At 62.6% G+C, this 57,671-nt stretch carries 50 protein-coding genes (2 of these 50 only partly in view); 29 read left to right on the top strand and 21 right to left on the bottom strand.

What is annotated here, in order from left to right; translation table 11 throughout:
- Positions 1–63, top strand: the final stretch of a protein-coding gene (locus EV286_RS21865) for a CBS domain-containing protein (protein WP_132959272.1). 621 nt of this gene lie to the left of the window's left edge; 63 of the gene's 684 nt are visible here — the last part of the coding sequence; its start codon lies beyond the left edge, outside the window; the stop codon is at positions 61–63.
- 174 nt (positions 64–237) lie between these two features.
- On the opposite strand, the gene EV286_RS21860 is transcribed toward EV286_RS21865, so the two are convergent.
- From EV286_RS21860 to EV286_RS32775, 3 genes are all read right to left on the bottom strand, one after another.
- A complete protein-coding gene (locus EV286_RS21860; protein ID WP_132959271.1) occupies positions 238–996 on the bottom strand; it encodes a hypothetical protein in 759 nt (252 codons plus the stop codon).
- 79 nt (positions 997–1,075) lie between these two features.
- Positions 1,076–2,809: an adenylate/guanylate cyclase domain-containing protein gene (locus EV286_RS21855; RefSeq protein WP_132959270.1), complete on the bottom strand. Its 1,734-nt coding sequence runs from the start codon at positions 2,807–2,809 to the stop codon at positions 1,076–1,078.
- A gap of 30 nt (positions 2,810–2,839) precedes the next feature.
- The gene (locus EV286_RS32775; RefSeq protein WP_281041099.1) at positions 2,840–2,962 is read right to left on the bottom strand and encodes a hypothetical protein; all 123 of its coding nucleotides are present in this window, start codon (positions 2,960–2,962) and stop codon (positions 2,840–2,842) included.
- On the opposite strand from EV286_RS32775, the gene EV286_RS21850 reads away from it, so the two are divergent.
- On the top strand, positions 2,961–3,485 hold the full coding sequence (locus EV286_RS21850) for an MgtC/SapB family protein (RefSeq protein ID WP_132959269.1): 525 nt from the start codon (positions 2,961–2,963) through the stop codon (positions 3,483–3,485). The genes EV286_RS32775 and EV286_RS21850 overlap by 2 nt on opposite strands.
- A 228-nt stretch (positions 3,486–3,713) precedes the next feature.
- On the opposite strand, the gene EV286_RS21845 is transcribed toward EV286_RS21850, so the two are convergent.
- Entirely contained in the window at positions 3,714–3,971 is a 258-nt protein-coding gene (locus EV286_RS21845) for a hypothetical protein (RefSeq protein WP_132959268.1), read from the bottom strand.
- 373 nt (positions 3,972–4,344) lie between these two features.
- Between EV286_RS21845 and EV286_RS21840 the strand changes: the two genes are divergently transcribed.
- Positions 4,345–5,436, top strand: a complete 1,092-nt coding sequence (locus EV286_RS21840; protein ID WP_132959267.1) for a DUF475 domain-containing protein — start codon at positions 4,345–4,347, stop codon at positions 5,434–5,436.
- Positions 5,437–5,559: 123 nt separating this feature from the next.
- On the opposite strand, the gene EV286_RS32075 is transcribed toward EV286_RS21840, so the two are convergent.
- From EV286_RS32075 to EV286_RS21825, 4 genes are all read right to left on the bottom strand, one after another.
- Positions 5,560–5,727, bottom strand: coding sequence for a hypothetical protein (locus EV286_RS32075; protein WP_165932909.1), 168 nt, complete (start codon positions 5,725–5,727; stop codon positions 5,560–5,562).
- 149 nt (positions 5,728–5,876) lie between these two features.
- Complete coding sequence (locus EV286_RS21835; protein ID WP_132959266.1) at positions 5,877–7,394, bottom strand: tripartite tricarboxylate transporter permease; 1,518 nt, start codon at positions 7,392–7,394, stop codon at positions 5,877–5,879.
- A gap of 9 nt (positions 7,395–7,403) precedes the next feature.
- Entirely contained in the window at positions 7,404–7,895 is a 492-nt protein-coding gene (locus EV286_RS21830; protein WP_132959265.1) for a tripartite tricarboxylate transporter TctB family protein, read from the bottom strand.
- A complete protein-coding gene (locus tag EV286_RS21825) occupies positions 7,892–8,836 on the bottom strand; it encodes a tripartite tricarboxylate transporter substrate binding protein (protein ID WP_132959264.1) in 945 nt (314 codons plus the stop codon). Before EV286_RS21825 ends, EV286_RS21830 begins: the two co-directional genes overlap by 4 nt.
- Positions 8,837–9,148: 312 nt before the next feature.
- Between EV286_RS21825 and EV286_RS21820 the strand changes: the two genes are divergently transcribed.
- The 6 genes from EV286_RS21820 (at position 9,149) to EV286_RS21800 (ending at position 15,183) form a co-directional block, all read left to right on the top strand.
- The gene (locus tag EV286_RS21820; protein ID WP_132959263.1) at positions 9,149–9,832 is read left to right on the top strand and encodes a helix-turn-helix domain-containing protein; all 684 of its coding nucleotides are present in this window, start codon (positions 9,149–9,151) and stop codon (positions 9,830–9,832) included.
- 213 nt (positions 9,833–10,045) lie between these two features.
- The gene (locus EV286_RS21815; protein ID WP_132959262.1) at positions 10,046–10,891 is read left to right on the top strand and encodes a class I SAM-dependent methyltransferase; all 846 of its coding nucleotides are present in this window, start codon (positions 10,046–10,048) and stop codon (positions 10,889–10,891) included.
- A 282-nt stretch (positions 10,892–11,173) separates the two neighbouring features.
- Positions 11,174–12,199 carry an AraC family transcriptional regulator gene (locus EV286_RS21810; protein ID WP_132959261.1) on the top strand — a complete coding sequence of 342 codons (1,026 nt, stop codon included), beginning with the start codon at positions 11,174–11,176 and terminating at the stop codon, positions 12,197–12,199.
- Between the two features lie 505 nt (positions 12,200–12,704).
- Complete coding sequence (locus EV286_RS21805; RefSeq protein WP_245500786.1) at positions 12,705–13,817, top strand: right-handed parallel beta-helix repeat-containing protein; 1,113 nt, start codon at positions 12,705–12,707, stop codon at positions 13,815–13,817.
- Between the two features lie 308 nt (positions 13,818–14,125).
- Entirely contained in the window at positions 14,126–14,287 is a 162-nt protein-coding gene (locus tag EV286_RS32070) for a hypothetical protein (protein WP_165932908.1), read from the top strand.
- Positions 14,284–15,183 (top strand): DMT family transporter, encoded by a 900-nt coding sequence (locus EV286_RS21800; protein ID WP_132959260.1) that lies wholly within the window; start codon positions 14,284–14,286, stop codon positions 15,181–15,183. Before EV286_RS32070 ends, EV286_RS21800 begins: the two co-directional genes overlap by 4 nt.
- Positions 15,184–15,186: 3 nt before the next feature.
- On the opposite strand, the gene EV286_RS21795 is transcribed toward EV286_RS21800, so the two are convergent.
- Together EV286_RS21795 and EV286_RS21790 are read right to left on the bottom strand one after the other, a co-directional pair.
- Entirely contained in the window at positions 15,187–16,254 is a 1,068-nt protein-coding gene (locus tag EV286_RS21795; RefSeq protein WP_132959259.1) for an ABC transporter substrate-binding protein, read from the bottom strand.
- A gap of 124 nt (positions 16,255–16,378) precedes the next feature.
- On the bottom strand, positions 16,379–17,560 hold the full coding sequence (locus EV286_RS21790; protein ID WP_132959258.1) for an aminotransferase class V-fold PLP-dependent enzyme: 1,182 nt from the start codon (positions 17,558–17,560) through the stop codon (positions 16,379–16,381).
- 151 nt (positions 17,561–17,711) lie between these two features.
- Between EV286_RS21790 and EV286_RS21785 the strand changes: the two genes are divergently transcribed.
- From EV286_RS21785 to EV286_RS21720, 14 genes are all read left to right on the top strand, one after another.
- Positions 17,712–18,389: a response regulator transcription factor gene (locus tag EV286_RS21785; protein ID WP_132959257.1), complete on the top strand. Its 678-nt coding sequence runs from the start codon at positions 17,712–17,714 to the stop codon at positions 18,387–18,389.
- A complete protein-coding gene (locus EV286_RS21780; protein ID WP_132959256.1) occupies positions 18,386–19,768 on the top strand; it encodes a sensor histidine kinase in 1,383 nt (460 codons plus the stop codon). The genes EV286_RS21785 and EV286_RS21780 overlap by 4 nt, the downstream gene beginning before the upstream one ends.
- Before the next feature lie 111 nt (positions 19,769–19,879).
- On the top strand, positions 19,880–23,200 hold the full coding sequence (locus tag EV286_RS21775) for a transglutaminase family protein (RefSeq protein ID WP_132959255.1): 3,321 nt from the start codon (positions 19,880–19,882) through the stop codon (positions 23,198–23,200).
- A 13-nt stretch (positions 23,201–23,213) separates the two neighbouring features.
- Positions 23,214–25,631, top strand: a complete 2,418-nt coding sequence (locus tag EV286_RS21770; RefSeq protein ID WP_132959254.1) for a circularly permuted type 2 ATP-grasp protein — start codon at positions 23,214–23,216, stop codon at positions 25,629–25,631.
- A gap of 4 nt (positions 25,632–25,635) precedes the next feature.
- Positions 25,636–26,517: a transglutaminase family protein gene (locus EV286_RS21765; RefSeq protein WP_132959473.1), complete on the top strand. Its 882-nt coding sequence runs from the start codon at positions 25,636–25,638 to the stop codon at positions 26,515–26,517.
- A gap of 124 nt (positions 26,518–26,641) precedes the next feature.
- On the top strand, positions 26,642–27,871 hold the full coding sequence (locus tag EV286_RS21760) for a pilus assembly protein (RefSeq protein WP_132959253.1): 1,230 nt from the start codon (positions 26,642–26,644) through the stop codon (positions 27,869–27,871).
- A gap of 288 nt (positions 27,872–28,159) precedes the next feature.
- The gene (locus tag EV286_RS21755) at positions 28,160–30,622 is read left to right on the top strand and encodes a glycogen/starch/alpha-glucan phosphorylase (protein ID WP_132959252.1); all 2,463 of its coding nucleotides are present in this window, start codon (positions 28,160–28,162) and stop codon (positions 30,620–30,622) included.
- Positions 30,619–32,826 carry a 1,4-alpha-glucan branching protein GlgB gene (gene glgB, locus EV286_RS21750; RefSeq protein ID WP_132959251.1) on the top strand — a complete coding sequence of 736 codons (2,208 nt, stop codon included), beginning with the start codon at positions 30,619–30,621 and terminating at the stop codon, positions 32,824–32,826. Before EV286_RS21755 ends, glgB begins: the two co-directional genes overlap by 4 nt.
- A 20-nt stretch (positions 32,827–32,846) precedes the next feature.
- Complete coding sequence (glgC, locus tag EV286_RS21745) at positions 32,847–34,109, top strand: glucose-1-phosphate adenylyltransferase (RefSeq protein ID WP_132959250.1); 1,263 nt, start codon at positions 32,847–32,849, stop codon at positions 34,107–34,109.
- A gap of 3 nt (positions 34,110–34,112) precedes the next feature.
- On the top strand, positions 34,113–35,555 hold the full coding sequence (gene glgA, locus EV286_RS21740) for a glycogen synthase GlgA (RefSeq protein ID WP_132959249.1): 1,443 nt from the start codon (positions 34,113–34,115) through the stop codon (positions 35,553–35,555).
- Between the two features lie 4 nt (positions 35,556–35,559).
- The gene (locus EV286_RS21735; RefSeq protein ID WP_132959248.1) at positions 35,560–37,203 is read left to right on the top strand and encodes an alpha-D-glucose phosphate-specific phosphoglucomutase; all 1,644 of its coding nucleotides are present in this window, start codon (positions 35,560–35,562) and stop codon (positions 37,201–37,203) included.
- 13 nt (positions 37,204–37,216) lie between these two features.
- Positions 37,217–39,193, top strand: coding sequence for a glycogen debranching protein GlgX (gene glgX / locus EV286_RS21730; protein ID WP_132959247.1), 1,977 nt, complete (start codon positions 37,217–37,219; stop codon positions 39,191–39,193).
- A gap of 89 nt (positions 39,194–39,282) precedes the next feature.
- On the top strand, positions 39,283–39,771 hold the full coding sequence (locus tag EV286_RS21725; protein ID WP_132959246.1) for a MaoC family dehydratase: 489 nt from the start codon (positions 39,283–39,285) through the stop codon (positions 39,769–39,771).
- Positions 39,772–39,774: 3 nt separating this feature from the next.
- Complete coding sequence (locus EV286_RS21720; RefSeq protein ID WP_132959245.1) at positions 39,775–40,833, top strand: DUF2332 family protein; 1,059 nt, start codon at positions 39,775–39,777, stop codon at positions 40,831–40,833.
- A 26-nt stretch (positions 40,834–40,859) separates the two neighbouring features.
- Here EV286_RS21720 and EV286_RS21715 read toward each other — a convergent pair whose 3' ends face one another.
- From EV286_RS21715 to EV286_RS21695, 5 genes are all read right to left on the bottom strand, one after another.
- Positions 40,860–41,408 (bottom strand): sarcosine oxidase subunit gamma, encoded by a 549-nt coding sequence (locus EV286_RS21715; RefSeq protein ID WP_132959244.1) that lies wholly within the window; start codon positions 41,406–41,408, stop codon positions 40,860–40,862.
- Positions 41,401–44,394, bottom strand: coding sequence for a sarcosine oxidase subunit alpha (locus EV286_RS21710; RefSeq protein ID WP_132959243.1), 2,994 nt, complete (start codon positions 44,392–44,394; stop codon positions 41,401–41,403). Before EV286_RS21710 ends, EV286_RS21715 begins: the two co-directional genes overlap by 8 nt.
- On the bottom strand, positions 44,391–44,732 hold the full coding sequence (locus EV286_RS21705) for a sarcosine oxidase subunit delta (protein ID WP_132959242.1): 342 nt from the start codon (positions 44,730–44,732) through the stop codon (positions 44,391–44,393). The genes EV286_RS21710 and EV286_RS21705 overlap by 4 nt, the downstream gene beginning before the upstream one ends.
- A gap of 12 nt (positions 44,733–44,744) precedes the next feature.
- The gene (locus EV286_RS21700; protein ID WP_132959241.1) at positions 44,745–45,998 is read right to left on the bottom strand and encodes a sarcosine oxidase subunit beta family protein; all 1,254 of its coding nucleotides are present in this window, start codon (positions 45,996–45,998) and stop codon (positions 44,745–44,747) included.
- A 225-nt stretch (positions 45,999–46,223) separates the two neighbouring features.
- A complete protein-coding gene (locus tag EV286_RS21695; RefSeq protein ID WP_132959240.1) occupies positions 46,224–46,976 on the bottom strand; it encodes a glucose 1-dehydrogenase in 753 nt (250 codons plus the stop codon).
- Positions 46,977–47,069: 93 nt separating this feature from the next.
- On the opposite strand from EV286_RS21695, the gene EV286_RS21690 reads away from it, so the two are divergent.
- The 6 genes from EV286_RS21690 (at position 47,070) to EV286_RS21665 (ending at position 52,599) form a co-directional block, all read left to right on the top strand.
- A complete protein-coding gene (locus EV286_RS21690) occupies positions 47,070–48,026 on the top strand; it encodes a LysR family transcriptional regulator (RefSeq protein ID WP_165932907.1) in 957 nt (318 codons plus the stop codon).
- Between the two features lie 155 nt (positions 48,027–48,181).
- Positions 48,182–48,682 carry a DUF6790 family protein gene (locus EV286_RS21685; RefSeq protein ID WP_132959239.1) on the top strand — a complete coding sequence of 167 codons (501 nt, stop codon included), beginning with the start codon at positions 48,182–48,184 and terminating at the stop codon, positions 48,680–48,682.
- A gap of 165 nt (positions 48,683–48,847) precedes the next feature.
- Complete coding sequence (rpsU, locus tag EV286_RS21680; RefSeq protein ID WP_025424858.1) at positions 48,848–49,060, top strand: 30S ribosomal protein S21; 213 nt, start codon at positions 48,848–48,850, stop codon at positions 49,058–49,060.
- 141 nt (positions 49,061–49,201) lie between these two features.
- On the top strand, positions 49,202–50,080 hold the full coding sequence (locus EV286_RS21675; protein WP_132959238.1) for a tetratricopeptide repeat protein: 879 nt from the start codon (positions 49,202–49,204) through the stop codon (positions 50,078–50,080).
- A gap of 329 nt (positions 50,081–50,409) precedes the next feature.
- Positions 50,410–52,011, top strand: coding sequence for a sensor histidine kinase (locus EV286_RS21670; RefSeq protein ID WP_132959471.1), 1,602 nt, complete (start codon positions 50,410–50,412; stop codon positions 52,009–52,011).
- Between the two features lie 108 nt (positions 52,012–52,119).
- Complete coding sequence (locus tag EV286_RS21665; RefSeq protein ID WP_132959237.1) at positions 52,120–52,599, top strand: DUF992 domain-containing protein; 480 nt, start codon at positions 52,120–52,122, stop codon at positions 52,597–52,599.
- A gap of 58 nt (positions 52,600–52,657) precedes the next feature.
- Here EV286_RS21665 and EV286_RS21660 read toward each other — a convergent pair whose 3' ends face one another.
- From EV286_RS21660 to EV286_RS21635, 6 genes are all read right to left on the bottom strand, one after another.
- Complete coding sequence (locus tag EV286_RS21660; RefSeq protein WP_132959236.1) at positions 52,658–54,052, bottom strand: NAD(P)(+) transhydrogenase (Re/Si-specific) subunit beta; 1,395 nt, start codon at positions 54,050–54,052, stop codon at positions 52,658–52,660.
- Between the two features lie 10 nt (positions 54,053–54,062).
- Entirely contained in the window at positions 54,063–54,473 is a 411-nt protein-coding gene (locus EV286_RS21655) for a proton-translocating transhydrogenase family protein (RefSeq protein ID WP_132959235.1), read from the bottom strand.
- Positions 54,463–55,620 (bottom strand): Re/Si-specific NAD(P)(+) transhydrogenase subunit alpha, encoded by a 1,158-nt coding sequence (locus EV286_RS21650; RefSeq protein WP_132959234.1) that lies wholly within the window; start codon positions 55,618–55,620, stop codon positions 54,463–54,465. The genes EV286_RS21655 and EV286_RS21650 overlap by 11 nt, the downstream gene beginning before the upstream one ends.
- Positions 55,621–55,713: 93 nt before the next feature.
- Positions 55,714–55,938 (bottom strand): aa3-type cytochrome c oxidase subunit IV, encoded by a 225-nt coding sequence (locus EV286_RS21645; RefSeq protein ID WP_132959233.1) that lies wholly within the window; start codon positions 55,936–55,938, stop codon positions 55,714–55,716.
- Between the two features lie 197 nt (positions 55,939–56,135).
- Positions 56,136–56,891: a hypothetical protein gene (locus EV286_RS21640; RefSeq protein ID WP_132959232.1), complete on the bottom strand. Its 756-nt coding sequence runs from the start codon at positions 56,889–56,891 to the stop codon at positions 56,136–56,138.
- A 178-nt stretch (positions 56,892–57,069) separates the two neighbouring features.
- Positions 57,070–57,671: the final stretch of an EAL domain-containing protein gene (locus EV286_RS21635; protein WP_132959231.1), read on the bottom strand. 1,699 nt of this gene lie beyond the right edge of the window; the window shows 602 of its 2,301 coding nt (coding positions 1,700–2,301); its start codon lies beyond the right edge, outside the window — the gene reads right to left on this strand; the stop codon is at positions 57,070–57,072.

Here is a 57,671-nt window from a genome sequence, read left to right as displayed (position 1 = left end):
GGCGTCGCGGGCTACGTCGACAAGCTGCGCGTACCGTCCCGCGCAGCCGGCCAGGACGCTTGATCAGGACCAAGGCCACGCTGCCGGACATACATCCGATCTGAAGGCATGAACGAGGCGGCTCCGATTCCGCGTCACCACACGGAACTTTCCCAGGGCGAGGCCAAGGCATGGCTGGAGCGCTCTGGCCGACCTACCGGACCTTGATCCAGAGGGGATGCCGGCCGGGCACCTAGCTCAGGCGCACCAGGCCGGGCCGTCCGGCTTTCTCGCAAGCCCCTCATTGGCAAGCTGCGCACCGAGCGAGCGGCCGTTCCTGAGAACGAGGCGGGTCTTGCCGCCGTCGCCGCCTTCCGACGATCCGGATGCCTTGATGACGAAGGGGCCGGCATTGAGAAGCTTCAGCAGGCGGACCTTGGCGGCGAGGCCAACCCGACGCTCGTCCTCGCAGCGGGGAGCGGCCACGCCCGGGCTGCTGACGTCCGAGATGCGGATCATCTCGCCCTTGTACCAGAAGGTATTGCCGTCCTCGACGCAATTGACGTGCTTGCCCTGGCCGCAGAAGCCGAAGGCAGCGGATGCCGTCTGCTCGCCGCCGGTGACTGCGACAGGTGCGGCTGGTCGCATTGCCGCGGGCTGGGCGGCCGGGACCGGCACGGAAGGAATGGCGACAGATGGCTTCGGCACAGATGCCGTGGTCGTCGCTGGGCGCGGGGGCGGTGATGCGAGCGCCACCTGCTTCGGCGGCGCCTGCCTGGCGGATACCTGCTTCGGTGCCGGCTCCCTGGCTTTAGCGGCAGCCACCTCGCCCGTGCTGCTGCTGGAGGCATGGCGGGAAAGCATCGGCGCGACGCTCTTCCAGTTGTCGTAGAGCGCGATGCCACCGATCGCCATGACACCGATAGCCGCCCAGGACAGCAAGTTGCCGCCGCTGCGCGCCCTGGATTTGCCTGACGATTTGCGGCGGCTGCGGCCGCGCGTTGCTGCTTTGCCCATCTGCCCTATCCCGTTGCGGGCGGATTATTGCCGCCCAATCCTTACCGAATGGTTGGCGACTGGCACATTCCAGCACAGTTTAACGCGGAAGACCGGCCTTCAGCAGCCCCTCGCGAAAAAGCTCCCGATGCTCGTCAAGCTCCAGCACTATCACCCGTGAAAGAAACTCGTCGACGGAGAACTCGGGGCGCGCCTTCAGCACCTTGTCCGCTTCCTCCTTTGCCTCGCGCATGTGGCCAAGGTGGGCGAAGCAGGCGGCAAGACGCGCGTGAACAACAGGCCCCGGGTTTGGCATCTCGCCCAGCGCCTCTGCAGCCTCCGCAAAGCGCCCCGTAAGAAAGAAGATCGTGGACCGGAGGCCGTCATACCAGGGCGGATGGAAGGGGTTCAGACGCATCCCCTCTTGAGCCCATGTCTCCGCCTCGCCAATTCTTCCGCGCCTCGCCATCAAGGCAGCCACCTGGACCAGGCAATGAGCGTCATTGGGATTGAGCTGGTGCGCGCGCAGGAGATGGCGCTCTGCCATGTCGAACTTGCGGCGATAGAGGCTGACCAGCCCCAACAGGCGATGGCAGACGCTCTCCTGCTCATCGAGCATCGTTGCCTTTCGTGCGAGTTGTTCGGCGCTTTCCAGGATTTCGCTGGGTGCGTCGGCATAGCCGTGCACGGCCATGCGGCTGAGCGCAAGGTAGGCATATGCCCGCGCAAACTGCGGATCGCGCTCTATCGCGGCCTCGAACATGGCGCAGGCCTGATGATTGTCGTCATCTTCATAGCCATGCAGATGCCCGAGGCCCCTCAGGTAATATTCGTATGCGGCCAGGCTGACGGTCGGCTTGCGCAGCGATTGGTGAATCGCCTCTTCTTCGATCCTGCCGGCGAGCGTCGCAACAATGGTGCGCGCCACGTCGTCCTGTACGGAAAAGACATCCGCCAGATCGCGGTCGTAGCGTTCCGCCCAGACATGCGTGTTGCTTGCAGCCTCGATGAGCTGGACGTTCACACGGATACGATCGCCCGCCCGGCGCACGCTCCCCTCCAGAACAAAGGAGACTCCAAGCTGCCGCGCGAGCTCGCTTGCGGAAAGCGGCTTGTCCCTGAGCGCAAAGGAGGAATTGCTCGCCACGACGGAGAGAGAGCGAAATCGCGCCAGCCCGGCAATGATTTCGCGCGTGATGCCGTCACTGAAGAATGCTTCCTCTGCTTGACCGGACAGATTTTCGAAGGCGAGGACGGCAACGGACGGACGCTCGCTATTGGCCCTCTGCGCGGTGATCCTTGCCGCTGCCGCACTCCAGTGCCAGACGCGCACCGGCCGCGCGATGTTCTTCAGGCGGAGTTCACCGCCTTCCTCGAAGGCCACGCTGTCCTTGCCGGCAAGCTGACTGCGCACGATATCGGAAATGCATATTCCACCGGGCCGGGCCGCTCCTTCCAGCCGTGCGGCCACATTGACGCCGTCACCATAGAGATCGGCACCGACCACGACGACATCGGCAAGGTTTATCCCGATGCGATAGAGTATCCGGCATTCGAGCGGAGCCTCCTGTTGGCTCGCGTCGACGCCGTTCTGGATCGCGATCGCACAGGCGACCGCGTCGACCGCAGAGCTGAAGACGACGAGACTACCGTCTCCCATCTCCTTCACGATGCGTCCGCCGTGGGCGGCAACCGCGGGCTCGATGAGCGAGGAAGACAGGCTTCGCATGGCATCAAGCGTCCCGGCCTCATCCGCCTCCATCAGGCGCGAATAGCCGACGATATCGAGGGCCATGATCGCTGCCAGCCGTCGCTCTGTCCTTTCGCCAGCCATGTCATCCTCCCCCAGCTGCGAATTCTAGCCTCAGAGACGGAACTTCAAAAGAACAAAGGAGACTGGCCGGTGGCGGCCGGAGAACCAACCACCCGCCCGCGCGTTAATGACTTCGGCGGCGATGCGCACCATCCAGCAATCGAGAATGTCCATGGACCTGATTCTTGCCGATATGTTTCCCGAGTCCCGGATTCACTACCCGGTCATATTCGCGCGGCTGGTCGGCGCGGTCGTGCTCGGAGGCCTGATCGGCCTTGAACGCGAGGCGCGCAATCGAGCAGCCGGCTTTCGCACCCACATTCTCGTCTGCCTCGCCGCCGCCCTCTTCGGCATCATCTCGATCGAAGCCGTGCACATGTCGGGCTTTGCCAACGACCAGCAGGTCCGCATAGATCCGCTGCGCGTCATCGAGGCGGTGACGGCGGGTGTCGCCTTTCTCGCGGCGGGCATGATTGTCTTTGCAAAGGGCGAGGTTAAGGGCCTGACGACCGGCGCCGGAATGTGGCTCTCGGGCGCGATCGGGCTCGCCATGGGCTTCGGCTACTGGCCGATTGCCGTTTTCGCGACGGTTTCGGCGGTCCTCGTGCTCTTTGCCTTCGGCAGGCTGGAAGACCGGCTTCTCGCCGGACGCAACGGCGACGACGAAAAGCAGAGCCATGAAAAGGAAGAAGGCTGATTCCTGGGATTAGCCTTCGGATTCATCTGGCACCTTCTGACCGACCGGCACCGGCCTCGGTGGTCCGCGACGGGCAATAGCCGCGGGCTCCCCGGTCAGTTGCATCGGCCATGTCGGTGAATTCGGCTTGGTCTGCCGCTTGCCTTATGGCACGTCACTCGTTCTCGTGACGCGCAAGCACTTTCGGATCGATCGTTGTCGGCTTCATTTCAACTCGTTGGCTGATGCTCAGCTTCCGCGAACCGGTTTTGCGACAGGCTTTGTCGCCACCTTACCGGACGAGGCCTCGGGGCCGCCTTTCGACAAGTCGCTGCCGCCGACATGAGCCGGCACGTGAAGGTCTTCATGCACCGCCGGCGGGAGCGTGAGATCGACATTATGCGGCGGCATGACCTGGGCATTGCGCAGGGAATTGCTGCGTGCCTTCTTCATCCGTCTTGCCATCTCGGTCCGCTTGTCCGGTGCATGGGGTGTGGTTTGCGCCATCGGCCATCTCCTTCTTTCTCGGCTGAAGGCACTCGCCTCCAGAAGATACTAACCCCCGGGGCCAAGCTTTTGTTCCGGCAAATTTCCGGGTGCTCGGATCGGGGCCGCCTCTTGACGACGCCGCGAAGTTGATTAACTACTGGGGTGTTCCGCACCCTTGACATCGGGTGTTGGAAGGAACTTTGGTGCCGGGCCCCTCTGGCGAGAGTATAAACGGCGCTCTCGCGATGTCGGTACCGCCTGCGAAACCAGCCGGCGGACTCTTTCTTATGAAAAAGCTGACCATGCCTTGCCCGCATGCCCGTTGTGGTATGCCGCATTCTTTCACCCATAACTCGACATATGTTCTGGCTCTGCCGCACGAGGTGCGCCCATGAGCCAGCCAGCCTCTCACAAAACCAGTCTTGGATATTTCACCTGGGCCTTCATCGTGACCGGTGTCGGCCTGTTGCTCGGCGCGCTGCTGGGCTGGCAGACGACGGGTACCATCGGCGGAATGGCGACCGTCTTCTTCATCTGCACGGTGCTTGCCGTGCTGGAGATTTCGCTCTCCTTCGACAACGCCATCGTCAATGCCAACAAGCTCAAGGAGATGACGCCCGTCTGGCAGCACCGCTTCCTGACCTGGGGTATCATCATCGCCGTATTCGGCATGCGTATCGTCTTCCCGCTCGCGATTGTCGCCATCGCGGCGCAGATCGGCCCCTGGGAAGCGCTCGTGCTCGCCGCCCGTGAACCGGACGAATATGCCCGCATCATGAATGATGCGCATCTGCCGATCGCTGCCTTCGGCGGTACCTTCCTGATGATGGTCGGCCTCACCTACTTCTTCAACCAGGAGAAGGACATCCACTGGATCGTCTTCCTCGAGAAGCACATGTCGCGCTTTGCGACGATCAAGGGCATCGAAATCGCCTTTGTCCTCCTGCTCATTCTCGGCTTCGCCGAGCTGCTCGAGGGCGAGGAGGCGACCACCTTCGTCTACAGCGCGATCTACGGTCTCCTGACCTTCCTCGCTGTGGAAGTCGTGGGCGGCCTGCTCGACGCCTCGCAACAGACGATGAGTGCCGCGGCGAAAGGTGGCCTCGGCGCCTTCATCTATCTGGAAGTGCTGGACGCCAGCTTCTCGTTCGACGGCGTGATCGGCGCCTTCGCGCTCACCCAGAACCTGTTCATCATCGCCATCGGCCTCGGCATCGGTGCCATGTACGTGCGTTCGATGACGATCATGCTGGTGGAGAAGGGAACGCTCGCCGAATACCGCTACCTGGAGCACGGCGCGTTCTACGCGATCCTGATCCTGTCGGTCATCATGTACGTGCAGACCCTGGTGCATATCCCCGAGGTCATCACCGGCCTCGGCGGCGCGGCGCTGATCGGTATCTCGCTCTGGTCGTCCATCCAGTACAACAGGCGCGAACGGGCAGAGGCGGAAGCCGGAGAAGGCCAACGTCTCCAGGCCTGATCGAGACAGCAAGGCCGCGCTCTTTAGGCGCGGCCTCCTCACGAGATGATAGAAAAAAATAAAGCCCGCGACCGAGAGGTTGCGGGCTGCTTTCGTTTGGGCGTCTGCCTTGCGCGCTAGCGCTTACTGGCCGACGCGGTCGAATGCTTCGGGGTTGATCCCGAGCGTGTTCAGGTCGCGTGCGCGCGGGCGGCGATGCGCCTCGACGGCTGCACTGACGGCATTGGCGGCACCGATCACGGCAAACGCACGACCGAGGAGACCAATCTGGATGGACTTGCGGATGGACATTTTCTTCTCACTTGGCTTTTTACGAACAGCTTAAATATGGTGCGCCGCATCAAATCCGCAATGCGCATGAATTCAGCTCAGCCATGCAAAAAGAAGAGGCCGGGCATATTGTTGCGGCCCGGCCTCCCTTCAGTCGTTTCTGGCTCTTGTCAGTCTTCGTTCGCCGCCAGTTGCGAAAGCACCTGCCCGCGCCCGCGTGCACGCAGGACGAGTGGAATGATGAAGGCCGCCGCGGCGACGAGCAGAAGTCCCGCCGCGATCGGCGACATGACCAGCGTCGTGATATCACCCTGGCTGATCGCGAGCGCCCGGCGCAGCTGCTGTTCGGCAAGCGGGCCGAGGATAAGCCCCACGACCACTGGCGCGATCGGATAGCCGAAGATGCGCATGATGAAGCCGAGGATGCCGAAGACGAGCAGCATGCCGAGCTCGAAGACCGACGGGTTGGCACCGATCGTGCCGAGCGTCGCAAAGAGCAGGATGCCGGCATAGAGCCACGGCCGCGGGATCGTCAGCAGGCGTACCCAGAGACCGATCATCGGCAGGTTCAATACCAGCAGCATCGCATTGGCGATGAGCAGGCTGGCGATCAGACCCCAGACGAGTTGCGGATTGGTGGCAAACAGCAGCGGACCGGGTTGCAGCCCGTACTGCTGGAAGCCGGCGAGCATGATTGCCGCGGTCGCCGTCGTCGGCAGGCCGAGCGTCAGGAGCGGCACCAGCGTGCCGGCCGCCGAAGCATTGTTTGCCGCTTCCGGACCCGCAACGCCCTCGATCGCGCCCTTGCCGAACTCATCCGGATACTTGGTGAGCCGCTTTTCCGTCGCGTAGGAAAGGAAGGTCCCGATCTCCGCTCCGCCGGCCGGCATCGCGCCGATCGGAAAGCCGATCAGCGTGCCGCGCAGCCAGGGCTTCCAGGAGCGAGCCCAATCCTGCGCGTTCATCCACAGCGAGCCCTTGACCGCCTCGACCTTGTCCGGGGCGCGGCTGCCCTGCGCGGCGATATAAAGCGTTTCGCCGATGGCAAACATGGCGACTGCAAGCGTCGTCACTTCGACGCCGTCCAGAAGATCGGGGATGCCGAAGGAAAGGCGCGCCTGCCCGGTCTGCTGGTCGATGCCGATCATGGCGAGCGCAAAGCCGATGAAAAGCGAGGTGAGACCTCGCAACGCCGAATCGCCGAATGCGGAGGAAACGGTGATGAAGGCGAGCACCATCAGCGCGAAGTATTCGCGCGGGCCGAAGACGAGCGCGAGCTTGACGATATAGGGCGCGATGAAGGCAAGCCCGAGCGTCGCGATCAGCCCGGCCACGAAGGAGCCGATCGCTGCGGTGGCGAGCGCTGGGCCACCTCGCCCGGCACGGGCCATCTTGTTGCCCTCGAGCGCGGTGACGATCGAGGAACTCTCGCCCGGTGTGTTGAGAAGGATGGAGGTCGTCGAGCCGCCATACATGCCGCCGTAGTAGATGCCGGCAAACATGATGAGGGAGCCACCCGGGTCGAGCTTGTAGGTGGCGGGCAGCAGCAGGGCCACCGTGAGCGCCGGACCGATGCCCGGAAGCACGCCCACGGCCGTTCCGAGAGTCACGCCGATGAGTGCGTAGAGCAGGTTCATCGGCTGCATGGCGACCAGGAGCCCCTGGAACAGGAATTCGAAAGTGCTCATCTTGGCGTCCTAGAAGAACAAGTGTTCAAGCGGCCCGGCCGGAAGCGTCAGCTGCAGGAGCCGCGCGAAAATCGCCCAGACGATGAAGCTCAGGACGATGCCGAGCGGCAGCGAGATCCAAAGCTTGCGTTTGCCAAAACCGAAGGCCGTCAGCGCGAAGAGAGCGCCGGTTGCGATCGAGAAGCCCGCGAGACGCAAGAGTGCCATCTGCGCGAGAAGGCCGGCCACCACCCACAGGACGGGTCCGAATTCCTGATGTTCGCGCTCGGGAAAGTCTCCCCTCCAGGCCTCGAACACAGTCCAGACGCCGAGGACGAAAAGACCGGCGGCCACAACCATCGGCACCGTCGTCGGGCCGATGCGGTCATATTGCGCAATCGTGCGGAGGTGCGAGGCATCCCAGAAGATGACCACGGCAACCACGAACAGAAAGACGGCAATGACCAGCGCCGCCCAATCAGGACGGCGCTTCGTTGCGAAAGGGGTTCCGCCCTCGCTCATTGAACGAGCCCGATCTCTTTGAGGATGCCCTGGGTCGCAGAGACATCCTTCTCGAGCTGAGCCTTGAACTCGTCGCCGGAGAGGTAGGTGTCTGCCCAGCCCTTGGTCTTCAGCGTTTCCTGCCAGGAGGCGGACTGGTGCAGCTTGTCGAAATCGGCGGCGATCGCGGCGACTTCCTCATCGGAAAGACCCGGTGCGGCAGCGACCATGCGCCAGTTCTGGATCGAGACATCCGTACCCGCTTCCTTCAGCGTCGGCGCGTCGATACCCTCGATCCGCTCGTCGCTCGAAACGGCGAGAAGACGCAGCGTGCCGGCCTTTACCTGCGATTCGAACTCGCTGTAGCTCGAAACGCCGGCCGTGACCTGGCCGCCGAGGATGGCAGCAAGCGCCTCGCCGCCGCCCGAGAAGGCGACATAGTTGATCTTGGTCGGGTCGACACCCGAAGCCTTGGCGATCAGGCCGGCGGTGATATGGTCCGTGCCGCCTGCAGAGCCGCCGCCCCAGGAGACCGCACCCGGATCGGCTTTCAGCTTGGCGACGAGGTCTGCCATCGTCTGGATATCGGACGAGGCAGGCACGACGACAGCTTCATATTCGCCGGTGAGACGGGCGATCGGCGTGACGTTGGCGAGCGTGACCGGCGACTTGTTGGTCAGGATCGCACCGACCATGACGTAGCCGCCGACGATGAGCGCGTTCGGATTGCCGGCGCTCTGGCTGCTGAACTGGGCGAGGCCGATGGTGCCGCCGGCGCCGGGAACGTTCTGGACCTGAACGCTGCTGGAAATGCCCTCCTGCTGAAGGGATGACTGCAGCGAACGCGCCGTCTGGTCCCAGCCACCGCCGGGCGCGGCCGGTGCGATGATCGTATAGTCAGCCGCATAGGCCGGCAGCGCGATGGCAGCCGCGAAAATGGTTGCAAGGAAAGTGTGCTTCACGATGTGTCCTCCGTGTGGCGGCTGAGCAGGCCGCCTGTTGTTCTTCGGAATCGGGAGGCACAGCCGCCGACGGACGCAATGGCCCTCGAATGACGAACGGAGATCCTCCCAAGCTTCAACTCTCCGCCTCCACGGAGAGGAAGTAGCCAAAGTCACCACAACAAGCTGTCATTTAGCTGACATCGGTGGGATATCCAGATCGAAAGGCCATTTTTTCGCCGCAATTGGTTCCTGCGGCCAGGGGCCGGTACATTATCTACACTGGACGCATCGACGCGCATTGCTAATATTGGCGCACTGGAGGGCGACCCGATGACGAATGGTGGATACAACCAGTTTTGTCCGGTTTCCAAGGCGTGCGAGATGCTCGAGCCTCGCTGGACGCTGCTCATCCTTTGCGAAATGTGGTCCGGCTCCTCCCGCTTCAACGAGATTCGCCGCGGCGTGCCCGGCATGTCGCCGACATTGCTCGTCAAGCGCCTGCGGGAAATGGAAGCGAACGGCCTGATCATCCGCGTCGAGAACACGGCGACCGGTGAGATTGCCTACCGCACGACGAATATGGCCAACGAACTGGAGCCCATCGTCCACGCCCTCGGCAAATGGGCGCACCGCAACATCGATACCGACGTGACCCTGGAGAGGCTCGACGCACGCATCCTGATGTGGAACATGCGCCGGAAGATCGACGTGAATGCTCTTCCGGGGCGACGGCGCAACGTCATCAAGTTCACCTATCCCGAGTTGCCTCGGGACGAGAGGAACTACTGGCTGCTTGCCAAGCCCGGCACGCCGGTCGATCTCTGCCTCACCGATCCCGGCTACGACGTCGACCTATTCGTCACGGCTGATCTCAAGGCCATGACCTCCGCCTGGATGGGATTCTCAACCTTCGAGGCGGAGCTCGCACATGAGAGGATTTCCCTGATCGGCGATACAACGCTCGCCTCCAGCATCGAGAACTGGATGGTTCGGAGTTCCTACGCGGCCGCCTGAAAGCCGAAAGCTCCGAAGCACTCCATAATCTGTACCGGCCCGGTACATTTCCTACACTAGGCTCCGTCGCGAGATAGAGGCAACATCCTGACACGAGCGGTCCAAGGGCGACTACGACAGCCGGCCGCTCCGATGAAACCCATCAAGCTATCGTACGAACCATGCGAACGTCAGGGCATCAAGCCGCGTCTGCCTGGCAACGAGGAGGATATCATGCAGACTACTCTTGGCGCGTCGCGGCAGGCCGCAGCGTCCCCGACGGCCGACCTCACCGCACTCAAGTCGCGTCAGCAGATCGCCTGGGCATCCGGCGATTATTCGGTGATAGGCGCGCGGCTGCAGATCGTCGGCGAGAACCTGTGCGAAGCGCTCGACATGCGCGGAGGCCAGAAGGTACTCGATGTCGCAGCCGGCAACGGCAACGCGACGCTTGCCGCTGCGCGGCGCTGGGCCGACGTGACCTCGACCGACTATGTGTCCGAACTTCTGGAACGCGGCAGGCAGCGGGCGATTGCAGACGGTTTGGCGGTCAACTTCCAGCTTGCCGACGCCGAGGCCCTGCCCTTTGCCGACGGAAGCTTCGATGCGGTCGTCTCGACATTCGGGGTCATGTTCACGCCCGACCAGGACACCGCTGCAAGCGAAATGCTGCGCGTCTGCCGCCGCGGCGGCAAGATCGGCATGGCGAACTGGACGCCTGAAGGCTTCATCGGCCAGGTGTTCAAGGTCATCGGCCAGCACATTCCCCCGATGCCCGGCACAAGGTCTCCGGCGCTTTGGGGCACACAGCAGAGACTGGACGAGATGTTCGGCAAGAGCGGCACGATTGCCGTCAGGCCGCGTGTCTTCAACTTCCGCTATCGCTCGCCGGCGCACTGGCTTGAAGTGTTCCGCACCTGGTACGGACCCGTCCACAAGGCGTTTGCGGCCCTGCCCGAGCCGAAGCAGGCCGAACTCGAACGCGACTTCCTCGCCCTCATCGACCGCTTCAATCGCGCCAAGGATGGCACGATGGTGGTTCCCGGCGACTACCTGGAAGTCGTTGTGACGAAGTCCTGACGAAAGACGCCGTTCGACGCAGGAACAAGGTCATGGCCCTCCGGCTCGGAGGGCCGTGACCTCGGAAATCCTTCGCCGGGAAGTCCCAGGAGCCCGAGGCCTTCCCGGCGCACCGTAATATATTACGATACTCTAAAAAATAGTCCCTCCGGCTATTGCATTGCCGCTCCGGTTGCGCAATCGTTTGGTGTAGCGACGGAGCGCGCAGGGCGCGCTTGCTGCTTTTCCTCATGGACAGACACAACTTTCAGTTCACATGCACATGAATGCCGAGGGCAGCACATGGTTCATGTCATTGATACTGAGTTCGTTCCGCCATCGAAGCGCACGCAATATCTGAACGATATCGTTGAGCGGTCGCCGCTACCGCTCATTCACTTCTCGCGGGCAAGCCTCCAGCACAGCGATTTTCGTGCCCGCTTTTCCGGTCGGATGCTGGGCGACGCGTTCATAACCAGGCTCCATGCAAACGCCGTGCAGTTGCGGCGGGCCTCACCGGAAATATCCAGGCGCCCGGCTGGAACCATCCTTCTCGCGCTGCTGCACCGGGGAAGCTACGAACAGACCTTCGATTATCAGAGTCCCTTTCCAAACACCGAGCCCGGCGATTTCCTGCTGATCGATCTCGATGCGCCGCAGACCGTTACCTTCACCAATTCGGCGCTGACCACCTGCGCCTATATCCCCCGCAGCTACTTCACCCCCTTCATCGGCGACGCGTCCTTTATGCGGCCGGTGCTTGTCCAGCCGCAGGACGAGCTCTATGGCCTGTTGGTCGCCTGTTTCAGGGCATGTGTCGCCTTGCGCAATCCGAGCCCGACCGCCGCCGAGGCCGCGCTGAAGACCCTGGCGCATGCCGCGTTGATGGCGCATGGCCTCAATCCGGAGGAGCATGACGATCTACAGGTCTCGCTCGTGGAAGCGCGGCGCCTTACGGCAGAGCAATTCATCGCGTCGCATTTTGATGATCCGCGCCTCAGCGCCGAGGTGGTAGCCGCCCATCTCGGGGTCTCGATCCGCTCCCTGCATCTCGCATTTGCTGGAACCGGCGAGGGAGTGGCCGCCAGAACCGCGACGATCCGCCTTGCCAAGGCGAAGGAGATGCTGCTTGGCTGCCCGGAGCGCTCGACGCTGGACGTTGCGATTTCCTGCGGCTTCAACAATCTCTCGACCTTCTACCGGCGCTTCAGCGAAGCCTATGGGATGGCGCCCGGCGAATTCCGTAAGACGGTTGCTCCGCTGCAGTCCCGCACCGCCTCCAGAAACAAGCGAGGCGGCCATGCCGACCTGCCTGCACACGAATCCTGACCGGATCTATGCCGACATCCGAAGCCTGATGCCGGGGCTAAGGCTGACGCTGGAACACGGCTAATACCGGACACCTATTGTCGTCGCGTCCGTCAGCGGCACGCAGAAGGAGCCGATCGTCATCCGCGGCGAAGGCGCACGTATCGGCCCAGCCCAGACCTATGAAAACTACCGCGAAACCGCGAACCGGCTGTCCGCCGTCCAGGAGGCGAACGGCCGGTTTCCCGGCATTTACTACCTGGCCGACAACGCCGCGCTCATTCTGCGGAATTGCCAGTGGGTCGTCATCGAAGACCTTTGGTTCGATGGCTGCTGGCCGACCGCGATCTATCTCGACAGGTGCCAGCACATCACCCTACGCAAGCTGCACATCCGCGGCAGCACCATCGCCATCGGCGCTGTCGGCCCCTACACCCGCCACCTGTTGATCGAGGACTGCGACTGGATTCAGGATCTCAAGTCCCATGGAGAGGAGGACCTTGCCTCAATTCGCAAGAACGGGTGCGTGCGTGCCGACCTTGATCCGGATGATTGCCGCCTCTGGCATAAGACGTTTTGGGGAAGCGTTCACGGCAATCTCGAAGATACCGAAAGTCGCGTCGATATCGAGAAGGACGCGCGCGCCTTCGATGGCGACTTCTTCCGCGCATGGACGATCGCCGGCTATGTCATCCTGAGGCGCAACATCATCCTCGACGCCTTCAATGGCATTCATTTTTTCAACGATGCCCCCGATTCCATCGTCGAAGACTTCTGTCGCAACATTGTCATCGAAGAGAACTGGTTCGTTCGCATCCGCGACAATGCCATCGAAGCCGAAGACTATGCCTGGAACTGGACGGTACGCCGCAACAGGTTCGTCGACTGCTACATGCCCTACTCCCTCGAAATGAAGAGATCGGGCTTTTTCTATGTCTACGGCAATCTCGGATGGAATCTCCATAGACCAGGCCCGGACAAGGACGACAGGAACTTCGGCCAGCTTTTCAAGTTTCCGAAGAAGCATGAGGCAGTCGGCCCGCACTATGTTTTCAACAATTCCTGGATGCTGAGGGGCCCCATCAGCAAGCGGTATCGCTTTTCGCAATTTCACCATCTGAACAATGCGATCGGCTATTACGGCGCCGAGGCTCAATCGACGCCTCAGGCTTCGGCCCCCTTCGGAGCTGGCTGGCAGGTCGAACCGCCGGCGGGCCAAGACGAACAATCGATCGAGGACCTGCACTTCACCAAATTGTGGCGGGAACTCGATATCCATTTCGACGGCGACCTGATCGACCACAAGTACTTCCCGGATGCGCTGCAGGGGGCAGGCTATCCGATAGGTCCGGACGCAACCGGCGACGCCGTTCCATTCCGCTCCACCATCCTCGGGAAACCCGAAGGCTTGAAGCTCACCGCCGCCGTCCCGGCCATCGCGTTCGACATCAATCTGCCGGATGGGCGCAAGCAAGCCATACCGGCACTGGGTCACGAGGTCGGCGCGTGGCAGGGCCAGCAGCTTTTCAACCTCGACGGTCCGATGTTCTACGACGACTGGCCCAATGCCGAACTCTCACCCTGCGCCGCGAAGGATGACGAGAGTTCGAGCCCAAACGACGCGCCGCCTCAAGCCTGAGCGGGCCTTTGCGCAAAATGGGAAGCCCGGCTGCGCAAATCAGGAAGACGATCCAAGGACCGGCATATACTCTTCACAACCGACGCGCTCGATTTGCCGATACCCGATTGCATACGAAGATAACGCGTCGCCCGTTCTGACATCGATCTGCATACCGGAATGACGCCCGCCGACCAGTCGAGCGCCTCTTCCGGAGGCTTCACCATTGGCGCAGAAACCGCGCCCGGGCACCTTTCAAGCCCCGTCCTTAACGGAGGGGGCCCGGTGGCGTTTGCCCTGGCCGTCGGAAGAAGCAATCGAGGGGATTCGTGAGTATGAACAACCTCGCCCATCAGCCATCCACGCCGACCTCCCCCGTCGGTCCCCTGTTCGAAATTACGACCGGCCATGCCTCGCACTCCATGTCACCGGGTTACATCCTCACCTCGGGTGGCCTCCCGATAGGCACCGCCCTTCGGGCACGCGCATGACACGAGCGAACGCCCACCTGGCGCTGCTTCTTGCCGCGGCCCTGTGGGGTTTCGGCAATATTGCCCAGAAAACGGTGCTGGAGCACATGGGGCCGCTCACCGCCACCTGGCTGCGCTGCGCCATCGCCGCCCTTGCCATGCTGCCGTTCGCGGCGCTTGAGACCAAGCTTCCACAGAACTCCGGCTGGCACCGCAGCACCATCGCGGTTGTGGCAAGCTTTGCAGCAGCGATTACGCTTCAGCAGGCGGCCTACCTCTCCACCTCGGTCACCAACGCCAGTTTCCTGGTCAACACCGCGACTGTGATGACGCCGATCGTCGCCTGGCTCGTTCTGCGCGAGGCAACAGGCAGGCTGGGATTTGCCGCCGCGTTCCTGACGCTCGCCGGCGTGCTTCTGATGTCCAATGCGGTTCAGGGCCTCGACGAGCTGAACAAGGGAGATCTCCTGTGCTTGGTATCCGCCCTCTTTTATGCGCTGTGGATGGTGGCGCTCGGCCGGCACGCCCAGCTTTATCCGTCGCCGTTTCAGACGGCATATCTGCAGTTTGCCTTCGCGGCATTGGTCGCATTCCCGCCGGCGCTGGCACTGGAGGAAATGGTCCTTCCGTCAATCGCTGCCGCCGCGCCCGAACTTGTGGCCCTCGGTCTCTTCGCTACCGCCGCCGCTTTCACCCTGCAGACGATCGCGCAACGCTACACGACGGCATCGCGAGCCGCGATCCTGGTCTCCGGCGAAAGCATCTTCGGTGCAATCGGCGCCTACGCCGTGCTGCACGAACGCCCGCCCGTGGTGGTCGTTACCGGTGCGGCGCTGATCTTTGTGGCTATTCTCATGGTGTCGCTGCAGCCGGGGCGAGCGAGTGTCGGCAGCACCGCGCCGGCGCCGGACACTTGAGGCTCATTGCGTCCGCAGCACTTGGTTCCAGTGCTCGATCAGCCGGGCGCGCTTGACCTGGTCGAGATAAACCATGAGGCCGGGGCTCACCGGAACGGGGCGAAGCTGCGCGCCGAGCAGTTCCTGCATGGTGTTGGCCGTATTTTCGCCGGCGACCTCCGGACTGACGGCCGGAATCTGCAGTTCGCGGGCCATGATCGTCTGGCCCTCCTTGGACATGAAGAACTCCAGATAGCGCCGCCCCAGCTCCGGCGAGGCCGCAGCCTGCGGAACAAGGCCGATACGCGACATGACGACGGTATAATCCTTCGGCAGCACGATGCCGACATCCGGATGCCGTGCCGCCCAATCCGCTGCATAGGAGCCTAGAATGTTATAGCCGAGCACGAAACGCCCGTCCGCGACCCGCTCCAGGATGGCGGAACTGGTCGAATAGAGCTTGACGCCCGCCGCACCCATTGCACCGATAACCGACCATATGTCGCCGAACTGCTCCTGGTCGCGCGCCATGAACAGGAAGCCGACTCCCGAGCGCTCGATGTCATAGGTGCCGATGCGGCCATGCACGGCGTTTCCCTGACGCCTGAGGTAGTCGACGAACTCGGCGCGCGAACTCGGCGGCGGCTCGTTGATGAAGCTCGGCTTGTGATAGACAAAAACGGCGGGCTCGAAGGTCAGGGCATAGGCGGTATTTCGCCAATTCGCCCACTTGGGCCATTGCGCGCTCATCGGAAGGTCGCTGCGCTGCGCGTAGCCATCGTTCGAGAGCTTGACCTGCAGGTCCATCGCCGAGGAAAAGGCAAAATCCGCCGTTCGCTGCCCGGCATCCGTCTCCCGCACGATCCGGTCGTAGATCTCGCCCGTCAGCATGTCCTCGTATTTGACGGCCACATCCGGATTGGCCTCCTGGAAGCCACGGATCATCGGCTGTGCCAGCGGCTCGTCCAGGGAAGAATAGACGACGAGAACCGGCGCATCGGGATTGCCCGAACGCGCAGCATAGAACGCCTGGTCCGCCCAGGCGAAGCCGGGACAGAGAAACAGGAGCAGAATGAAAGCCAGTCTCCTCATGCCGCTAGAATGCATGACGCCGCCGGGCCGCACAAGCAATTCGGATCTGGATGGCGTCCGGTCTGATCCCCGTTTCCAGCAACTGCTGGCCACGATCGAAAGACAGAAGTAAACGCCATCCCACCTAGCGGGCGGAAAGGCCTGCGACCGCGTCAATCATCCGGTCTATCTCCTCATCGGTGTTGTAGTAGTGCGGCGAGGCGCGGATGACCGTCGGCAGATGCCTCGCCAGCGCATCGAGCAGCGTGCTGGAACCCTTGGAGGTGCTGACATTGATGCCGAGCGCGGCCAGGCCGGCCTTTGCAGCCTCGGGATCGACGCCGGCGATCGAGAAGGTGACGATGGCGGCAGGATTCGGCCCGAGGTCATGGACGGTGATGCCGGGAAGCGTCGCCAGTGCATAACGCAGCCGATCGGCAAGGTTGCGGCACCGCGCCTCGATCTCCTCCATGCCGATCGCAAGTGCATAATCGACTGCCACGCCAAGCCCGAGGCGGGCCGCATAGTTGTTTTCCCAGGTCTCGAAGCGGCGGGCGTCCACGCGCAGTTCATATCGGTCGGGCGCCACCCACGGCGCGCCGAAGTGATCGATGACCGGCGGCTCCAGCGCTTGGAGAAGGTTTTTCCTGACATAGAGGAAGCCGGTGCCTCGCGGCCCTCGCAGGAATTTACGGCCGGTCGCCGAAAGCATGTCGCAGCCGAGCGCCTCGACATCGACGGGCATCTGCCCCACTGCCTGGCAGGCATCCAGCAGATAGGGTATGGCGTGGCGCCGTGCAATCTGCCCCACGGCCGCAGCCGGATTGACCAGCCCGCCATTCGTCGGAATCCATGTGATGGCAATGAGCCTCACCCGATCATCGATCATGCGTTCGAGGGCTGCGGGGTCCAAGACACCATCTTCATCGTCGGGAATGACCTCGACGACGGCGCCGGTCCTTCGAGCAACCTGCAGGAACGCCACGTAGTTGGCGGCGTATTCGGCTCTTGCGGTGAGGATGCGGTCGCCTGGCCGGAACTCGAGAGCGTAGAAAGCCATCTGCCACGCCACCGTCGCATTCTCGGTGAGAGCGATCTCCTCGCGCTCTGCGCCGATCAGCCGGGCGACGCTGTCGTAGACGCGCGCGAGCCGCTCGCCCGCCTCGTTGGCCGTCTCGTATCCGCCGATCGTCGCCTCGCGCTGGAGGTAGCCGACCATGGCATCAAGCACGGGCTGCGGCATCAGCCCCGCCCCGGCGTTGTTGAGGTGGATGCGATGCGCGACGCCGGGCGTCTGCGAACGGATGCGGTCAAGATCGATGGGCATCGGCGACCCTTTTTTCGAAGACTGTGGCCGTCACCTCTTCCCGCCGGCGGTGATTTTGTCAACCGCGCCTCCGACCTCGCAAGATGCCGACGCCGTTGATGACATCGCCACTAGCGCCCTGTAAGCTAAGACAAAAACAAGGAAAACACCCGTGCGTATCCTGCTCGTCGAAGACAATATCGCCCTGGCCGATGGGCTATCCGCGATCCTGCGCGGCACCGGCCATGCGGTCGATGTCGTCCATGACGGAGCGTCCGCAAATGCGGTCATCGGGGCGGAGTCCTTCGATCTGGTCATCCTCGATCTCAACCTGCCGGAAATGGACGGCCTCGACGTGCTGCGCGCAATGCGCTCGCGCGGCAGCCGTGCCGCCGTACTCATCCTGACAGCCCGCGGAACGCCAGAGGAACGCGTCAAGGGTCTCGATCTCGGTGCTGACGACTACCTGATCAAGCCGTTCGACATTTCGGAATTCGAGGCTCGCGTGCGCGTTCTGCTGCGGCGGCAGGCGGGCATTCATTCCGCGACGGTGAGCTTCGGCGCCGTTTCGCTTGACCTCACCTCGCGCACCTTCGCCGCCGGCACGACACCGCTCGATATTCCCGCGCGCGAGCTCAGCCTGCTGGAAGTCCTCTTCATGCGAGCCGGCAAGGTGGTCGCGAAAGAGGCAATCATCCAGTCGCTTGCTGCCTTCGACGACGACCTGTCCAGCAATGCGATCGAGCAATATGTCAGCCGCCTGCGCAAGCGGCTTTCTCCCCACGGGCTCACGGTAAAGACGGCGCGCGGCATCGGCTACTATCTCGACAAACTGCCAGAGGCTTCATGAGCACGGCCTATTCGCTTCGCCGCAGGCTGCTCTTCTGGCTGCTTGTCTCGACCGCCGTCATCGGCACGCTGGCGCTTTTCGACACCTATCGCGAAGCCGTGCAGACCGCCAACATCGTCTCCGATCGGGTGCTCGCCGGCTCGGCGCTGGCAATCGCCGAACGCGTCGTGGTCGCCGAGGATGGCGCACTGGAAGTGGACATTCCCTACGTCGCGCTGGAAATGCTGACATCGGCGGCGCAGGACCGGGTCTTCTATCGCGTCGACGGTCCGCCAGGCCAGTTCATCACAGGCTATCAGGCGCTGCCGGTCATCGGCCAGGTTAGTGGTGGGACGGCGTCCTTCGCCGATAGTCTCTTCCGCGGAGAGCCTATACGGGTCGCGACGCTGGAGCGGTCGGCCTCCACGGGCATCCGCTCGGTGCCCTTCGTCGTCACCGTGGCCGAAACGACCATAGCCCGCCGACAGCTTGCAAGGGCGATCCTCTTCCGCTCAGCCCTGCGCCTCGTTTTCATGATTGCGGGGGCGGCGCTGATCGTATGGATCGCAGTCACCTATTCGCTGCGGCCGCTCTATCGCCTTGGCGATGCCATCGCCGAGCGCAGCCCTGACGATCTTCATCCGATCGAACAATCGGTGCCGAGCGAGGTCCAGCCGCTCGTCGACACGGTCAATTCCTTCATGGTCCGGTTGGAGTCCGCACTCGACGCCCTGCGAAATTTCACCGGCAATGCCAGCCACCAGCTGCGCACGCCGCTTGCCATCATCCGCACGCAGCTTGCCCTTTCGGCCCGTGCCTCGACGCTCGACGAGGCCCAGGCAACGGCACTGAAGGGCGACCAGGCCGTTGCCCACGCCGAGCGCATCCTGGCGCAACTCCTGCTGATGGCAAAAATCGATGCCGCCGTCTCGAACGAGGCGCTCGCGACCGACAGGATCGATCTGACTGCGCTGGCGCAGGACATCACCGGCGAGCATATTCCAGCGGCGGCAGAGGCAGGCATCGACCTCGGCTTCGAAGGAGATGGGCCGGCCCATATCCGCGCCGAGCCGCTCCTGATCGGTGAACTGCTGCGCAATCTGATCGGCAACGCCCTTGCCTATGCGGGACGAGGCGCCGAAGTCACCGTACGCATTGCGGGCGATGCCGCAGCGACGCGTCTCGAAGTCGAGGACAATGGCCCCGGCATACCTGAAAAGAAGCTCGCGGCCGTGCGCCAGCGCTTTTCCCGCGGCAGCGACGGCGGCGCACCGGGCGCCGGCCTTGGCCTGCCGATCGTCGAGGAGATCGCAGCGCTCTTCGACGCCTCGCTTGCGCTCGGGCCGGGCACTCTCGGCAAGGGTCTGAAGGCAACCGTGACCTTCCGCGGGCCGGCCTGAGGCTGCCGATTTGCCGGGCACATCAGCCTTGCTTTATTTCGCTGCATTGCACACACTGCTTCAGGGAACAGCAATGGCCGCACAACGATGCGGCGCCGGACAAGGCAAGATATGTCGATCAAAGCCAGTATCTATCATCTGACTCACTACAAATACGACAATCCGATCCGCCTCGGCCCACAGATCATCAGACTGAAGCCCGCGTCCCATTCCAAGACGCGCGTGCTCAGCCATTCCCTGAAGGTCACGCCCTCCAATCACTTCGTCAATCTGCAGCAGGACCCCTACGGCAACTATCTTGCGCGCTTCGTCTTTCCGGATCCGGTGACCGAACTGAAGATCGAGGTCGACCTCGTCGCCGACATGACGGTCTACAATCCGTTCGACTTCTTCGTCGAAGAGGAGGCCACCAAATGGCCGTTCGACTATCCCGAAACCATCCGCGAGGACCTGTCGATCTACCTGGCGCCGGAAGTGCCGGGCCCATTGCTTTCCGCATTTCTCGCAACGCTCGACCGCTCGCGGCAGCCGACCGTGGATATGATCGTCGGCATCAACGCCCGGCTCCAGCGGGAGATCGGTTATGTGATCCGCATGGAGACCGGCGTGCAGACGCCGGAAGAAACGCTTGAGGCTGCGAAGGGCTCCTGCCGTGATACCAGCTGGCTGCTCGTCCAGATCCTGCGCCATCTCGGCCTCGCCGCGCGCTTCGTCTCCGGCTATCTCATCCAGCTCACGCCCGACCTGAAGGCGCTCGACGGTCCTTCAGGCACCGAATACGACTTCACCGACCTGCATGCCTGGGCGGAAGTCTATCTGCCGGGCGCCGGTTGGGTCGGTCTCGATCCGACCTCCGGCCTCTTGACCGGCGAGAGCCACATCCCGCTTGCCGCGACGCCTCACTATCGCAACGCTGCTCCCATTTCCGGAGGGTATTTCGGGGAGGCCAATACAGAATTCGGCTTCGACATGAGGGTTGCGCGCGTCGCCGAGCATCCGCGCATCACCAGGCCTTTCTCCGACGAGTCCTGGGAGGCGCTGAACGCCTTGGGCGAGGACGTCGACCGCGTCCTTGCCGAGGAGGACGTCCGCTTGACGATGGGCGGCGAGCCGACCTTCGTCTCCATCGACGACTTCGAATCGGCGGAGTGGAACACGGCGGCCGTCGGCCCCACCAAGCGCGACAAGGCCGACAGGCTCATCCGCCGCCTGCGGGAACGTTTCGCTCCGGGCGGGTTCCTGCACTACGGCCAGGGCAAGTGGTATCCGGGCGAAAGCCTGCCGCGCTGGACCTTCTCTCTCTACTGGCGCAAGGACGGGCGCCCGATCTGGCAGAACCCCGCACTCATCGCGCAGGAAGGCGCCGATACGGGAGCCGGGGCCAACAATGCCCAGGACCTGCTGACCGCGATCGCGAAGGAGCTGGCAATAGCACCGGACATGGTGGTGCCCGCCTATGAAGACCCTGCGGAATGGATCATCAAGGAAGGCAGCCTGCCGGAAAACGTCGACCCGTCGAATTCGAAACTGAAGGACCCTGAGGAACGCAGTCGCATCGCCCGCGTCTTCGAGCGCGGCCTGACAGTGCCGACCGGTTATATCCTGCCCGTGCAGGCGTGGAACGCAAAAGCCTCGGATGCCCGCTGGGTGAGCGAAAAATGGAAGACGCGCCGCGGCAAGATTTTCCTCGTGCCGGGCGATTCACCGATCGGATACCGCCTGCCGCTCGGAACGCTGCCTTACGTGCCTCCTTCGCAATACCCCTATATCCACACCGCGGACCCCTCAATCCCGCGGGCGCCGCTGCCGGAAGTCTTCGTCCCTGCCGGCCGGGCGATGCCCGAGGCGTCCTTCCAGACCGACGATAGTGCCCAGGATCGCATCGAACAGACGCTTGGCGCGATAGGCGGGGCGGTGCGCACCGCAATGTCCGTCGAACCGCGCGACGGCAGGCTTTGCGTCTTCATGCCGCCCGTCGAGCGCATCGAGGACTATCTGGAGCTGATCGCCGCGGCCGAAAACGCAGCCGCCGCTCTCGGCCTTCCCATTCACATCGAAGGATACCCTCCGCCGCAGGACGAGCGCATCAACGTCATTCGCGTCGCGCCCGACCCCGGCGTGATCGAGGTCAATGTCCATCCCGCAGCGAGCTGGCGCGAGGCCGTTGGCATCACCACCGTTCTCTACGAGGAAGCGCGGGAAACGCGGCTCGGCGCCGACAAGTTCATGATCGACGGCCGCCACACCGGAACGGGCGGCGGCAATCATGTCGTCGTCGGCGGCAGCAACCCGAACAACAGCCCCTTCCTGCGCCGTCCCGATCTCCTGAAAAGCCTGGTGCTGCACTGGCAGCGCCACCCGTCCCTCTCCTACCTCTTCTCCGGGCTGTTCATCGGACCGACAAGCCAGGCGCCGCGCATCGACGAGGCCCGCCACGACAGCCTCTACGAACTCGAGGTCGCGCTCGCGCAGGTCCCCGTCCCCGGCTACGGCACGCCGCCCCTGCCCTGGCTGGTCGACCGCCTCTTTCGCAATCTCCTGACAGACGTCACCGGCAACACCCATCGGGCGGAGATCTGCATCGACAAGCTGTTTTCCCCTGATGGCCCGACGGGACGCCTCGGCCTCGTCGAATTCCGCGCCTTCGAGATGCCGCCCAATGCGCGCATGAGCCTTGCCCAGCAGCTGCTGGTGCGGGCACTCATTGCCCGGTTCTGGAAGAACCCCGCTCAGGGCAGGTTCGTCCGCTGGGGAACAGCGCTGCACGACCGCTTCATGCTGCCGCACTTCGTCTGGCAGGATTTCCTCGATGTCCTTGCCGACCTCCGGGACAACGGCTTCGACCTCCGGCCGGAGTGGTTCCAGGCGCAGCTCGAATTCCGCTTCCCCTTCTGCGGCGAGGTCGAGTACGAGGCGAACAAGCTCGAAGTCAGGCAGGCGCTCGAGCCGTGGCATGTCATGGGCGAGGAAGGCGCGGTCGGCGGCACGGTGCGCTACGTCGATTCCTCCGTCGAGCGGCTCCAGGTGCGGCTCGAGACCAACAATGCAGCCCGATACGCCGTCGCGTGCAATGGTCGCCTCGCGCCGATGACTGCGACAGGCACCAGCGGAGTGGCCGTTGCCGGCGTCCGCTTCAAGGCGTGGCAGCCGGCCTCCGGCCTTCATCCGGTTCTCCCGGTGAATACCCCTTTGACATTTGATATTTATGATACATGGTCGCAGCGTTCCATCGGCGGCTGCATCTATCATGTTGCTCATCCCGGCGGCCGGAACTATGAGACTTTCCCCGTCAACGGCAACGAGGCGGAGGCGCGGCGACTCGCCCGTTTCGAGCCATGGGGCCATATGGCCGGCGGCTACATTCCGCAGCCGGAAGTGATTTCGCCGGAATTTCCGCTGACATTGGATTTGCGGCGTCCGCCGGGAGTTTGAGGTTCTTATCTGAATGGCGAAGAGACCGGCAACGGGGAGGAGGGAGGAAGCGCAGGTTGGTCCGGGAAGGGAACCGACCTTTCGTTATTCCGCCCTGCCGGGCGTTGCCGATGAGATGGTCGACAACACGGGCGCCGTTCGCCCGGTCTGGCAGAATTTCTTCTCAGCGCTGAACGCCCTGCCGGAGAAGGAACTGACGGAGCGCTTTGCCCGCGCCGACCGCTACCTCCGCGACGCCGGCGTCTTCTACAGGGCCTATGGGCCCAGGGGCACGGGCGAGCGCGCGTGGCCGCTCTCCCATATACCGGTATTGATCGACGAGCGCGAATGGCAGACGCTTTCGGCGGGACTGGTGCAGCGCGCCGATCTGCTTGAAGAGGTCGTCGCAGACATCTATGGCGAAGGCCGCCTCGTTCAGGAAGGGTTCCTTCCCCCCGCGCTGATCGCCGCCAACCCCGAATTCCTGCGTCCTCTCGTCGGGGTCAAGCCCGCTAGCGGCCATTATCTGCACTTCTGCGCCTTCGAGGTCGGCCGCGGGCCGGACGGGAACTGGTGGGTGCTTGCAGATCGCACCCAGGCACCGTCAGGCGCCGGATTCGCGCTCGAAAACCGCGTCGCGACGACACGCGCCTTTTCGGATATCTACGCCGAGACCCCCGTCCAGCGGCTGGCTTCCTTCTTCGGCGCCTTCCGCGACACGCTGCAAGGGATGAAGGGCGGCTCGGAAGACCGCATCGCGGTGCTGACACCGGGGCCCGCCAACGAAACCTATTACGAGCACGCCTACATCGCCCGCTATCTCGGCGTCATGTTGCTGGAGGGCGAGGATCTCGCGGTCGTCAACGACCGCGTCATGGTGCGTACCGTCGCGGGGCTGAAGCCGATCAGCGTGCTGTGGCGTCGCCTCGATTCGGCCTATGCTGACCCGGTCGAACTGAACCAGAATTCACACATCGGCACGCCGGGCCTCGTCGAGGCACTGCGGGCCGAAGCAGTCACTATCGTCAACGCACTCGGTTCGGGCATCCTGGAGACGCGGGCGCTTCTTGCCTTCATGCCGACCATCTGCCACCGGCTGCGCGGCGAAGAACTGAAGCTTCCCTCGATCGCCACCTGGTGGTGTGGCCAGAAGGCCGAACGCGAACACGTCGCCAGTAATCTTGAGAAGATGGTGATCGGCCCAGCCTATTCCCGGCTACCCTTCTTCGACGACGATGGCCAGTCGGTACTCGGCTCGACGCTGCATTCGATCACGCCGGAATCGGTCGCCGACTGGCTCAACACCGATGGCCAAAAGCTCGTCGGTCAGGAGGTCGTCACCCTTTCGACGACACCGGCCTGGGTCAACGGGCAGCTCATGCCTCGCCCGATGAGCCTGCGCGTCTTTGCGGCACGAACGGACAGCGGCTGGCAGATCATGCCGGGCGGCTTTGCCCGCATCGGCAGCGGCGACGACGTCTCGGCTATCGCCATGCAGTCGGGCGGCGCGGCCGCCGACGTCTGGGTCGTCAGCGACAAGCCCGTCGAGATCCACACTCTCCTGCCGGCCGAAGGCACCTTCACGCGCAACATGCCTGGCAGTCTCCCGAGCCGGGCTGCAGACAACCTCTTCTGGCTCGGCCGCTATATCGAGCGGGCCGAAGGCGCGCTACGCATCCTGCGCGCCTGGCATGCCCGCTTTGCCGAGGCCGCCGATCCGAGCCAGCCGTTGCTGGCGGACGTCAGCCGCTATCTCGCGGCTGTGGACATCGATACCGCCGAAGCCGTCCCTGATAGCCTGCTGCGCAACATCGACAGCGCGGTCTTTTCCGCCAGCAACATCCGCGACAGGTTCTCTCCGGACGGTTGGCTGGCACTGACCGATCTCGCCAAGACCGCCCGGCGCTTCCACGACGGAGTAGGACCGGGCGACGACGCGAGCCACGCGATGACGATCCTTCTGCGCAAGCTTGCGGGCTTCGCCGGTCTCGTCCATGAAAACATGTACCGTTTCACCGGCTGGCGTTTCCTGTCGCTCGGCCGTTACATCGAGCGTGGTCTGCACATGACGCGCCTGCTTGGCCACATGTCGGGGCCTGAAGCGCCCGATGGTGCGCTCGACATGCTGCTCGAGATCGGCGACAGCGTCATGACCCATCGCCGGCGCTACAACGTGAATACGGCGCGTCTCACCGTCACCGACCTCCTGGCGCTCGATCCGCTCAATCCGCGCTCGATCCTGTTCCAGATGAACGAGATCCATCGGGAGGTGGAGCAACTGCCCAATGCCTTCGTCAACGGCCAGATGTCGCCCTTCTACCGCGAAGCCATGCGGCTGCACTCCGGTCTTGCCGTCATGACGCCGGAGACCATGACGGGCGAAGTCTATCAGCGGCTGGAGCGGGAACTCGAGCGACTGTCCGACCTCCTCGCGCAGACCTATCTCGGGTAGGATGATGCTCTACGATCTTTCCCTGCACATGGGTTACATCTACGACACACCGGCATCCAATGCCCGCCACGTCATGCGCGTGCTGCCGCTCTCCCTGCCCGACCGCCAGCGGCTGATCGCCGGCTCGCTTACGGTCTCGCCCGCCCCGAACGAGCAGTCGCACTTCACGGATTTCTTCCGCCATCCGGCAACCTCCGTGCTCGTACGCTCAAGCCACGACAAGCTGGATATCCGCATGCATGCGCGCGTGCAGGTCGAAAGTCAGTCGATCTCGGCGGATTTCTCGCCGGTCCTTGCAAAGCTGCCGGACGATGTAGCGAACGTCTGGTCGATCGCTCCGGATTCGCCGCACCACTTTCTCGGGCCCAGTCCGCGGCTGACGGAGACGCGCGAGATCGCCGACTACGCCCGCCGCGTCGTGTCATCACGCTCCCTGACAGTGATGCAGATCGCGCAGGCGGTCTGCGCGCGCATCCACAAGGACTTCGCCTATGACACGGAGGCGACGACGGTCGACACCACGCCGCTGGAAGCCTTCCAGCTGAAGCGCGGTGTCTGCCAGGACTTCGTGCATGTGATGATCCTAGCTCTTCGCAGCCTCGGCATCCCGGCCGGCTATGTCAGCGGCTTCCTGAGGACGATCCCGCCGCCCGGCAAGGAGCGGCTCGAAGGGGCGGACGCCATGCACGCCTGGGTACGCGCTTGGTGCGGCGAAACGGTCGGATGGGTCGAGCTCGACCCCACCAACAACATTCCGGCGGGCATGGATCATATTGTCGTGGCGTATGGCCGGGACTATTCCGATGTGGCCCCTGTCATCGGCGTTTTGAAGAGCTATGGCGGCCACAAGACGGTTCAGGCGGTCGATGTCGTTCCCATCAAATAATCTCAAAACAGGAAAAAACCGGCCGTTGCATAGAATTTTAGGCATGTCTTAAAGCCAAAGATAACGGCCCTCATGCAATCTGCGCATCATTGCAACCGCATATCGTCTCTATTCGGTGAACATGATGAGCACCCAGTCGACCACATCTTCGAGCATTCGACGCCTCCTGCATGATCGCGGCGGCAACTTCGGCATCATGACGGCGATCCTGCTTCCCGTCCTGCTGGGAGGTGCGGGCGTTGCCATCGACATCTCCAACGTCGCGCTGTCGCAGCGCCAGCTCCAGGAATCCTCCGACGCCGCCGCGCTCGCCGCTGCGACGGCCCTCGGCAACGGCACCGCCACCGATAGCGCGAAATCTCTGGCCAAGGATCTGGTATCCGGGCAGATGGCGGAATATTTGAGCGGCAACCCGACGGCGGCAAGCCATATCAAGGATGCCACCAGCGTCGTCGTGACCACGACCTCCAACGGTTCGAACAGCACGACCTACGATGTGAAGGTGAACACGTCCTACGACATGCCGCTTACCGCATTCATGCGGATTCTCGGCTATAACTCGATGACGATCGGCGCTTCGAGTTCGACGAAGAACGTCAAGGGCGCCGGCAGCGAGGAAACGCGGAGCGCGCTGTCGATGATGCTCGCGCTCGATGAGTCGGGATCGATGGCGGACGACACCGAGACGGTCGCGTCGCAGACCTGCATCAGTAAGAAGCGGAACGGCGACTGCAAGCAGTGGCAGACCACCTACGTCTCCAAGATCGCGGCACTGAAGACCGCCGCCGCCGCCCTGTTTGACATGCTCGACAAGGCCGACCCGGAGGCAGGCCTCGTACGCACCGGTGCAGTTTCCTACACGCATCTGGTCAAGGGTCAGACGTCTCCAACCATGAGTTGGGGAACGACAACTGCCCGCAAATACGTAACGGGCATGCCCTCCAGTCCGGCTGGCGGCACCGACGCATCGGGTGCCATGACCATCGCGGATGCTGCCGTGAAAAAGGCCACCGACGGCAAGGATACTGAAACCGTCGAGCACGGCAAGAAGGGTAACAAGAGCGCTGAGCGGTACATCGTGCTGATGACGGATGGGCAGATGACCGGAAACAGCAATCAGTGGAATCAGACGATCGACACAAAGGTCAAGAACCTTTGCCAGACCGCGAAAGGCGACGGAATCAAGATATTCTCCGTTGCCTTTATGGCCCCTGACAAGGGCAAGCAGTTGCTGAGGGACTGCGCCTCCGGCCCGGATAACTACTACGAGCCGAACACGATGGACAACCTCGTCAACGCCTTCAAGCACATTGGGGAAACGGTGGACAAGTCTATTACACGCCTGACGCAGTAGCACCCACCGGCGTCAGTACCCAAGAGCACCCCTAAAACGAAAACCGCCCCGGAACATTCCGGGGCGGTTTTCGTTTTGTGTCTGATCCGGCCAGCAGAGCCGGAAAAGCAATTGAAATCAAGTCTTTTTCCGCCGGCCGGTTCCGACCGAGGCTATTTTTTTGTTTCGCCAAATCCTTTGTTGCAAGTGCTCGGTAACGGTGCATAAACTGACTGCACCTGAATGTGCCAAATCGATTGAATCAGTCGCAACATACTGACACAAAAGCAAAATTGGCGAGATCTTGTTATGAATAATCTGTCGAAGCCCAGTATCCCCGCTCCCGCTCCGCGCAGTTCCCGGCCGGAAATTTTGGCAGAGGAGATCATTGAGCGTCTGACCTATCGTATCGGCAAGGATGCCAAGGTTGCCAAACCTCACGACTGGCTGACGGCAACAATCCTCGTCGTTCGCGACCGCATCATCGACAAGTGGATGGTCTCGACGCGCAAGGCCTACGAGACCGGCGCCAAACGCGTCTATTACCTCTCCCTGGAGTTCCTCATCGGGCGCCTCATGCGTGACGCTGTCTCCAATCTCGGGCTGATGGAAGAGGTGCGTGATGCACTCTCCTCGCTCGGCGTCGATATCAATGTCATCGCCGGCCTCGAGCCGGATGCCGCGCTCGGCAACGGCGGTCTCGGACGCCTTGCTGCCTGTTTCATGGAATCGATGGCAACCGTCGACGTCCCTGCCTATGGCTACGGCATCCGCTACGTGCATGGCCTTTTCCGGCAGCAGATGGCCGATGGCTGGCAGGTCGAGCTTCCGGAAACCTGGCTCGCGCACGGCAATCCCTGGGAGTTCGAGCGGCAGGAAAGCTCGTACGAGATCGGATTCGGCGGCAGCGTCGAATTCGTGGGCGGGCACGACGATACTCCCCGTTCCGTCTGGAAACCTGCCGAGCGCGTCATCGCGACGGCCTTCGACACGCCCGTCGTCGGCTGGCGCGGCAAGCGCGTCAACACGCTCCGGCTCTGGTCGGCCCAGCCGATCGATCCCATCCTGCTCAATGCCTTCAACGCCGGCGACCATATCGGCGCTCTTCGCGAGAGCAACAAGGCCGAAAGCCTGACCCGCGTTCTCTATCCGGCCGATGCCACCCCGGCCGGCCAGGAACTGCGCCTGCGCCAGGAATATTTCTTCTCCTCGGCCTCGCTGCAGGACATTCTGCGTCGCCATTTGCAGCAGTATGACGACTTCACGTCGCTGCCCGACAAGGTCGCAATCCAGCTCAACGACACCCATCCCGCCGTTTCCGTGGCCGAGCTGATGCGGCTCCTCTGCGACCTGCACGGCATGGATTTCGACCAAGCCTGGGAGATCACGCGCAAGACCTTCTCCTATACCAACCACACGCTCCTGCCCGAGGCGCTGGAGAGCTGGCCGGTTCCCCTCTTCGAGAGGCTGCTGCCGCGCCACATGCAGATCGTCTATGCGGTCAACACGAAGATCCTGATGGAGGCCCGCAAGGAGAAGAATTTCTCCGACGCGGAGGTTCGCAGCATCTCGCTTATCGACGAGGCGGGCGACCGCCGGGTTCGCATGGGCAATCTCGCCTTTGTCGGCTCGCACAGCATCAACGGCGTCTCGGCACTGCACACGGAACTGATGAAGGAGACGGTCTTTGCCGATCTTCACAGGCTCTATCCGGACCGGATCAACAACAAGACGAACGGCATCACGCCCCGCCGCTGGCTGATGCAGTGCAATCCGGGTCTTACCAGCCTGATACGCGAGACGATCGGCGACGCTTTCCTGGACGACGCGGAGGCGCTGAAACCGCTCGATGCATACGCGACGGATCCAGCCTTCCAGCAGAAATTCGCCGCGGTGAAGCGGGCCAACAAGGTGCAGCTGTCCAACCTTGTGGCACAGCGCATGGGTGTGAAGCTCGACCCCTCGGCCATGTTCGACATCCAGATCAAGCGCATCCACGAATACAAGCGCCAGCTGTTGAACATCATCGAGGCCGTGGCGCTCTACGACCAGATCCGCTCGCATCCCGAACTCGACTGGGTTCCGCGCGTCAAGCTCTTCGCCGGCAAGGCGGCGCCGAGCTATCACAACGCCAAGCTGATCATCAAGCTCATCAACGATGTCTCGCGCGTGATCAATAACGACCCCTCGGTGCGCGGGCTGCTGAAGGTCGTCTTCGTTCCCAACTACAATGTCTCGCTTGCCGAGGTGATGGTACCTGCGGCCGATCTTTCCGAGCAGATATCCACTGCCGGTATGGAGGCCTCCGGCACGGGCAACATGAAGTTCGCGCTGAACGGCGCGCTCACCATCGGCACGCTCGACGGCGCGAATGTGGAGATGCGCGACTTCGTTGGCCCGGACAACATCGTCATCTTCGGGATGACGGCCGAGGAAGTCGCAAAGGCGCGCAGCGACGGCCATAACCCGCGCGACATCATCGATGGATCCCGCGAGCTTGCGCAGGCTCTGGCCGCGATCTCCTCCGGCGTGTTCTCGCCTGATGACCGAAACCGCTATACCGCCCTGATCGATGGCATCTACTCGCACGACTGGTTCATGGTCGCGGCCGATTTCGATGCCTACGCCCAGGCACAGCGCGACGTGGATGCACTGTGGACCAAGCCGTCCGCCTGGTATTCCAAGACGATCTGCAACACTGCGAGGATGGGCTGGTTCTCCTCGGACAGGACGATACGGCAATATGCCAGTGAAATCTGGAGAGCCGGATGAGGAAGCCGAAACAGGCTGTCGACGGGAGCGATTCAGGGGAGATTTCGGCAGACGAAATTGCAGCGATTCTGGCTGGCTCCCATGCGAATCCCTTTGCGGTCCTAGGAGTGCAAGAGGCGGGAGGCGGCTTTGTCGCTCGCTGCTTCATTCCCGGTGCCGAGGCGGTGACGGCCACGACACTCGACGGAACCGTCGTCGGTGAGTTGGAGTGCCTTGATTCCGAAGGTTTCTTTGCCGGCCCCGTCACGCTCGCCAAGCTGCAGCCGGTCCGCTATCGCGCGCGCCGCGGCGATGTCGAATGGGCGGTGACCGATCCTTACAGCTTCGGGCCGGTGCTCGGTCCGATGGACGATTACTATGCCCGCCAGGGCTCGCATCTGAGACTGTTCGACAAGCTGGGCGCCCACCCGCTCAAGCATGAGGGCGCACAGGGCTTCCATTTCGCCGTCTGGGCGCCCAACGCACAGCGCGTGTCGGTCGTCGGCGACTTCAACAACTGGGACGGACGCCGCCACGCCATGCGCTTCCGTTCGGATTCGGGTATCTGGGAAATCTTCGCCCCGGATGTGCCGCCCGGCGTTACCTACAAGTTCGAGATCCGCGGCCACGACGGCGTGCTGCTCCCGCTCAAGGCCGATCCCTTTGCGCGGCGGAGCGAGCTGCGCCCGAAGACCGCCTCGATGACGGCGCCCGAGCTCGTGCAGAAGTGGGATGACGAGGCCCACCGGCAGTTCTGGTCGGAGACGGACAAGCGCCGCCAGCCGATCTCGATCTATGAGGTGCATGCAGCCTCCTGGCAGCGCCACCACGATGGCACGATGCTGTCCTGGGACGAACTTGCTTCAAGGCTCATCCCCTACTGCGTCGACATGGGCTTCACCCATATCGAATTCCTGCCGATCACCGAGCACCCCTACGATCCCTCATGGGGATACCAGACGACCGGGCTCTACGCTCCGACGGCGCGCTTCGGGGAGCCGGAGGGCTTCGCCCGCTTCGTCAACGGCTGCCACAAGGTCGGCATAGGCGTTATCCTCGACTGGGTCCCGGCGCATTTCCCGACGGACGAACACGGGCTCGGCTGGTTCGACGGCACGGCGCTTTACGAGCACGCCGACCCCCGCAAGGGCTTCCACCCGGACTGGAGCACGGCGATCTACAATTTCGGCCGCACAGAGGTCGCATCCTACCTGGTCAACAACGCGCTCTACTGGGCGGAAAAATTTCATCTCGACGGGCTGCGCGTCGATGCCGTGGCGTCGATGCTCTATCTCGACTACTCGCGCAAGCACGGCGAGTGGATCGCCAACGAATATGGCGGCAACGAAAACCTGGAGGCGGTCCGTTTCCTCCAGACCATGAACATGCGGGTCTACGGCACGCATCCCGGCGTCATGACGATCGCCGAGGAATCGACATCCTGGCCCAAGGTTTCCCAGCCGGTGCACGAAGGCGGCCTCGGCTTCGGGTTCAAGTGGAACATGGGCTTCATGCATGACACGCTGAGCTATCTGAAGCGCGACCCGGTGCATCGCACGCATCACCACAACGAACTCACCTTCGGCCTCATCTACGCCTTTTCGGAGAATTTCGTCCTGCCGCTGTCCCATGACGAAGTGGTGCACGGCAAGGGATCGCTGATCGCAAAGATGGCCGGCGACGACTGGCAGAAATTCGCCAACCTGCGGGCCTATTATGCCTTCATGTGGGGTTATCCCGGCAAGAAACTGCTCTTCATGGGTCAGGAATTCGCCCAGTGGAGCGAGTGGACCGAGGCCGGCTCGCTGGATTGGAACCTGCTGCAATACCGCATGCACGAAGGCATGCAGCGCCTCGTGCGCGATCTCAACTTCACCTACCGCAGCAAGCCGGCGCTTCACGCCCGCGATTGCGAGGGCGACGGTTTCGAATGGCTGATCGTCGACGACCATGAGAATTCGGTCTTCGCCTGGCTGCGCAAGGCGCCCGGCCAGAAGCCGGTTGCGGTGATCTCGAACTTCACGCCGGTCTATCGGGAGAACTATCTGGTTCCCCTGCCTTCGGAGGGTCGCTGGCGCGAGATACTCAACACCGACGCCGACATCTATGGCGGCAGCGGCAAGGGAAATGGCGGCCGCGTGCAGGCGGTCAGCATGGGCGGAAAAATCGCAGCATCCATAACGCTGCCGCCCTTGGCAACCATCATGCTGGAACCGGAGTTCTGATAGTTAGTGGGGAGGAGAAAATGGTAGAAAAGCGTGTTCAGCCGTTAGCGCGTGACGCAATGGCTTATGTTCTCGCCGGCGGCCGGGGAAGCCGTCTGAAGGAACTGACGGACCGGCGCGCCAAACCCGCCGTCTATTTCGGCGGCAAGGCGAGAATTATCGATTTCGCGCTTTCCAATGCGCTGAACTCCGGCATTCGTCGCATCGGCGTGGCGACCCAGTACAAGGCCCACTCGCTGATCCGCCATCTGCAGCGCGGCTGGAACTTCTTCCGGCCGGAGCGCAACGAGAGCTTCGACATCCTGCCGGCCTCCCAGCGCGTTTCCGAGACGCAATGGTACGAGGGCACGGCGGACGCCGTCTACCAGAACATCGACATCATCGAGCCCTATGGTCCGGAATACATGGTCATCCTCGCCGGCGACCACGTCTACAAGATGGATTACGAGTGGATGCTGCAGCAGCACGTCGATTCCGGCGCCGACGTGACCATCGGCTGCCTGGAAGTGCCGCGCATGGAAGCGGTCGGCTTCGGCGTCATGCATGTCAACGAGAAGGACGAGATAATCGCCTTCATCGAGAAGCCTGCCGACCCGCCCGGCATCCCCGGCAACGAAGCCTTCGCCCTCGCCTCGATGGGCATCTATGTCTTCCATACGAAATTCCTCCTCGAGTGCCTGCGGCGCGACGCCGCCGACCCTTCCTCGAGCCGAGACTTCGGAAAGGACATCATCCCCTACATCGTCAAGAACGGTAAGGCTGTCGCCCATCGCTTCGCGCAATCCTGCGTGCGCTCGGATTTCGAGCATGAGCCCTATTGGCGCGACGTCGGAACGATCGACGCATATTGGCAGGCCAATGTGGACCTTACGGCAATCGTTCCGGAGCTCGACATCTACGACAAGTCCTGGCCCATCTGGACCTATGCAGAGCTCTCTCCACCCGCAAAATTCGTCCACGACGACGAGGATCGCCGCGGTTCGGCAACCTCCTCCGTCGTCTCCGGCGACTGCATCATTTCGGGTGCGAGCCTCAACAAGAGCCTGCTGTTTACCGGCGTGCGCGCCAACTCCTACTCACGCCTCGACGGCGCTGTCGTCCTGCCAAGCGTGAAGATCGGCCGCCGCGCCCAGTTGAAGAATGTCGTGATCGACCACGGCGTCACGATTCCCGAGGGCCTTGTCGTCGGCGAAGACCCGGAACTCGACGCCAAGCGCTTCCGTCGTACAGAGAATGGTATTTGCCTGATAACACAAACTATGATCGACAAGCTGGATATTTGAAGCATGAAAGTTCTTTCGGTTTCGTCCGAAGTCTTCCCTTTGATCAAGACGGGGGGCCTTGCCGATGTGGCAGGCGCCCTGCCTCTCGCTCTCAAGCCTTTCGGAATTGAAACCAAGACGCTCATGCCCGGCTATCCGGCCGTCATGAAGGCATTGCGCAACCCGGTCGTGCGCCTCGTCTTCGACGACCTGCTCGGGGAGCCCGCGACCGTTCTGGAAGCGACGCATGAAGGGCTCGAAATCCTCGTCCTCGATGCGCCCGCCTACTACAATCGCACCGGCGGCCCCTATGTCGATGTGCTCGGCAAGGACTATCCGGACAACTGGCAGCGCTTTGCAGCCCTTTCCCTTGCCGGTTCGGAGATTGCAGCGGGCCTCCTGCCCGGCTGGCGGCCGGACATGGTGCATTTGCACGATTGGCAGACGGCCATGGTTTCCGTCTACATGCGGTACTACCCGACACCGGAACTGCCCAGCCTTCTGACGATCCACAACATCGCCTTCCAGGGTCAGTTCGGCGCCGACATTTTTGCCGGTCTGCGATTGCCGCCACACGCCTTGTCCATGGAAGGCATCGAATATTACGGGGACATCGGCTTCCTGAAGGGCGGCTTGCAGACTGCAACGGCGATCTCTACCGTGAGCCCTTCCTACGCCGAGGAAATCCTGACGCCGGAATTCGGCATGGGCCTCGAAGGCGTGATCGGGAGCCGCGTCGGCAACCTCCACGGCATCGTCAACGGCATTGATGCCGATGTCTGGAACCCGCGTACCGATCCTTTCATCGCCCGCAACTACGCGCCTACGACCCTGCGCAACCGGTCGGAGAATCGGAGGGCGCTGGAACAGCATTTCGGCATGCACGAGGATGGCTCCCCGATCTTCTGCGTCATAAGCCGGCTGACATGGCAGAAGGGCATGGACTTGCTTGCCGCGACGGTGGACGAGATCGTCGCGATGGGCGGAAAGCTCGCCATACTCGGATCGGGGGATGCCGCCCTGGAAGGCGCACTCCTGGCCGCCGCCTCGCGCCACCATGGTCGCATCGGCGTTTCGATCGGCTACAACGAGCCCATGTCGCACCTCATGCAGGCGGGCAGCGACGCCATCCTCATCCCGTCGCGCTTCGAGCCCTGCGGCTTGACGCAGCTCTATGGTCTCAGATACGGATGCGTCCCGATCGTGGCCCGCACCGGCGGGCTGAACGATACCGTCATCGACGCCAACCACGCGGCACTGGCGGCGCAGGTGGCGACAGGTGTACAATTCGGGCCCGTCAGCGCGGAGGGTCTTCTCCAGGCCGTACGTCGCGCCATGAGGTTTTATGAGGATCAAAAGCTCTGGACCCAATTGCAAAAGCAGGGCATGAAATCCGACGTATCCTGGGAAAAGAGCGCTGAACGCTACGCCGCACTCTATTCAAGCCTCGTTTCGAAAGGCATGTGATCTAATGATTGACCTAACGATTAAGACGGTTGCAACCAAACCCTATCCGGATCAGAAGCCCGGCACTTCGGGGCTGAGAAAGAAGGTTCCCGTTTTCCAGCAGCCGAACTACGCCGAGAACTTCATCCAGTCGATCTTCGATTCGCTGGAAGGCTATCACGGCAAGTGCCTGGTGATCGGCGGCGACGGGCGCTACTACAACCGCGAAGTCATCCAGAAGGCCATCAAGATGGCGGCTGCGAACGGCTTCGGCAAGGTGATGGTCGGCAAGGGCGGAATTCTCTCGACCCCGGCCGCCTCCCACATCATCCGGAAATACAAGGCCTTCGGCGGCATCATCCTCTCCGCCAGCCATAATCCGGGCGGTCTGACCGAAGATTTCGGCATCAAGTACAACGTCAACAATGGCGGACCAGCGCCTGAGAAGATCACGGATGCGATCTTCGCCAGATCCAAGGTCATTGACAGCTACAAGATCGCCGAGTTCCCGGACGTCAATCTTGATCGCATCGGCAAGGAAGAGCTTCCCGGCGGCATGATCCTCTCGGTCATCGACTCGGTCGAGGACTATGCCGCGATGATGGAGGAGCTTTTCGATTTCGGCGCAATCCGCAATCTGATCAGCCTGGGCTTCCGGATCGCTTTCGACGCGATGAGCGCCGTCACGGGCCCTTACGCCAAGGAGATCTTCGAGAACCGTCTCGGCGCCCCCTCCGGCTCCGTCCGCAATTTCATGCCGCTGCCGGATTTCGGCGGCCACCATCCGGACCCCAACCTCGTCTATTGCAAGGAGCTCTATGACGAGATGATGGGTGATGACGCGCCAGACTTCGGCGCAGCTTCCGATGGCGATGGCGACCGCAACCTCATCATCGGCCGCGGCATCTTCGTCACCCCGTCCGACAGCCTTGCGATCCTCGCCGCCAACGCGAACCTCGCTCCCGGCTATTCCGGTGGCCTCGTGGGTATCGCCCGCTCCATGCCGACGAGCGGCGCCGCCGACCGCGTCGCTGAAAAGCGCGGCATCGGCATGTATGAGACGCCGACCGGCTGGAAGTTCTTCGGCAACCTTCTCGATGCCGGTCTTGCGACGATCTGCGGCGAGGAAAGTGCCGGCACCGGCTCCAACCACGTGCGCGAGAAGGATGGCCTCTGGGCCGTGCTCCTGTGGCTGAACATTCTCGCCGTGCGCGGCGAAAGCGTGCAGGACGTCGTGACCCAGCACTGGCAGACCTATGGCCGGAACTACTATTCACGCCACGACTATGAGGGCGTCGACTCGGATGCCGCCAACGGCCTCATCAGCGCGCTCCGCGAAAAGCTTCCCACCCTTCCGGGCGAGACATTCGGCGACCTGACCGTCTCGGCCGCCGACGATTTCGCCTATCACGACCCGGTCGACAAGTCGGTGAGCAAGAACCAGGGCATCCGTGTCCTCTTCGAGGGCGGTTCCCGCGTGGTCTTCCGCCTCTCCGGCACAGGCACGTCCGGGGCGACACTGCGTGTCTATATCGAGCGCTACGAGCCCGACTCGACGCGGCACAATCTCGACACGCAGGAGGCACTTGCCGACCTGATCGCCGCGGCGGAGAAGATTGCCGACATCCGTGCGCGAACGGGACGCGACGCTCCGACCGTCATCACCTGACCCTGGAGATCGCATGGAGGATCTCCTGTTGCGTCAGGGCGGTGTCGTCGTCTCCGAAACCGGCGTCGACTTTGCCGTGTGGTCCGTCCATGCCTCTCGGATCGAGCTGTGCCTCTATGACGAAAATGGCGAAAAGGAGCTTTGCCGCCTTCCCATGATCCGGGGAGACGGCAACGTCCACCGCCTCTTCGTCGACGGGCTGCAGGAAGGCACCCGCTACGGCTATCGCGCCGACGGCGTCCACGCTCCCGACGAGGGATTGTGGTTCGATCCGGCCAAGCTGCTGGTCGATCCTTACGCGACCGAACTCGATCGGCCGTTTCGCTACGACCCGCGCCTCGGCGTCCACGGCGAGGAAACGGCGGACCTCGTGCCGAAGGCCATTGTCCGGCGAGACGTGGCAACTCGATCCGCAGGCAAGCCCTTCAGACCGGGCGGGCTTGTCTACGAGATCGCCGTCAAGCCATTTACAATTCTTCATCCGGACATCCCGACCGGACTGCGCGGCACTGTCGCAGCGCTTGCCCACCCCTCCGTCATCGCACACCTGAAGCAGATCGGCGTCGATGCCGTCGAGCTGATGCCGATCACCGCCTGGATAGACGAACGGCATCTTCCCCCGCTCGGACTTTCAAATGGCTGGGGGTACAATCCGATCGCCTTCATGGCGCTTGATCCTCGGCTCGCGCCGGGCGGCATGGCCGAACTGCGCGACACCGTCTCGGCGCTGCATGCAGCCGGCATTTCCGTCATACTCGACCTCGTGTTCAACCATACGGGCGAGAGCGACCGTTTCGGCGCCACCCTCTCCTTCCGCGGCCTCGACAATCTGTCCTTCTACCGCCACGAGGCCGGCCGCCCGGGCGTGCTGGTCAACGACACCGGCACAGGCAACACGGTCGATTGCGATCACCCGTATATCCGCCACCTGATCCTCGACAGCCTGCGTCATTTCGTGCTGCACGCGGGCGTCGACGGCTTCCGTTTCGACCTGGCGACGGTGATTGGCCGCACGGCAAATGGCTTCACGACTGAAAACGCGACGCTGCAGGCCATGCTCGCCGATGACGTGCTTGCCGGCCGCAGCATGATCGCCGAGCCCTGGGACATCGGCCCGGGCGGCTATCAGCTCGGTAATTTCCCGCCGCCCTTTCTGGAGTGGAACGATCGCGCGCGCGACGATACGCGACTTTACTGGCGCGGCGACGGCGGCAAGACAGGGGCGCTCGCGACAGTGCTGGCCGGCTCCTCGGAGATTTTTTCGAGAAACGGAGCCCAAGGGACGCGCAGCGTCAATTTCCTCGCCGCCCATGACGGCTTCACGCTGATGGACCTCGTATCCTACGCCGGCAAACACAACGAGGCGAACGGCGAGGGAAATCGCGACGGTCACAATGAGAACTTCTCCTGGAACAACGGGATCGAGGGACCGACGAACGACGCAGTGATCATCGAGAGCCGACGTCGCGACGTGAGGGCGCTGCTTTCCACCCTCTTTGCCTCGCGTGGCACCATCATGCTCACGGCCGGCGACGAGGGCGGACACTCCCAGCGCGGCAACAACAATGCCTATTGCCAGGACAACGAGATTACCTGGCTCGATTGGAAGACGCTTGACGACGAGCTGGTCCGGCACACGGCTCTCCTCGCGACCCTGCGCCGGAGATTCTCCATTTTCAACGAGATGCGCTTCTTCGCCGGCAACGGCGATGTCGAGTGGCTTTCGGTCGATGGCGCACCGATGACCGTCGAGAAGTGGGAGACCCCCTCGCTGTCCACACTCGCTATGGTTCTCGCAACCACAGACCTCGATACAGGACGGCCGGCACGCCTAGCCGTGCTCTTCAACCGTTCCGCGAACAGAGCGACTTTCCTGCTGCCGACACAGCCCGGACGCACCTGGTCGCTTCTCGGTGAAGAGGACGGCCATTTCGAAGGCGCCGAGATCGCCGTCCACGGCCGCTCGGTTCGCTTTATAATGGAAAATTAATCTTTCATTTCAAAGCGGTGCGTTTCCTTGTCGCATTCGTCATAAAGGGCGTGTAAGCCGGTGCTGGCTTGGCGTATCTAGGGGGTATTATGGTCAGCGAGATTTCGCTATCCGACATAAAGGGCCTTGTGGGACAGGAACTCGGCCTGTCCGACTGGATCGTCGTCGATCAGAAAATGATCAATGCATTCGCGGACGCAACCGACGATCATCAGTTCATCCACGTGGACCCCGAACGCGCCAAGGCCGAGTCGACCTTTGGTGGCACGATCGCGCACGGCTTCCTGACGATCTCACTTCTCTCGGCCATGAACTACAACTGCCTGCCGCATATTCGCGAGCAGACGATGGGCCTGAACTACGGCTTCGACAAGATCCGCTTCATGGCGCCGGTCAAATCGGGCGCACGGGTCCGCGGCCATTTCACATTGTCCGAAGCGCGCTTTCGCGGCGCGGGAATGCTGATGACAACCTATGACGTGTGGATCGAGATCGAAGGCGAGAAGAAACCCGCACTGACGGCCACCTGGCTTACCATCATCCAGTTCGATCCTAAGGATCGCCCGGAGGATGCATAGGCCATGACGGCGGAAAGCGAGATCCGCCGGTCCTTCGGCGGTCAGGCAAAATCCTGCGATAGTCTCGGCTCGCCTTTCACCGCGCGGCTCTGCCGCCTTGCCGCCTCACACCTCGACCGCTCCACGGCGGTTGGCGAACATATCCTGAATTGGCCGGGCGAGCCTTCCGCGAATGGAGATGCGCTGGCCCTGCGACTCGCTGGAGCCCTGCACGCGCTCGTCCTTGCAGGCCACGACGAGAGGCTTGCGGCAGTCTATCCGCCCCATGAGAGTTCGGATGAAGATCTGTGGGCGGCGGTGTCGAGCGCATTCGAAAGCCACGAGGCCTTGATCCTCGAACGCCTGTCCTCGGCACCGCAGACCAACGAGGTTCGCCGCAGTGGCATCCTGCTGCCGGGCTTCCTGACGCTGTCGCAGTTGCTAGGTAAGCCGCTTGTCCTGTCGGAGATCGGCTCCAGTGCCGGTCTCAATCTGCAATGGGATCGCTATGGCTACGATCTCGGCGGTCTTGCATGGGGAGATGCATCCTCCGGCGTCCTCATCGCGCCGCAATGGGAGGGCGCACCTCCACCGGCCGCTGATATCCGGATTGAAGAACGCCGCGGCTGCGATCTCAATCCACTCGACGCTTCTTCACCTGCAGATCGCCTTCGCCTGCTTTCCTACATATGGGCAGATCAGACCGACCGGATCGAACGCACGCGAGCAGCGCTTTCACTCGCTGCCGCCAACCCTCCGCCTGTCACACGGGCCGATGCGGTGGGATGGCTCGCCGCGAGACTTGAAAGTAGCTATCCCGGTGCAATCCACGTGATCTACCATTCCATCGTCTGGCAATATCTGCCGGTGGACGCCCGCGCGGAAGGCGAGAGGCTCATCTCGGAGGCCGGAGCAAGGGCTACAAGCGAAGCACCGCTGGCCCATCTACAGATGGAGGCAGACGACAGGCGAGACGGTGCATCCGTCACGCTGCAGGTCTGGCCCGGCGGTGAGAGCCGAGAGCTGGGACGAGCGGACTTTCACGGCCGCTGGATCAAATGGGCGGGCTGGGCCTCGGGATAACTCGCGCCGCAAAGCCCGCGAAACGCTCAGTTCGCTGCATCCTCAGCCGCCTCGGCCAGCAGGCCGAAAGCGTAGTCCGAGAAGGACCGCCAGCACTCCACACGGAACGTCTCGTCCTCGATGCGGACTAGGACCACCTCCACCTTTCCGAAGATCGTGCGCGAGCAGGCGCCGACGGGGAACGTCTCGAGCGAGAGGTCCTGCGGGCAGCCGCTTGCGAGCGTGGCTTCCGCACCTTCGCCTGAAACGATGATGGCGGTGTTTCGATGCGAAACCTCGACTGCCGAATGAAGTGCAGCCGATTGCCCGGCCGCCGCCACGAGGTCGGAGCCACCCTCGTCGATGACGAGCCATTCGTCCGGGCCGAGCCACAGCGCAAGGCGCCCGTCCCGGCGTGTCGAGGTCTTTGGCTTCGTCGGCAGGTCGAGACCGAGAGCCGTCGAAAGGGCCGCGACAGACCCCGCAGGCGCGCGCAGCGAAATGCGGCTTGCGGGCGCGACCGGCGTCAGGCGAACGGTAGCCGAGCCACCATGACGGCCGGCGAGCGGCGGCTTGCGGATTGCCTGGTCAGCCATTGATGCGGCCCCCTTCCTTGTCAAAGAACACCATGTCCGTAACCTCGACGGCGATCGTCCTGTCCGGCATCGGCACGTAGAGCGTTTGTCCGACCCGCTCGCGGCCGCCGGCGACCAGCGCGAAGGCGATCGAGCGGCCCAGATTTTCCGACCAGTAGGCGGAGGTGACATGGCCGAGCATCGTCATTGGCTTCGGCTGGTTCGGATTGGCGACGATCTGCGCCCCCTCTTCGAGAACCAGCTTCGGATCCTTGGTCACGAGGCCCACGAGCTGCTTGCGCCCCTCCTTGACGAGGTCGGGACGCTTCAGGCCGCGAATGCCGACGAAATCCGTCTTCTTCTTGGAGACAGCCCAGGAAAGGCCCGCATCGTCAGGCGTCACCGTGCCGTCGGTATCCTGGCCAACGATGATGTAGCCCTTTTCGGCGCGCAATATATGCATGGTCTCGGTGCCGTAGGCGCAGGCACCCAGCGCTTCGGCACGTGCCCAGACAGCTTCCCACACCGCCTGGCCGTAGTCCGCCGGCACGTTGATTTCATAGCCGAGCTCGCCGGTGAACGAGACGCGGAAGAGCCGCGTCGGCACGCCGCAGACATGGCCCTCGGCCACGCTCATGTGCGGGAAGGCCTCGTTGGAAAGATCGATGCCCTCCACAAGCGGCGCGATGATCTCACGCGCCTTCGGTCCCTGCACGGCGATGACGGCCCACTGCTCGGTGGTCGATGTCAGCCACACCTTGAGATGTGGGAACTCGGTCTGCAGGTAGTCTTCCATGTGGTTGAGGACGCGTGGTGCACCGCCGGTCGTCGTCGTCACATGGAAACGGTCATCCGACAGGCGCCCGACGACGCCGTCGTCATAAACGAAGCCGTCCTCGCGCAGCATGATGCCGTAGCGGCAACGACCGGGCTTCAGTGTGTCCCAAGCGTTGGTATACATCAGGTTCATGAATTCGGCCGCGTCCGGCCCCACGACCTCGATCTTGCCGAGCGTGGAGGCATCGAAGACGCCAGCACTCTCGCGCACCGTCCGGCACTCGCGATTGACAGCCTGGTGCATCGTCTCGCCCGCCCGGGAGTAGAACCAGGCGCGCTTCCAGTTGCCGACATCCTCGAAGAGGGCGCCATGGGCCTCCTCCCAGGCGTGGATCGGCGTCTTGCGGGCCGGGTCGAAGAGATCGCCGCGCGAATGGGAAATCAGCGTGCCGTAGGTGACAGGCGTATAGGGCGCCCGGAAGGTGGTGAGGCCCACCTGCGGGATGTCGCGACCCAGCATCTCGGCAGCGATCGCCAGGCCGTGCATGTTGGAAAGCTTGCCCTGGTCAGAGGCCATGCCATTGGTCGTGAAGCGCTTGATGTGCTCGATCGAGTGCATACCCTCGCGCACCGCCAGACGAATGTCCTTGGCACAGACGTCGTGCTGGAAATCGATGAAGGCCTTGGCATTCGTGTCGGGGCCGGCACCATCGGCCGCACCGATCATGCCACCGCTCCATTCGAAAGCCTGTTCGGCGGAAAGCGCGATCTTCTGCGTGGAAGACTTGCCAGCAGCCTGCGCCGTCAGTTCGCCGGCTGCGAGCGACTCCTCGATCGCCTGCTGCAGCCCATCTGTGCCGTTGCAGGCGCCCACGGAAAGGCATTCCTGCACATAGGTGCCGGGCAGGAAGCGCTGGCCTTCCTCGTCGAACTTCACCTTGCCGCGCGACTGTGAGAAGAGATGCACCGACGGCGTCCAGCCGGCCGAAACCAGTATCGCATCGACCTGCATCTTCCGCGGATTGGCGCCGCCGTTGCGCGCGACTGTCATCGAGGAGACCCGGAGCTTGCCCGCCGTGCCGACGACGGAATGACCGGCCAGCACGTCGATGCCGAGCGCGCGTGCCTCGGAAACAACCGCCTCGCCGGGCTTGCTGCGGCAATCGACGATCGCCACGATCGAGATGCCCGCCCGCTTCAGGTCGAACGCAGCCTCATAGGCGGAGTCATGCGCCGTGTAGACGCCGACCTTGGCGCCTACAGCCACGCCATAATGGTTGAGATACATGCGGCCAGCCGAAGCAAGCATGATGCCCGGACGATCGTTGTTCGGAAACACCATATGGCGCTCGATCGCACCGGTCGCGAGGATCACGCGCTTGGCGCGGACCTGCCACAGCCTTTCGCGCGGCAGGCTGCGGCCCGGCCTTGCCACATGGTCGGTAACGCGCTCGGCGAGACCGACGAAATTGTGGTTGTAGTAGCCAAAGGCCGTCGTGCGCGTCAGCACTTCGACATTCTCCATGGCGGCGAGCCGGGCAGCAACCTGCTCCGCCCATTCATGGCCGTCGACGCCGTCGATCCTGACGCTTGAATCGAAGCGAAGCGCACCACCCACCTCGGTCTGCTCGTCACAAAGGATGACCTTTGCGCCTGCTTCCGCCGCGGCAAGCGCCGCCGAGAGCCCAGCAACGCCGGCGCCCACCACCAGCACGTCGCAATGGGCAAACCGGCTGGCATAGTGATCCGGATCGGCCTCCTTCGGGGCCACGCCAAGGCCCGCCGCACGGCGGATAAACGGTTCGTAGACGTGCTTCCACGCGGCACGCGGCCACATGAAGGTCTTGTAGTAGAAGCCGGCCGCAAAGAACGGCGAGAACAGGTTGTTCACGGCGCCGACATCGAAGGCGAGCGACGGCCAGCGGTTCTGCGACTGCACGATCATGCCGTCGAAGACTTCCTGCACCGTGGCGCGCACGTTCGGCTGGCGGCGAGCCGCATCGCGGGAAACGTCGAGCAGCGCGTTCGGCTCTTCGGCACCCGCTGAAAGAATGCCTCGCGGACGATGATACTTGAACGAGCGGCCGACGAGGTGGATGCCATTGGCAAGCAATGCGGAAGCTACGGTGTCGCCCTCGAGCGCCGTGTAGCTCTTGCCGTCGAAAGTGAAGCGCGCGGTCCTGGCGGGCGTCAGGCGCCCCTTGCCGGCGATACGGTTGGCGCCGCTCATCGTGCGTCCCCTTCCGTCGCTTCATAGGTCTCGACGGTGGCGCTCGTTGCCGGTGTGGGGTGCAGGTCGGGCTTCGGCTCGCCGGCCTTGTAGGTCATCAGGAACTTGTCGCTCACCGTGTCGCGGGCTGCGTTGAAGAAGCGGCCACAGCCATGCATGTGGCGCCAGCGCTCGAAGATCAGCCCCTTCGGGTTGTCGCGCAGGAAGAAAAATTCCTCGAACTCCTCGTCGGAGATCGCCGCAATGTTGGCGGGGCGGACGATATGGGCGTCACCGGCGTTGCGGAATTCGAGTTCCGAACGCTCTTCCTGACAGTAAGGGCAGTAGATAAGAAGCATGAAATCCTCGCGTCAGTGCGCCACTGCGGCCGCGGCCGCTTCATCGATCAGCCGCCCGGTGCGAAAACGCTCCAGCGTCAGCCCGGCGTTGAACTTGTGCGGTTCGTCGCGGGCGATGAGATGGGCAAAGAGATGAGCCGAGCCTGGCGTCGCCTTGAAGCCCCCCGTTCCCCAGCCGCAATTGACGTAGAGCCCCGGCACCGGCGTCTTCGACTGGATCGCCGAACGATCAGGCGTGTTGTCGACGATGCCACCCCAGGAGCGCATCATCTTGACCCGGCGGAACATCGGGAAAAGCTCGCAGATGGCGTCGAGCGTGTGCGTGATGATCTGCAATCCGCCTGTCTGGCTGTAGGAATTGTACTGGTCCGTGCCGGCGCCGATGACGAGCTCGCCCTTGTCCGACTGCGAGATATAGGCGTGCACCGTGTTCGACATGACGACACACGGAAAGATCGGCTTCAGCGGCTCGGAAACCAGCGCCTGCAGCGGGCTCGATTGCAGCGGCACGCGAACGTCCGCCATCTTCATGACCGTCGTCGTATGACCGGCCGCCGAAACGCCGATCTTCTTCGCGCCGATGAAGCCACGCGAGGTTTCTACACCCGTTACCCGGCCATCAGGACCGCGGCGGATGCCGGTGACTTCGCAATTCTGGATGATGTGCACGCCGCGGTCGGAGGCTGCACGCGCATAGCCCCAGGCGACCGCGTCATGGCGGGCGGTGCCGCCGCGCCGCTGCAGAGCAGCACCATTGATCGGGTAGCGTGCCGTCGCGGAAATATCGAGCGGCGGACAATAAGCCTTCGCCTGTTCGGGCGTCAGCCACTCGTTGTCGATGCCGTAGAGCCGGTTGGCATGGATATGCCGCTTGAAGGACTGCTGGTCGTGGATGTTGTGGGAGAGCATCATCACGCCGCGCGGCGAATACATGACGTTGTAGTTCAGGTCCTGGCTCAGGCCCTCCCATAGCTTCATTGCATGCTCGTAGATGTGCATGCTCTCTTCGTAGAGGTAGTTCGAGCGGATGATTGTGGTGTTGCGGCCGGTGTTGCCGCCGCCGAGCCAGCCTTTTTCGATGACGGCGACATTGGTGATGCCGTGCTCCTTGGCAAGGTAGTATGCCGCCCCCAGGCCGTGCCCGCCGGCACCGACGATGATGACGTCATATTCCTTGCGCGGCTCGGGCGAGGTCCATTGCTGCTCCCAGCCCTTGTGGCCCCTGAGGGCCTCCCGTGCCACGGCAAAAACCGAGTATTTCCGCATTCGCCCTCAACTCCTTCAGGCAAGAGCCCTTTCGATTGGCCATACAAATCGCAAATCGAAAACCGACACAACGGTTCTTTTGCGACGCATTCAAGCCTGTCTTTCGACACGGCGGAAAGAATGGGCAAAACGGAGGTTTTCGCGGGCCGGGACGACCGCGCCGGTCGAGGAGAAGATGCAAACGGGCAAGCCGCGACCTGGGTCGCGGCTTGCGATGGCCTGGGATCATATCTGCGCCGTGCCGCCGTCGACGAAGAGTTCGACGCCGTTCACGAAGCTCGCATCCTCAGAGGCGAGGAAGACCGCCGCGCGGCCGATCTCGTTCGGATCGCCAAGCCGGCCGAGCGGTACCTGTGACGAGACATAGCCCTCGAACTGCGTCCATTCGGCCTCGTTCGAAGTAAGACCCTTGAGGCCGGGCGTGAGCGTCGGGCCGGGGCTGATGGCGTTGACGCGGATGCCACGATCCTTGAGGTCGAGAATCCAGTGGCGCGCGAAGTTGCGGATCGCCGCTTTGCTTGCCCCATAGACGCTGAAGGCGGGGATTGCGCGCGTCGTGGCGGTCGAGCTCGTCAGGATGATCGAGGCCCCGTCGCGCAGCAGCGGCAGCGCCTTCTGAACTGTAAAGAGCATACCCTTCACGTTGATCGCGAAGGTCTTGTCGAAGTCCTCTTCGGTGATCGAGCCGAGCGGCGCGAACGAGCCGCCGCCGGCATTGGCGGCGAGGATGTCGATATGCGATGCCCTCTGCTGCACCTCGTCATAGAGACGATCAAGATCGGCGAGGTTCGAGACGTCGCTCTGCACGCCGATGGCGTTCGAGCCGATCTCCTTCACGGCCGCTTCAAGCTCAGCGGCGCGCCGGCCCGTGATGAAAACCGTCGCGCCCTCCTTAGCGAATTGGCGGGCAATACCGAGGCCGATGCCGGTGGTACCGCCGGTTACGACAGCGACCTTGCCTTCGAGTTTCTTGCTCATTGTCTTGTCTCCGTTTGCTGCAGCGATCCATTTCGTTGCTGCAGTGGAGATAGAAACGGGACGATGGTGCATGTAGACGTCGAAAGTGATACCATGCGTTCTACTGATGCAACGACGGAGCTTGTCTTGCAGGACTTGAACGATCTTTTCTATTTCAGCGAGGTGGTTTCGCATGGCGGCTTCGCGGCCGCCGGCCGCGCGCTTCGCCTGCCGAAATCCAAACTCAGCCGGCGCGTCGCACAATTGGAGGGCCGCCTGGGCGTGCGCCTCATAGAGCGCTCATCCCGCAGCTTCCGCGTAACCGAAATCGGCCAGTCGTTTTTCGAACGCTGCCGCAGCGCGCTTGCGGAGGTGGAGCGCGCCGAAGCCCTGGTCGATGCCGCCCGCGCCGAGCCCCGCGGCACCGTTCGCTTCAGCTGTCCGACGGGCCTGATGGAGCTTGTGGCACAGGTAATGCCGGATTTCCTCGAGCGTCATCCGCTCGTCAATGTCCGGGTACTCGCCACAGATCGGCCCGTTGACCTTATCGCGGAGCACATCGATGTCGCACTTCGCGTGCGCGTCAGCCTCGATACCGATGCTGCGCTGACGATGCGCACGCTGGCACGCAGTCGCCGCATCCTGATCGCGAGCCCGAAGCTCGCAAACACGCTTGGCGATGCCGAGGACATAGCCGCGCTGGCTTCCCTGCCGACTGTAAGCTCCTCCGAGCAACCGGGCAGCGTGACATGGACGCTCGAGGGTCCGCGCGGCCTGACCCATTCCCTCACCCATGAACCGCGCATAGCCTGCGGCGATTTCATCGCGCTGCGCGAAGCGGCTCTTGCTGGCCTTGGCGTCGCGCTCCTGCCCGATCACGCCTGCACGGAAGCACTGCGCAGCGGCAGGCTCGTCCGCCTCTTCCCGCAATGGCACTCGCGGGAGGGCATCGTCCATCTCGTCTTCACGACCCGCACGGGGCTGCCGGCCCATGTCCGCGCCTGGATCGACCACCTCGCCGAACGGTTCCGCGACAAGCGCCTGTTTTCGGGAACGGCCGCCGAAGGCTGACGGCGATACTTGCCGGAAGGCGAGGACCTCTGCTGCTATTGTGTGGAGGCGTTACAGCGCTGCCGAGCGCGGTTCTTGTCGATTGCCTCGCTCCATTTTCACGGCTAACCTCTCCGGGCAAATTCGCACGGTACGCGCTGTTTTCGGGGGAAGACATGATTGGCGATGCGATACGACTTATTCTCACGAATATCCCGGTGATCCTCTTTGTAGTCGCGCTCGCGGTGCCGGCATTGCGGAAAAGTCGCCGCGCCGAGGACTACCTCGCCTGGCTGCTCCTGCTCTCGATCGGCGTGCAGTCGGTCTGGGCCGGCGTCTATCATGTGTTCTTCCCGCAAACGGCTGCCGAATTCATCGGCTGGCAGGTGAGCCCCTTCCAGTTCGAGATCGGCATCGCCGATATCGCGGTCGGCATCACCGCCATCATTTCCTTCTGGCGCCCGATCGAATTCAAGTCGGCGGTTGTCACTCTGGTGGCGATCTTCTTCGTGGGCCTTGTCTACGGACACATCCACCAGGTCATACTCACCGGCGACTATGCCGCCGGCAATGCGGGTGCACTGCTCGTTCTCACCATCGTCAACGCCGTGCTGCTCGTCTGGCTTCTCGCCATGGCGCGCCGCGCACCGGCGCAATCCGCGGTGCGAGCCGTGTGAGCTGGGCAGATTTTTGCCGAACTTCTAAGTCCCGGCTAGACTTCGCCCGACTGATCTGTTATCCCGCTCAACCAATCGCAAGGCTCCGGCTGCGCGAACGTTATTTTTTTGCCTCGGGCACCAAGCTGCCGATGGCTTAACCAGAACTAAAGGAACGGGATTAACGTGCAGGTACTTGTCCGCGATAACAATGTTGACCAGGCTCTCCGCGCTCTGAAGAAGAAAATGCAGCGCGAAGGCATTTTCCGCGAAATGAAGATGCGCGACTTCTACGAGAAGCCGTCGCAGAAGCGTGCTCGCGAAAAGGCCGAGGCTGTTCGCCGCGTTCGCAAGCTGGCACGCAAGCGGGCCCAGCGCGAAGGTCTTGTCGCGCGCTGATCGCGTTGACCGTCGTTTTTTCGACGTTTTCAAATGTATGTCTGGGCGGGGGCGAGTCGTTTCGCCACCGCCTTTTTTGATTTGTGGTTGGGGATGACATATCAGCCCGACTGATATGACGCATGGGGAGAAAGCCGGCGAATGGCTGTCACGACTAGAGCTTCACGTTCATCACACGCGCAGGCAACCGGCCGGGGCAACTACAATATATCCTTAGCAGCGCTTTCCCTGATGGCCGCGCTTGGTCTTGCAGGCTGCCAGACCAATACCACCGACGACGTGATCAAGATCGATCGCGCGCAGGGCTCCCAGGAAAACATTGCCTCGCTGACAGGCGTCATCAACGCCAATCCGCAGGATCCGGAAGGCTACAACGTCCGCGGCTCCGCCTATGGACGCGCCGGCGAGTTCAACCGCGCGCTGGCCGATTTCAATCAGGCGATCCAGCTCAACCCGCGATTCTACCAGGCCTATGCCAACCGCGCCCTCGTCTACCGCAATATGGGCAAGGCACAGGAGGCAGTCGCCGACTACAACGCCGCACTGCAGATCAATCCCAACTATGATGTCGCCTATATCGGCCGCGGCAACGTCTACCGGCAGGCGGGGCGCGACGGCGATGCCTTCAATGACTTCAGCAAGGCGATCCAGCTCGGCACGACGGACGGCCGCGCCTACCACAATCGCGGGCTGATCTACCAGAAGCGCAACCAGCAGGACAAGGCGATCGAAGATTTCAGCAAGGCGATCTCGCTGTCCCCGAACTCGCCCGAGCCCTATAACGGCCGCGGGATCTCCTACGTCGCGCTCAACGACGACGACAACGCCTTTGCCGACTTCAACCACGCGATCGAACTCAACGGCAACCTTGCCGAATCGTGGGCGAACCAGGCTCTCGTCTATGAGCGCCGTGGCGACAAGGCAAAGGCCGCCCGCTCCTATTCCCATGCCGTCGGCCTCGATCCGAAGTACCAGCCGGCGAAGGATGGCCTCGCCCGCACGCGCGGCACGACAAGCTGATATCACAAGACGCCTGCGGCGCCATCTGCGGCCACTGGCCCCGTATGCCCGCTGGCGCGTGCGGGGTGCAGCTATCTATTTGGTACAGGTCAATTTTCAGATGTTGCCACGTGGCGGGTCGGGCCCTAACATGAAGGGGCTTCGATAGCAGGCTATCCGGTAAAGCGTGGGGGCGCACAGACCATGACAAAGATTCGTGCATCTGCTTTCGCGACCAGACTTCACACAAAGGCGCACTTGAATAGCGGCTGGTCCCGACACTGAAGCCGCTCGTGAGACACCTGCCCCGTCTTTTTCCCAAGGCCTCCATTGGATCATATCTGATCGCAATGGCGCTTGCCGTGGCGCTGCCGATCCTTGCCTTCGTCGCCTTGCTCCTGATGCAGCTCGAGAACAACGAGCGCAACGCACTTAAATTCAGGACGATCCGTGATGCCCAGTCGTTGAGCAGGACGATCGACCGTCAGCTGCAGGACATGGCGACGACGCTGCGCCTCCTCTCCTTCGCACCCGAGCTGATCCGGGGCGATTTCGGCGCCTTCCACGACCGCACCGCGACGGCGCTGCGCACGGAATCGCTCTATGCGCTCGTGGTCGATACGGAGGGCAACCAGCTCTTGAATACCCGCAGGCCCTATGGCGATGCCCTCGGCAAGATGTCGAACCTGCCATCACTGCAGGCCGCCCTGACCTCGGGGCGCATCGAGGCCTCGGACGTGTTCATGGGCGCGACCAGTGGGCAGTGGGTCTATAACGTCACCTTCCCGCTTGATCAGCCCTCGAAAGCGGGAGCCCTGATCCTCACGCAGAACACCCGGGACCTTGCCAGGCTCATCGCCGTCGATGCATTGCCGCCCGGCTGGTCTGCCGCGGTGCTGGACAGTAGCGGCCATGTCGTTGCCGCGGCCGGTGCTGCCGGGCTTTCCGCAGGCGAAACCTTCGACCCGCGTATCGTCTCCCAGCTCATTGCTTCGCGCGGCGCCCTCGACCAGGAGGATCTGCTCCCGCGGCAAGTGCTCGGCTATGCGCAGTTGCCGGGCTGGTCGTGGAAAGCGATCATCTGGGGCCCGATAGCGTCGGCGCAGGAATCGCTCCTGACGACCTGGCGCCTGCTGATCATCGGCGGCCTTGTGCTGCTGGCGATCGCCATCCTTGCAGCCTATGCCGTGGCACGCCAGGTGCGCTCGACGATCCGCAGCATCGCCAACATGGCCAATAAGCTCGGCCAGGGCGAGATCGTTTCTCCGGTGGAAACAAGCGTCGTGGAGGCAAACCAGGTCGCCATCGCCCTCTCCAACGCCTCTTTCGACCGCAGCCAGACCGAGGACCGCCTGCATTTCCTCATGCACGAGCTTGTCCACCGTTCGAAGAACCTGCTGACGCTGGTCCAGGCGATTACCCGCCAGCTGGCACGGCAGAACGACACGGTCGACCAGCTCCAGGCCGCCATAGCCGACCGGCTTGAAGGACTGGCGCGCTCGATCGAAGTGCTGACGAGCGAGCAGTGGTCGGGCGTCTCCCTGCGCAAGGCCGTCGAATTCCACCTCGAACCCTTCGCGCAGTCGAAGGATCGCCTGGAGATCGTCGGCAAGGATTTCCTGGTGAAACCGGAGGCGGTCCAAAATCTCGGCCTTGCCCTGCACGAGCTCGCGACGAACTCGGTGAAGTACGGCGCGCTCTCCGTGCCCGAGGGACGGGTCCACATCGAATGGACCGATATCGAGGAGGAGGGCGAGCCGCCCCAGATCCGGCTTGTCTGGGAGGAATCGAACGGCCCGCCGGTCAACGCGCCGACCCATAGCGGCTTTGGCACGACCGTTATCAAGACCCATGCGGCCGCCGCCTTCAGCGGGACGGTGCAGGTCGATTTCCGCCGGGAGGGCCTGCTCTGGGTGTTGACCGCCTCGCGTGCCTCGCTCGTGAGGGACTGACGCCATTTTGGCCTGCCTGCCCCTCCTCGGCCAGTTCGGGCCGCCTCACCACAGGGAACCTTAGCATTCGACCCTCGTTATCCCGCGGTAATTCAAAGGAGAACGATCATGCTGAAACACGCCCTCATCGCCACCGCAGTCGTTGCGGGAGCCTGGGTCGCCCCGGCAAGCGCCGCGAACTACATCACCCTTGGCCGGCTCGTATGCGGGTCCGAAGGCGGCACCGGTTTCATCCTGGGGTCGGAAAAGAACCTGACCTGCACCTATACACCGGCTGATGGCGGTCCGGCCGCGGTCTACGCCGGCAAGATCGAGAAGTTCGGTATCGACATCGGCCAGACGGGCAAGAGCGTGATGGTCTGGAACGTGCTCGCGAGCACCGGCACCGCAATGACTGATTACGCCCTTGCCGGCGAATATTACGGGCTCGGCGCCGATGCAAGCTTCGCGGCCGGAGCTGGCGCCAAGGTCATCGGCGGTGGCACCAACAAGGCCTTCATGCTGCAGCCTATCAACGTCCAGGTCCAGGAAGGCATCAACGTCGCGGTCGGTGTCGACCGTATGACGCTGGCGCCTGCAGCAATCTGACGAGACGAAAGCAAGATGCCCGCCATTGGCGGGCATCTTCGATCCTGCGGGCGTACTGCTAGTGCGCCATTGCCTTGACAATATCCTCGGTCATCTTCTTGGCATCCCCGAGCAGCATCATGGTGCTGTCCTTGTAGAACAGCGTATTGTCGATGCCGGCATAGCCTGAGCCCAGCGAACGCTTGACGAAGAGGCAGGTCTTGGCCCTGTCCACGTCGAGGATGGGCATTCCATAGATCGGTGAGGTCTTGTCGTCGCGTGCCGCCGGGTTTGTCACGTCGTTGGCGCCGATCACATAGGCGACGTCCGCCTGGGCGAATTCGGAATTGATATCGTCCAGTTCGAAAACCTCGTCATAGGGTACGTTTGCTTCCGCAAGCAGCACGTTCATGTGCCCCGGCATGCGGCCGGCGACCGGGTGGATCGCGTATTTCACTTCGACGCCGTTTTTCTTCAGCGTGTCGGCAAGCTCGCGCAACGCGTGCTGCGCTTGCGCCACTGCCATGCCGTATCCCGGAACGATGATGACCTTGGAGGCATTAGCCATGAGATAGGCCGCGTCCTCGGCCGAGCCGAGCTTCACGGTCCGGTCGATGTCATCCGCACCCGTCGCCGCCGTCTCGCCGCCGAAGCCGCCGAGAATGACGGAGATGAACGAGCGGTTCATGCCCTTGCACATGATGTAGGAGAGGATCGCGCCCGAGGAGCCGACAAGTGCGCCGGTGATGATGAGCGCCAGGTTTCCGAGCGTGAAGCCGATGCCCGCCGCTGCCCATCCCGAATAGGAGTTCAGCATCGACACGACGACCGGCATGTCGGCGCCGCCGATCGGCACGATCAGCAACACGCCGAGCGCCAGCGAAAGTGCCACGACCGCCCAGAAGTCGAGGTGGCTCTCGGTCACCGCAAGCCCGACGATGAAAAGCACGATAAGCGCAAGGATCGCGGCGTTGATCACATGCCGGTAGGGCAGCATGATCGGCTTGCCCGACATGCGCCCGTCGAGCTTCAGGAAGGCGATGATCGACCCGGTGAAGGTGAGCGCGCCGATCGCCACGCCGAGCGCCATTTCGATGCGGGCCTCGGTGTGGATCGATCCGATCTCGCCGATGCCGAAGGAAGCGGGGGCATAAAGGGCAGCCGCGGCCACCAGCACGGCGGCGAGACCGACCAGCGAATGGAAGGCGGCGACGAGCTGCGGCATCGACGTCATGGGAATGACGCGGGCGATATAGGCACCCGCACCGCCCCCGATGGCGAGGCCCAGAACAATAAGGACGAGGCCACCAAAGGACGGCGTCGCCAGCACAAGCGTGGTCGCAATCGCAATCCCCATTCCGGTCATGCCGTAGAGATTGCCCCGGCGGCTGGATGCCGGATGCGAAAGGCCCCGTAGCGCCAGGATGAAGAGAACCCCGGAAACGAGGTAGAGGAAGGCTGCAATGCTCATCATGCCGGCGTCCTCACTTGTCCTTCTTCCTATACATCGCCAGCATGCGCTGCGTGACAAGGAAGCCGCCGAAGATGTTCACCGAGACGAGGACAAGGGCGACGAAGCCGAAGCCGGTCGCGATTCCGCTGCCGGAGATGCCGACCGCAAGCAAGGCGCCGACTACTATCACCGACGAGATGGCGTTGGTGACCGCCATCAGCGGCGTGTGCAGCGCCGGCGTCACCGACCAGACGACATAGTAGCCGACGAAGATCGAAAGGACGAAGATCGCAAACTGGAACACGAAGGGATCGATCGCGCCGGCCGTCATGCCGTGCACCGTTGCACCGGCCGCCTCCGGCGCCTGCGCGGCAGCGCTCATAACCGCGGTAACGGCCTGATCCAGTTGCTGCAGTGCCTTGTCCATGGCCTCACTCGCCATCAGCTTGCCCCCCCTTCTTCGCTCCGCCGAAATTCGGATGCACGACGGCACCTCCATGCGTCAGCATCGTTGCCTTGACGAGTTCATCCTCGAGATTGAGCGCGAGCGCCTTTGTTTCCTTGCTGACCATCGTTTCGAGGAACGTGACGAGGTTCTTCGCATAAAGAAGCGAGGCGCTGGCCGGAACACGACCCGGCATGTTGGAGAAGGCGATGACCTTGACGCCGTTGACCTCGGCGATCTCTCCAGCCCGCGAACCCTCGACATTGCCGCCGCGCTCGACTGCGAGGTCTACGGCGATCGAGCCCGGCCGCATCGACTTCAGCATCTCGCTGCTGACGAGCCGCGGCGCGGGACGGCCAGGGATCAGGGCAGTCGTGACGACTATATCCTGCTTGGAAATATGGTCGGCGACGAGCGCCGCCTGCTTGGCCTGGTATGCCTGCGACATCTCCTTGGCATAGCCGCCTGCCGTTTCCGCCGCCTTGAACTCCTCGTCCTCGACGGCGATGAACTTGGCGCCCAGCGAGGCAACCTGCTCCTTGGCGGCGGGGCGCACGTCGGTCGCGGAGACCGCTGCACCCAGACGCCGGGCCGTCGCGATCGCCTGCAGGCCGGCCACGCCCGCGCCCATGACAAAGACCTTTGCCGCAGGAACGGTGCCCGCAGCCGTCATCATCATCGGCATTGCGCGGTCGTAGGCAGCAGCGGCCTCCATCACGGCCTGGTAGCCGGCAAGGTTTGCCTGCGAGGAAAGGATGTCCATGGACTGGGCGCGCGTGATGCGCGGCATCAGCTCCATAGCGAAGGTCGAGAGCCCGGCCTTCGCCATCTCGGCGATGGCCTCTTCGTGGCCGTAAGGATCCATCGTCGCAATGACGATGGCGCCGCTCCTGTATGCCGCAATTTCCGCGCTTGTCGGACGCCGCACCTTCAGCACCACATCGGCGGATGCGCCATCGCTGGCAGCGCCGATGCGCGCGCCGGCCGCCTCGTAGTCAGCGTCAGGGATGCGCGACAGGATGCCTGCACCGGCCTCGACGACGACGTCTAGGCCCAGGCCCTTCATTTTCTTGACAGTTTCGGCGGACGCGGCAACGCGCGTCTCATCCGCTATTTCCTTCGCAATGAAAACGGTACTAGCCAACTGCCCCTCCTCCCGGGCGAGACAAAGCCGTTGCGGGTTTTTTCCCGCGCAGGCTACCATTCAAGGGATTGTCGCCTGCCTTGCCGGAGTGGGCTAGCGGAGCAGAAAGACGCCGATAATCGTCAGAAGAATGAAAACGAGGAGACCGCCGAGGAAACCGCCACCGCCGAAGAAGCCGGCAGTCATCGCAAGGAGCAACGTGGCCAGGATCATCGTTCCGTACTTGGCGCCGGTGATGAACAAGTTGTAGGTCTTCTCGTGTTCCTTGTAGTCCATCGGCGCGCCGGTCTCGACGGGTCCGGTAGGATGCTCGGCCATAAATCTTGTCTCCCTGAAACTGCATTGGACGCCAGCAAGTATCCGGCGGCCAGTCACCAAGTTCTCCTGGAAAACTCCCGGCGATCAGGGAGCATTTTCCACCCTGCCCGGCTTACACAAAGAGGGGCGAAAGCGCAATGCACGACAGTGCCGCAGACGATCGCATCATCGCGAAATCCGCACTTGTTTCAGCAGCTTCAGAGCGGCAGATCGACGCCGAGGCTGCCCTCCGGCACGAAACGCGCAGTCGGTATGATGGTAAGCGGCGGCAGCGTATCGGCGACCTTGCGGGAGAACATGAGGCGACGCTCGCTGGCGTTCGAAATGAAGAACGGGAAGCGGGTAAGCAGCTTTCGCCCGACTTCCTTGGTATTCGTCGCCATCAGCGTCAGTTCGATATTGTATTTGCCGCGGTTCTTCTGCGGCGGCACGATCGTCTCCGCATAGAACACGCGACGATAGAACGGCGCATGCTGCGGGCTGACGAGTTGCAGAACCCGATCCGAATCGAAATAGGCCGCCGCCATGATGGCGATACGCAAGGTAAGATAGGGGATGGCGGGCATGTCCTTCATAACCTGCGGATCCGCCGCGAAGCGCACAGGATCGATCAGCGACAGGCCGGCGTCGAGCAATGCGTCGATTTCCCGCGGATATATGGAACGAGTCGAACTCACCCGGTGATCGGGTGTTATGTTGTGAATTCTCACTGTGCTGATGAGACGCTCGTCATAATACACGCCGAAGACATAGGCGTGGTCATCGAAATCGATGTCGTCAATAAGCCTAGAACCCTGGAGAGGAAGAATATCGGCAAGCTTGTAAGCTTTGTAGCGAATGCGCGCCACTTCCTCCATGTCCTCACCACTTTCTATGCGTCGATATTCGACGTGGTTGAGTACATCCATGAGTTTATCGGAAAAGGTCCCCTGCAAATTCCCCGAAGAAGTCATATCCACTACCTATGGTTAATGGATCATTAATGCGAGAACTAGTTGAGGGGAGCAACATTCGTTTCAAACTTTACATAATATTTTCTCGTTATGGTTAACAATAAACATTGTACATTACTAAAGTTGCATATACGAACTCGCTAACTTTAAAGGTATACTTGGGAGATCGATCTGCCGATCAGGCGACCTTTTTGCGTCGACGCGAGGTTTGCCTCTTGCTCAGAGCGTCGACAAGGTCGAGCACGCCCTGCGAGGGAACGGGTCTTGAGAACACGTAGCCCTGAATGAAGTCGGCACAATCGTGCTTGTTGATGAGCGCCAGTTGATCCTGGGTCTCCACCCCTTCGATCACGATCTTCAACCCGAGCTCGCGCGAAAGGTTGACGGTCCCGCGCAGCAACTTGAAGCGGCGCGAATCCTCGGTGATATTGCGCACGAACGAGCGATCTATCTTCACGATATCGACCGGCAGGGAATCGAGATAGCTGAGGCTGGAGAAGCCTGTCCCGAAGTCGTCGATGGCAACTGTTATTCCGTGCGAACGCAGATCCGCGAGGATGGCGCGTACCGTAGCGAGTTCATCCACCAGGCAGCTCTCGGTCACCTCAAGATGGAGCCGCGACGGCTCGAGGCCGGAAGCCGCGAGCGCCTCCATCACGACTGCAACGATATCGGCGTTGCGAAGATCCTGGACCGAAAGATTAACGGAGACCGCTGTCGGATGCGGCCAAGACGCACAGTCGCGGCACGCTTGATTGATCATGAAGCGCGTTATGCCCG

The sequence above is a fragment of the Rhizobium sp. BK251 genome (assembly GCF_004345245.1).
Taxonomy (GTDB): domain Bacteria; phylum Pseudomonadota; class Alphaproteobacteria; order Rhizobiales; family Rhizobiaceae; genus Rhizobium.
Note: the sequence above shows the minus strand (reverse complement) of the source record. Positions and strands in the feature narration are given on the sequence as shown.

What these genes read in the sequence shown, in the direction of transcription:
- EV286_RS21665 (WP_132959237.1), top strand. Translation starts at nt 52,120, where the DNA reads ATGCTGAAACACGCCCTCATCGCCACCGCAGTCGTTGCGGGAGCCTGG.
- EV286_RS21710 (WP_132959243.1), bottom strand. Translation starts at nt 44,394, where the DNA reads ATGAGCGGCGCCAACCGTATCGCCGGCAAGGGGCGCCTGACGCCCGCC.
- EV286_RS21655 (WP_132959235.1), bottom strand. Translation starts at nt 54,473, where the DNA reads ATGGCGAGTGAGGCCATGGACAAGGCACTGCAGCAACTGGATCAGGCC.
- EV286_RS21685 (WP_132959239.1), top strand. Translation starts at nt 48,182, where the DNA reads ATGATTGGCGATGCGATACGACTTATTCTCACGAATATCCCGGTGATC.
- EV286_RS21845 (WP_132959268.1), bottom strand. Translation starts at nt 3,971, where the DNA reads ATGGCGCAAACCACACCCCATGCACCGGACAAGCGGACCGAGATGGCA.
- glgA (WP_132959249.1), top strand. Translation starts at nt 34,113, where the DNA reads ATGAAAGTTCTTTCGGTTTCGTCCGAAGTCTTCCCTTTGATCAAGACG.
- EV286_RS21855 (WP_132959270.1), bottom strand. Translation starts at nt 2,809, where the DNA reads ATGGCTGGCGAAAGGACAGAGCGACGGCTGGCAGCGATCATGGCCCTC.
- EV286_RS21695 (WP_132959240.1), bottom strand. Translation starts at nt 46,976, where the DNA reads ATGAGCAAGAAACTCGAAGGCAAGGTCGCTGTCGTAACCGGCGGTACC.
- EV286_RS21715 (WP_132959244.1), bottom strand. Translation starts at nt 41,408, where the DNA reads ATGGCTGACCAGGCAATCCGCAAGCCGCCGCTCGCCGGCCGTCATGGT.
- EV286_RS21670 (WP_132959471.1), top strand. Translation starts at nt 50,410, where the DNA reads ATGGCGCTTGCCGTGGCGCTGCCGATCCTTGCCTTCGTCGCCTTGCTC.
- EV286_RS21640 (WP_132959232.1), bottom strand. Translation starts at nt 56,891, where the DNA reads ATGACTTCTTCGGGGAATTTGCAGGGGACCTTTTCCGATAAACTCATG.
- EV286_RS21760 (WP_132959253.1), top strand. Translation starts at nt 26,642, where the DNA reads ATGAGCACCCAGTCGACCACATCTTCGAGCATTCGACGCCTCCTGCAT.
- EV286_RS21705 (WP_132959242.1), bottom strand. Translation starts at nt 44,732, where the DNA reads ATGCTTCTTATCTACTGCCCTTACTGTCAGGAAGAGCGTTCGGAACTC.
- EV286_RS21675 (WP_132959238.1), top strand. Translation starts at nt 49,202, where the DNA reads ATGGCTGTCACGACTAGAGCTTCACGTTCATCACACGCGCAGGCAACC.
- EV286_RS21850 (WP_132959269.1), top strand. Translation starts at nt 2,961, where the DNA reads ATGGACCTGATTCTTGCCGATATGTTTCCCGAGTCCCGGATTCACTAC.
- EV286_RS21725 (WP_132959246.1), top strand. Translation starts at nt 39,283, where the DNA reads ATGGTCAGCGAGATTTCGCTATCCGACATAAAGGGCCTTGTGGGACAG.
- glgB (WP_132959251.1), top strand. Translation starts at nt 30,619, where the DNA reads ATGAGGAAGCCGAAACAGGCTGTCGACGGGAGCGATTCAGGGGAGATT.
- EV286_RS21645 (WP_132959233.1), bottom strand. Translation starts at nt 55,938, where the DNA reads ATGGCCGAGCATCCTACCGGACCCGTCGAGACCGGCGCGCCGATGGAC.
- EV286_RS21735 (WP_132959248.1), top strand. Translation starts at nt 35,560, where the DNA reads ATGATTGACCTAACGATTAAGACGGTTGCAACCAAACCCTATCCGGAT.
- EV286_RS21835 (WP_132959266.1), bottom strand. Translation starts at nt 7,394, where the DNA reads ATGAGCACTTTCGAATTCCTGTTCCAGGGGCTCCTGGTCGCCATGCAG.
- EV286_RS21790 (WP_132959258.1), bottom strand. Translation starts at nt 17,560, where the DNA reads ATGCCCATCGATCTTGACCGCATCCGTTCGCAGACGCCCGGCGTCGCG.
- EV286_RS21780 (WP_132959256.1), top strand. Translation starts at nt 18,386, where the DNA reads ATGAGCACGGCCTATTCGCTTCGCCGCAGGCTGCTCTTCTGGCTGCTT.
- EV286_RS21700 (WP_132959241.1), bottom strand. Translation starts at nt 45,998, where the DNA reads ATGCGGAAATACTCGGTTTTTGCCGTGGCACGGGAGGCCCTCAGGGGC.
- EV286_RS21795 (WP_132959259.1), bottom strand. Translation starts at nt 16,254, where the DNA reads ATGAGGAGACTGGCTTTCATTCTGCTCCTGTTTCTCTGTCCCGGCTTC.
- EV286_RS21815 (WP_132959262.1), top strand. Translation starts at nt 10,046, where the DNA reads ATGCAGACTACTCTTGGCGCGTCGCGGCAGGCCGCAGCGTCCCCGACG.
- glgC (WP_132959250.1), top strand. Translation starts at nt 32,847, where the DNA reads ATGGTAGAAAAGCGTGTTCAGCCGTTAGCGCGTGACGCAATGGCTTAT.
- EV286_RS21820 (WP_132959263.1), top strand. Translation starts at nt 9,149, where the DNA reads ATGACGAATGGTGGATACAACCAGTTTTGTCCGGTTTCCAAGGCGTGC.
- EV286_RS32075 (WP_165932909.1), bottom strand. Translation starts at nt 5,727, where the DNA reads ATGTCCATCCGCAAGTCCATCCAGATTGGTCTCCTCGGTCGTGCGTTT.
- EV286_RS21770 (WP_132959254.1), top strand. Translation starts at nt 23,214, where the DNA reads ATGGCGAAGAGACCGGCAACGGGGAGGAGGGAGGAAGCGCAGGTTGGT.
- EV286_RS21720 (WP_132959245.1), top strand. Translation starts at nt 39,775, where the DNA reads ATGACGGCGGAAAGCGAGATCCGCCGGTCCTTCGGCGGTCAGGCAAAA.
- EV286_RS21800 (WP_132959260.1), top strand. Translation starts at nt 14,284, where the DNA reads ATGACACGAGCGAACGCCCACCTGGCGCTGCTTCTTGCCGCGGCCCTG.
- glgX (WP_132959247.1), top strand. Translation starts at nt 37,217, where the DNA reads ATGGAGGATCTCCTGTTGCGTCAGGGCGGTGTCGTCGTCTCCGAAACC.
- EV286_RS21840 (WP_132959267.1), top strand. Translation starts at nt 4,345, where the DNA reads ATGAGCCAGCCAGCCTCTCACAAAACCAGTCTTGGATATTTCACCTGG.
- EV286_RS21755 (WP_132959252.1), top strand. Translation starts at nt 28,160, where the DNA reads ATGAATAATCTGTCGAAGCCCAGTATCCCCGCTCCCGCTCCGCGCAGT.
- EV286_RS21860 (WP_132959271.1), bottom strand. Translation starts at nt 996, where the DNA reads ATGGGCAAAGCAGCAACGCGCGGCCGCAGCCGCCGCAAATCGTCAGGC.
- EV286_RS21810 (WP_132959261.1), top strand. Translation starts at nt 11,174, where the DNA reads ATGGTTCATGTCATTGATACTGAGTTCGTTCCGCCATCGAAGCGCACG.
- EV286_RS21690 (WP_165932907.1), top strand. Translation starts at nt 47,070, where the DNA reads ATGCGTTCTACTGATGCAACGACGGAGCTTGTCTTGCAGGACTTGAAC.
- EV286_RS21765 (WP_132959473.1), top strand. Translation starts at nt 25,636, where the DNA reads ATGCTCTACGATCTTTCCCTGCACATGGGTTACATCTACGACACACCG.
- EV286_RS21775 (WP_132959255.1), top strand. Translation starts at nt 19,880, where the DNA reads ATGTCGATCAAAGCCAGTATCTATCATCTGACTCACTACAAATACGAC.
- EV286_RS21830 (WP_132959265.1), bottom strand. Translation starts at nt 7,895, where the DNA reads ATGAGCGAGGGCGGAACCCCTTTCGCAACGAAGCGCCGTCCTGATTGG.
- EV286_RS21660 (WP_132959236.1), bottom strand. Translation starts at nt 54,052, where the DNA reads ATGATGAGCATTGCAGCCTTCCTCTACCTCGTTTCCGGGGTTCTCTTC.
- EV286_RS32775 (WP_281041099.1), bottom strand. Translation starts at nt 2,962, where the DNA reads ATGGACATTCTCGATTGCTGGATGGTGCGCATCGCCGCCGAAGTCATT.